Annotated in this window: 54 protein-coding genes and 1 tRNA gene (1 of these 55 running past the window's edge); 23 read left to right on the top strand and 32 right to left on the bottom strand. The window is 71.8% G+C overall.

Annotation, left to right across the window (positions count from 1 at the left end):
• A protein-coding gene (ygfZ, locus tag G567_RS0119335; RefSeq protein ID WP_028931280.1) for a CAF17-like 4Fe-4S cluster assembly/insertion protein YgfZ crosses the window boundary here: on the top strand, positions 1–369 show its final stretch. It extends 717 nt beyond the left edge of the window; only the last 369 of its 1,086 coding nucleotides appear in the window; the start codon falls outside the window, past its left edge; it ends in the stop codon at positions 367–369.
• A gap of 65 nt (positions 370–434) precedes the next feature.
• On the opposite strand, the gene G567_RS0119330 is transcribed toward ygfZ, so the two are convergent.
• Positions 435–1,265, bottom strand: a complete 831-nt coding sequence (locus tag G567_RS0119330; protein ID WP_028931279.1) for a DUF8083 family protein — start codon at positions 1,263–1,265, stop codon at positions 435–437.
• Positions 1,266–1,440: 175 nt separating this feature from the next.
• Here G567_RS0119330 and G567_RS0119325 point away from each other — a divergent pair, with 175 nt between their 5' ends.
• On the top strand, positions 1,441–1,650 hold the full coding sequence (locus G567_RS0119325; RefSeq protein ID WP_028931278.1) for a DUF3073 domain-containing protein: 210 nt from the start codon (positions 1,441–1,443) through the stop codon (positions 1,648–1,650).
• 30 nt (positions 1,651–1,680) lie between these two features.
• Here the strand turns inward: G567_RS0119325 and G567_RS0119320 are convergent, their stop codons facing one another.
• Entirely contained in the window at positions 1,681–2,433 is a 753-nt protein-coding gene (locus tag G567_RS0119320; protein WP_028931277.1) for a sulfite exporter TauE/SafE family protein, read from the bottom strand.
• Positions 2,434–2,614: 181 nt separating this feature from the next.
• Here G567_RS0119320 and G567_RS0119315 point away from each other — a divergent pair, with 181 nt between their 5' ends.
• A complete protein-coding gene (locus tag G567_RS0119315) occupies positions 2,615–3,298 on the top strand; it encodes an NUDIX hydrolase (protein WP_028931276.1) in 684 nt (227 codons plus the stop codon).
• A 42-nt stretch (positions 3,299–3,340) separates the two neighbouring features.
• Here G567_RS0119315 and purM read toward each other — a convergent pair whose 3' ends face one another.
• The 10 genes from purM to purS form a co-directional block, all read right to left on the bottom strand.
• On the bottom strand, positions 3,341–4,447 hold the full coding sequence (gene purM, locus G567_RS0119310) for a phosphoribosylformylglycinamidine cyclo-ligase (RefSeq protein WP_147201056.1): 1,107 nt from the start codon (positions 4,445–4,447) through the stop codon (positions 3,341–3,343).
• Between the two features lie 85 nt (positions 4,448–4,532).
• On the bottom strand, positions 4,533–6,092 hold the full coding sequence (gene purF, locus G567_RS0119305; protein ID WP_051233312.1) for an amidophosphoribosyltransferase: 1,560 nt from the start codon (positions 6,090–6,092) through the stop codon (positions 4,533–4,535).
• A gap of 125 nt (positions 6,093–6,217) precedes the next feature.
• Positions 6,218–8,368, bottom strand: coding sequence for a putative bifunctional diguanylate cyclase/phosphodiesterase (locus tag G567_RS29945; protein WP_051233303.1), 2,151 nt, complete (start codon positions 8,366–8,368; stop codon positions 6,218–6,220).
• Between the two features lie 119 nt (positions 8,369–8,487).
• A complete protein-coding gene (locus tag G567_RS0119295; RefSeq protein WP_028931273.1) occupies positions 8,488–8,832 on the bottom strand; it encodes a sterol carrier family protein in 345 nt (114 codons plus the stop codon).
• Positions 8,829–11,117 (bottom strand): phosphoribosylformylglycinamidine synthase subunit PurL, encoded by a 2,289-nt coding sequence (gene purL, locus G567_RS0119290; protein ID WP_028931272.1) that lies wholly within the window; start codon positions 11,115–11,117, stop codon positions 8,829–8,831. Before purL ends, G567_RS0119295 begins: the two co-directional genes overlap by 4 nt.
• Positions 11,118–11,168: 51 nt before the next feature.
• A complete protein-coding gene (locus G567_RS0119285; RefSeq protein WP_037057717.1) occupies positions 11,169–11,603 on the bottom strand; it encodes a response regulator in 435 nt (144 codons plus the stop codon).
• Between the two features lie 5 nt (positions 11,604–11,608).
• Entirely contained in the window at positions 11,609–13,219 is a 1,611-nt protein-coding gene (locus tag G567_RS29940; RefSeq protein ID WP_245585708.1) for a sensor histidine kinase, read from the bottom strand.
• 50 nt (positions 13,220–13,269) lie between these two features.
• On the bottom strand, positions 13,270–14,442 hold the full coding sequence (locus G567_RS29935) for a PP2C family protein-serine/threonine phosphatase (RefSeq protein WP_051233301.1): 1,173 nt from the start codon (positions 14,440–14,442) through the stop codon (positions 13,270–13,272).
• A gap of 94 nt (positions 14,443–14,536) precedes the next feature.
• Positions 14,537–15,214 carry a phosphoribosylformylglycinamidine synthase subunit PurQ gene (purQ, locus tag G567_RS0119270; RefSeq protein ID WP_028931270.1) on the bottom strand — a complete coding sequence of 226 codons (678 nt, stop codon included), beginning with the start codon at positions 15,212–15,214 and terminating at the stop codon, positions 14,537–14,539.
• Positions 15,211–15,444 (bottom strand): phosphoribosylformylglycinamidine synthase subunit PurS, encoded by a 234-nt coding sequence (gene purS / locus G567_RS0119265; RefSeq protein WP_028931269.1) that lies wholly within the window; start codon positions 15,442–15,444, stop codon positions 15,211–15,213. The genes purQ and purS overlap by 4 nt, the downstream gene beginning before the upstream one ends.
• Before the next feature lie 199 nt (positions 15,445–15,643).
• Here purS and G567_RS0119260 point away from each other — a divergent pair, with 199 nt between their 5' ends.
• Positions 15,644–16,273: an MBL fold metallo-hydrolase gene (locus G567_RS0119260; RefSeq protein WP_028931268.1), complete on the top strand. Its 630-nt coding sequence runs from the start codon at positions 15,644–15,646 to the stop codon at positions 16,271–16,273.
• A 114-nt stretch (positions 16,274–16,387) separates the two neighbouring features.
• On the opposite strand, the gene G567_RS29930 is transcribed toward G567_RS0119260, so the two are convergent.
• From G567_RS29930 to G567_RS0119235, 5 genes are all read right to left on the bottom strand, one after another.
• Entirely contained in the window at positions 16,388–17,167 is a 780-nt protein-coding gene (locus G567_RS29930) for a DUF2334 domain-containing protein (protein ID WP_037057702.1), read from the bottom strand.
• Positions 17,168–17,285: 118 nt separating this feature from the next.
• Complete coding sequence (locus tag G567_RS0119250) at positions 17,286–18,131, bottom strand: phosphoribosylaminoimidazolesuccinocarboxamide synthase (protein WP_028931267.1); 846 nt, start codon at positions 18,129–18,131, stop codon at positions 17,286–17,288.
• Positions 18,128–19,546 (bottom strand): adenylosuccinate lyase, encoded by a 1,419-nt coding sequence (gene purB, locus G567_RS0119245; protein WP_028931266.1) that lies wholly within the window; start codon positions 19,544–19,546, stop codon positions 18,128–18,130. The genes G567_RS0119250 and purB overlap by 4 nt, the downstream gene beginning before the upstream one ends.
• 70 nt (positions 19,547–19,616) lie before the next feature.
• Positions 19,617–20,276 carry a hypothetical protein gene (locus G567_RS29925; RefSeq protein ID WP_051233300.1) on the bottom strand — a complete coding sequence of 220 codons (660 nt, stop codon included), beginning with the start codon at positions 20,274–20,276 and terminating at the stop codon, positions 19,617–19,619.
• Between the two features lie 11 nt (positions 20,277–20,287).
• Complete coding sequence (locus G567_RS0119235) at positions 20,288–20,800, bottom strand: SigE family RNA polymerase sigma factor (protein ID WP_028931265.1); 513 nt, start codon at positions 20,798–20,800, stop codon at positions 20,288–20,290.
• 132 nt (positions 20,801–20,932) lie between these two features.
• Here G567_RS0119235 and G567_RS29920 point away from each other — a divergent pair, with 132 nt between their 5' ends.
• A complete protein-coding gene (locus G567_RS29920; RefSeq protein WP_084796263.1) occupies positions 20,933–22,024 on the top strand; it encodes a threonine aldolase family protein in 1,092 nt (363 codons plus the stop codon).
• Positions 22,025–22,042: 18 nt separating this feature from the next.
• Here G567_RS29920 and G567_RS0119225 read toward each other — a convergent pair whose 3' ends face one another.
• Positions 22,043–23,158, bottom strand: a complete 1,116-nt coding sequence (locus tag G567_RS0119225) for a pyridoxal phosphate-dependent aminotransferase (protein ID WP_051233299.1) — start codon at positions 23,156–23,158, stop codon at positions 22,043–22,045.
• Between the two features lie 105 nt (positions 23,159–23,263).
• A complete protein-coding gene (gene purD / locus G567_RS0119220; RefSeq protein ID WP_028931263.1) occupies positions 23,264–24,529 on the bottom strand; it encodes a phosphoribosylamine--glycine ligase in 1,266 nt (421 codons plus the stop codon).
• A 149-nt stretch (positions 24,530–24,678) separates the two neighbouring features.
• On the opposite strand from purD, the gene G567_RS29915 reads away from it, so the two are divergent.
• Positions 24,679–25,719 carry a glycerophosphodiester phosphodiesterase gene (locus G567_RS29915; RefSeq protein ID WP_245585707.1) on the top strand — a complete coding sequence of 347 codons (1,041 nt, stop codon included), beginning with the start codon at positions 24,679–24,681 and terminating at the stop codon, positions 25,717–25,719.
• A gap of 16 nt (positions 25,720–25,735) precedes the next feature.
• Here the strand turns inward: G567_RS29915 and G567_RS0119210 are convergent, their stop codons facing one another.
• The 5 genes from G567_RS0119210 to acs all read right to left on the bottom strand — a co-directional run bounded on the left by G567_RS0119210 (position 25,736) and on the right by acs (position 31,160).
• Positions 25,736–26,668 carry an alpha/beta fold hydrolase gene (locus G567_RS0119210; protein ID WP_037057700.1) on the bottom strand — a complete coding sequence of 311 codons (933 nt, stop codon included), beginning with the start codon at positions 26,666–26,668 and terminating at the stop codon, positions 25,736–25,738.
• An 8-nt stretch (positions 26,669–26,676) separates the two neighbouring features.
• Complete coding sequence (locus G567_RS29910; protein WP_037057699.1) at positions 26,677–27,180, bottom strand: phage holin family protein; 504 nt, start codon at positions 27,178–27,180, stop codon at positions 26,677–26,679.
• A 138-nt stretch (positions 27,181–27,318) separates the two neighbouring features.
• Complete coding sequence (gene nhaA, locus G567_RS0119200) at positions 27,319–28,545, bottom strand: Na+/H+ antiporter NhaA (protein WP_051233310.1); 1,227 nt, start codon at positions 28,543–28,545, stop codon at positions 27,319–27,321.
• 176 nt (positions 28,546–28,721) lie between these two features.
• On the bottom strand, positions 28,722–29,150 hold the full coding sequence (arfB, locus tag G567_RS0119195; RefSeq protein ID WP_028931260.1) for an alternative ribosome rescue aminoacyl-tRNA hydrolase ArfB: 429 nt from the start codon (positions 29,148–29,150) through the stop codon (positions 28,722–28,724).
• A 33-nt stretch (positions 29,151–29,183) separates the two neighbouring features.
• Positions 29,184–31,160 carry an acetate--CoA ligase gene (gene acs / locus G567_RS0119190; RefSeq protein WP_028931259.1) on the bottom strand — a complete coding sequence of 659 codons (1,977 nt, stop codon included), beginning with the start codon at positions 31,158–31,160 and terminating at the stop codon, positions 29,184–29,186.
• 287 nt (positions 31,161–31,447) lie between these two features.
• On the opposite strand from acs, the gene G567_RS0119185 reads away from it, so the two are divergent.
• Positions 31,448–32,203 (top strand): Fic family protein, encoded by a 756-nt coding sequence (locus G567_RS0119185; protein WP_028931258.1) that lies wholly within the window; start codon positions 31,448–31,450, stop codon positions 32,201–32,203.
• A gap of 412 nt (positions 32,204–32,615) precedes the next feature.
• Here the strand turns inward: G567_RS0119185 and G567_RS0119180 are convergent, their stop codons facing one another.
• The gene (locus G567_RS0119180; protein WP_028931257.1) at positions 32,616–33,437 is read right to left on the bottom strand and encodes an HAD family hydrolase; all 822 of its coding nucleotides are present in this window, start codon (positions 33,435–33,437) and stop codon (positions 32,616–32,618) included.
• Positions 33,438–33,877: 440 nt separating this feature from the next.
• Between G567_RS0119180 and ssd the strand changes: the two genes are divergently transcribed.
• From ssd to G567_RS0119145, 7 genes are read left to right on the top strand one after another with little or no spacing between them, the layout of a single operon-like run.
• On the top strand, positions 33,878–34,981 hold the full coding sequence (ssd, locus tag G567_RS0119175; protein WP_028931256.1) for a septum site-determining protein Ssd: 1,104 nt from the start codon (positions 33,878–33,880) through the stop codon (positions 34,979–34,981).
• A 32-nt stretch (positions 34,982–35,013) separates the two neighbouring features.
• Positions 35,014–36,201, top strand: coding sequence for a TadA family conjugal transfer-associated ATPase (locus G567_RS29905; protein WP_373865891.1), 1,188 nt, complete (start codon positions 35,014–35,016; stop codon positions 36,199–36,201).
• Positions 36,195–37,004, top strand: a complete 810-nt coding sequence (locus G567_RS0119165) for a type II secretion system F family protein (RefSeq protein ID WP_028931255.1) — start codon at positions 36,195–36,197, stop codon at positions 37,002–37,004. Before G567_RS29905 ends, G567_RS0119165 begins: the two co-directional genes overlap by 7 nt.
• A complete protein-coding gene (locus G567_RS0119160; protein WP_028931254.1) occupies positions 37,001–37,738 on the top strand; it encodes a type II secretion system F family protein in 738 nt (245 codons plus the stop codon). Before G567_RS0119165 ends, G567_RS0119160 begins: the two co-directional genes overlap by 4 nt.
• Positions 37,739–37,777: 39 nt before the next feature.
• Positions 37,778–38,065 (top strand): DUF4244 domain-containing protein, encoded by a 288-nt coding sequence (locus G567_RS36925; RefSeq protein ID WP_051233296.1) that lies wholly within the window; start codon positions 37,778–37,780, stop codon positions 38,063–38,065.
• Positions 38,066–38,091: 26 nt separating this feature from the next.
• The gene (locus G567_RS0119150; RefSeq protein WP_211223972.1) at positions 38,092–38,421 is read left to right on the top strand and encodes a TadE family type IV pilus minor pilin; all 330 of its coding nucleotides are present in this window, start codon (positions 38,092–38,094) and stop codon (positions 38,419–38,421) included.
• Positions 38,418–38,897, top strand: a complete 480-nt coding sequence (locus G567_RS0119145) for an Rv3654c family TadE-like protein (RefSeq protein ID WP_245585706.1) — start codon at positions 38,418–38,420, stop codon at positions 38,895–38,897. The genes G567_RS0119150 and G567_RS0119145 overlap by 4 nt, the downstream gene beginning before the upstream one ends.
• Positions 38,898–39,376: 479 nt before the next feature.
• On the opposite strand, the gene G567_RS29900 is transcribed toward G567_RS0119145, so the two are convergent.
• Positions 39,377–41,800 (bottom strand): DEAD/DEAH box helicase, encoded by a 2,424-nt coding sequence (locus G567_RS29900; RefSeq protein WP_245585705.1) that lies wholly within the window; start codon positions 41,798–41,800, stop codon positions 39,377–39,379.
• 328 nt (positions 41,801–42,128) lie between these two features.
• Here G567_RS29900 and G567_RS0119135 point away from each other — a divergent pair, with 328 nt between their 5' ends.
• The 6 genes from G567_RS0119135 (at position 42,129) to topA (ending at position 50,077) form a co-directional block, all read left to right on the top strand.
• Positions 42,129–44,432 (top strand): sodium-translocating pyrophosphatase, encoded by a 2,304-nt coding sequence (locus G567_RS0119135; protein ID WP_028931250.1) that lies wholly within the window; start codon positions 42,129–42,131, stop codon positions 44,430–44,432.
• A 138-nt stretch (positions 44,433–44,570) separates the two neighbouring features.
• A complete protein-coding gene (locus G567_RS32295) occupies positions 44,571–45,098 on the top strand; it encodes a hypothetical protein (protein ID WP_028931249.1) in 528 nt (175 codons plus the stop codon).
• 68 nt (positions 45,099–45,166) lie between these two features.
• Positions 45,167–45,724: a hypothetical protein gene (locus G567_RS0119125; protein ID WP_028931248.1), complete on the top strand. Its 558-nt coding sequence runs from the start codon at positions 45,167–45,169 to the stop codon at positions 45,722–45,724.
• 84 nt (positions 45,725–45,808) lie between these two features.
• A complete protein-coding gene (locus tag G567_RS0119120; protein ID WP_028931247.1) occupies positions 45,809–46,402 on the top strand; it encodes a hypothetical protein in 594 nt (197 codons plus the stop codon).
• A gap of 66 nt (positions 46,403–46,468) precedes the next feature.
• Positions 46,469–47,071 carry a hypothetical protein gene (locus G567_RS0119115; RefSeq protein ID WP_037057697.1) on the top strand — a complete coding sequence of 201 codons (603 nt, stop codon included), beginning with the start codon at positions 46,469–46,471 and terminating at the stop codon, positions 47,069–47,071.
• A 327-nt stretch (positions 47,072–47,398) separates the two neighbouring features.
• Positions 47,399–50,077: a type I DNA topoisomerase gene (gene topA / locus G567_RS29890; protein WP_051233306.1), complete on the top strand. Its 2,679-nt coding sequence runs from the start codon at positions 47,399–47,401 to the stop codon at positions 50,075–50,077.
• Between the two features lie 71 nt (positions 50,078–50,148).
• Here the strand turns inward: topA and G567_RS0119105 are convergent, their stop codons facing one another.
• Complete coding sequence (locus G567_RS0119105) at positions 50,149–50,622, bottom strand: GatB/YqeY domain-containing protein (protein ID WP_028931245.1); 474 nt, start codon at positions 50,620–50,622, stop codon at positions 50,149–50,151.
• A 46-nt stretch (positions 50,623–50,668) separates the two neighbouring features.
• On the opposite strand from G567_RS0119105, the gene G567_RS0119100 reads away from it, so the two are divergent.
• Positions 50,669–51,610, top strand: coding sequence for a metallophosphoesterase (locus G567_RS0119100; RefSeq protein ID WP_028931244.1), 942 nt, complete (start codon positions 50,669–50,671; stop codon positions 51,608–51,610).
• A 35-nt stretch (positions 51,611–51,645) separates the two neighbouring features.
• Positions 51,646–51,722: transfer RNA gene (locus G567_RS0119095), tRNA-Pro, on the top strand.
• Between the two features lie 578 nt (positions 51,723–52,300).
• Here the strand turns inward: G567_RS0119095 and G567_RS33440 are convergent.
• From G567_RS33440 to G567_RS0119070, 4 genes are all read right to left on the bottom strand, one after another.
• Positions 52,301–52,882, bottom strand: coding sequence for an integrase core domain-containing protein (locus G567_RS33440; RefSeq protein WP_211223970.1), 582 nt, complete (start codon positions 52,880–52,882; stop codon positions 52,301–52,303).
• 61 nt (positions 52,883–52,943) lie between these two features.
• Complete coding sequence (locus G567_RS0119080; protein WP_245585710.1) at positions 52,944–53,246, bottom strand: HD-GYP domain-containing protein; 303 nt, start codon at positions 53,244–53,246, stop codon at positions 52,944–52,946.
• A gap of 86 nt (positions 53,247–53,332) precedes the next feature.
• Positions 53,333–54,562, bottom strand: a complete 1,230-nt coding sequence (locus G567_RS0119075; RefSeq protein WP_028931242.1) for an RNA polymerase sigma factor — start codon at positions 54,560–54,562, stop codon at positions 53,333–53,335.
• Positions 54,559–54,906, bottom strand: a complete 348-nt coding sequence (locus G567_RS0119070; RefSeq protein WP_028931241.1) for a YciI family protein — start codon at positions 54,904–54,906, stop codon at positions 54,559–54,561. The genes G567_RS0119075 and G567_RS0119070 overlap by 4 nt, the downstream gene beginning before the upstream one ends.
• A gap of 252 nt (positions 54,907–55,158) precedes the next feature.
• Between G567_RS0119070 and G567_RS0119065 the strand changes: the two genes are divergently transcribed.
• Positions 55,159–55,872 carry a DUF1345 domain-containing protein gene (locus tag G567_RS0119065; protein ID WP_028931240.1) on the top strand — a complete coding sequence of 238 codons (714 nt, stop codon included), beginning with the start codon at positions 55,159–55,161 and terminating at the stop codon, positions 55,870–55,872.
• A gap of 96 nt (positions 55,873–55,968) precedes the next feature.
• On the opposite strand, the gene G567_RS0119060 is transcribed toward G567_RS0119065, so the two are convergent.
• A complete protein-coding gene (locus G567_RS0119060; RefSeq protein ID WP_028931239.1) occupies positions 55,969–57,174 on the bottom strand; it encodes a DUF418 domain-containing protein in 1,206 nt (401 codons plus the stop codon).
• Between the last annotated feature and the right edge of the window lie 497 nt (positions 57,175–57,671).

Here is a 57,671-nt window from a genome sequence, read left to right as displayed (position 1 = left end):
GTGCACCTGACGAAGGGCTGCTACCGCGGCCAGGAGACCGTTGCGCGGGTGGCCAACCTCGGCCGGCCGCCGCGCCGGCTGGTGCTGCTGCACCTCGACGCCGGGGATGAGGAGCAGCCGCGCACCGGCGACCCGGTGCTGCGGGACGGGCGCGCCGTCGGCCGGGTCGGGACGGTCGTGCTGCACCACGAGCTGGGAGCGGTTGCGCTGGCGCTGGTGAAGCGCTCGGTGCCTGCTGATGCCGAGCTGGTCGCCGGAACCGACGACCGTGCAGCGCCGGCCTCGATCGACCCGGATTCGGTGCCTACCGAGGACACCACCCCGCCGCCGGGCCGCGCCGCGCAGCTGCGTGGGAGGCTGCGGGGCTGACGTCTGTTCCCCGTGGTCGGTTCGTCGCCCTGAACGCGCGGCCCAGTCGATCTCGCGCCGGTCGGTCAGCCCGCGCGCTGCTTGCCCGCCACCGCGCCCCAGAATTCCTGCAGGCGGTCGTAGCAGTCCCCGGCGGTCTCCTCGTCGCCGTCGCGCAGGGCCTGAAGGCCGCACCGCACGAGCTGCGCGGACTCGTCGGCGCGCAACGCCTCATCGTTGATCAGCTCGACCAATCCGCCGTAGTCGAGCTCGAGGACCGACGACCGGTCGAAGCGCTCGAGCCAGCGCTCCGTCTCGGCGAGCACCTCAGCGGGCCCGGTGTCGCCCAGCGCATCGCGAAGGATCTTCTCCGCGCGGATCGCCCTGGCCCGCGCCGTGCCGATCGGCACCCGCCACCACACCCGGCGTGGCCGGTCGAGCCGCAGCACCCGCTGCTCCGGATCGACCATGGCGAACCACGGCAGCGGCACGATCCAGGCCGCGGTCACGACGTGCGCGGCCCCGTCGCCGAGCTCGGCCATCGCCGCGGTGGCGCACCGCCGGGCGACGGTCTCGGAGACCGGCAGGGCGCTGGCCCGAAGCAGCGGCTCCTCGGAGTCGAGGAAGCCCAGGACGGCGGCCGCCGCGCGGGGCCGGGTGTCGAACGGGCAGATCAGCTGTTCGCCGGACGGCTCGGTGACGACGAAGACGTCGGCCCCGCGGTCGGTCGTCGGATCACCGGGCAGGAGCCGCGATCCCACCAGCGCACGCAGGCACAGTTCGCGCTCCCGCCACCCGGCCCGCTCCGGCGCGATGGCCCCGCGCGCGAGCCCTGCCCGGATGGGCGCACCGGATGGCCCCTCGAACGCGCGCATCGGTTCGTACACCCGCAGGTAGGACAGGAACGGGGCCAGCATGGCTCCGCATGATTCCAGTCAAGGGCGGTCACCGGACCGGTCGAACGTCACACCATCGATGCCACGTCGCACGGTCGGGCCCCTGCAAGGTACGGTGGGGACCAGGAGATTGACGAGATGAACGGGGCCGCCGAGACATCCGGCCGCCCCTTCCCTGTTGTAAGGGGGATCAGCCATGGGGCGCGGACGAGCCAAGGCCAAGCAGACAAAGGTGGCCCGTCAGCTCAAGTACAGCTCCCCCACCATGGATCTCGACGCACTGCAACGTGAGATCGGGAGTGGGAAAGCGGCTTCCGACGACGGGCACGCGACCGACGAGCACGCCGACGACTACGCCGACGAGTACGCCTCCTACGTGGACGAGCAGGAGGCGCGCCGGCGCTGAGCCGGCCCGTCCGACGGCGTTTCCGGAACCTCATCGCACCACCAGGGTGGTCATCGCGGCCAGCCCGACCGCGGCTATGAGCAGCCGGAACGCCGTCGGCGGTAGCCGACGGGTGAGCGCCGCACCGAGTCGGCCTCCGACCACGGCACCCGCAGCGATGAGCAGTGCTGCGGTCCAGTCGATCCGGTTCGCGAACAGTGCGAAGACAACCCCGGCGACGAGGTTGACGGTCAGTGCCATCGCGTTCTTCAACGCGTTGATCCGCTGCAGGTCTTGGGGCAGGGCCACGCCCATCAGCCCGAGCAGTATCACGCCCTGCGCGGCACCGAAGTAGCCCCCGTAGATCCCGGACGCGGTGACGCCCGCGGTCAGCCAGCGGGGTTCTCGCTCGGGCGGACCATGGGCTCCGACCCGCCGGGCGACCAGCGGCTGGGCCAGGACGAGTACCACCGCGAGGCCGATCAGAGCCGGCACCGCCGCGGCGAAGGTCCTGGTGGGCAGGGCGAGCAGCAGGCCCGCCCCGGCCAGCCCGCCGATCCCGGACGCGCCGCACAGCAGCCCGAGACGGGAGCGTTGGCCACGCAGTTCGCGCCGATAGCCGAACACCCCGGCGACGGACCCCGGCACCAGGCCGATGTTGTTTGAGACGTTCGCCACAACGGGCGGGAATCCGACCGCGAGCAGCATCGGGAACGTGATCAATGTCCCAGAGCCGACGGCCGCGTTCACCGCGCCTGCCCCGAGCCCGGCGAGGGCCACGAGCAGCGCCTGAAGCGGCGTCATCCCGGCCACGCCGTGACCGTAACGCCTCGCACGTTCTTCTAGAGCGGGTCGACGCCGCGCCGGATCGATCCGGACGAGGAGGAGCTGATCGGCCTGGTCCGGACCGCCGCCCGGTCCTGAGCGCCCGGTAGTGTCGCCCTGACGAAAATCGCTCCCCAAGTTCTCGTCAGGGTGGCAACACATGCGTGGCAACCTGTTCGCCGTCGCCGTCGATCTCGTCGTCCTCACAGTGCGTGACGGGGCGCTGTGCGGGCTGCTGGTGCAGCGCGCCGCGCCGCCATACGCCGGGTACTGGGCGTTACCCGGCGGCTTTGTCAGGCCGCGCGAGGACCTGCGCGACACCGCTGCCCGGCAGCTCGCCGAACTGACCCGGGCCGCCACGGGGGACGCCGTCACCGGGCATCTGGAGCAGCTCGCCAGCTACGCCACCCCGGATCGCGACCCGCGCGGCCGGGTGCTCAGCGTCGCCCATCTCGCGCTGCTGCCCGACCTCCCCGAGCCCGTCGCCGATCCGGAGGCCGCGGTCAGCGCGTGGCGCCCGATCGACGAGACGGCCGGGTTGGCGTTCGACCACGACCGCATCCTCGCCGACGGCGTCGAGCGGGCCAGGGCGAAGCTGGAGTACTCGACTCTGGCCGCTTCGTTCTGCCCGTCCGAGTTCACGATCAGCGAGCTTCGTCGGGTCTACGAGGCGGTCTGGCAGACCGAGATCGACCCGCGCAACTTCTCCCGCAAGGTCACCTCGACCGACGGCTTCCTGATGCCGACCGAATCGAGGGCCGCCGGCGGCCGCGGGCGCCCGGCACAGCTGTTCCGTCGCGGCCCGGCTACCGCCCTGTCTCCGCCGCTCACCCGCCTCCTGTGAGTGCGTAACAGTGTTCTAACACTGTTACGCACTCACAGGGGGTCAGAAGCGGGGATGTTCGCCGAGCAGCTGGACCCGGTCGCCAGGACCCTGGCCCCCCTCGCCCGTCGCGCGCCGCACCTCCCCCAGCACCCAGGCCGGGACGTGTCGGGCTGTCAGCACGGCCAGCGCGCGGTCGACGTCGTCCGGCGGCAGCACCGCGACCATTCCGACGCCCATGTTGAAGGTCTTCTCCATCTCCGCGCGGTCGATCCGGCCCCGCGAGGCGATCATCTTGAACACCGGCTCGGGGGTCCAGGTGCCGCGTTCGGCGACGGCGACGAGCCCGTCGGGCAGCACCCGCTCCAGGTTGCGGGCCAGCCCGCCGCCGGTGATGTGCGCGAACGTGCGCACCCCGGTCTCGGCGGCCAGCGCGAGGCAGTCACGCGCATAGATTCGGGTCGGGGCGAGCAGCTCCTCCCCGAGGCTGCGCCCGAACTCCTCGACGTGCCCGTCCAACGGCATCCGGGCGATCTCCAGGAGCACGTGCCGAGCCAGTGAATAGCCGTTGGAATGCAACCCGGAGGCGCGCATCGCGACGAGCACGTCACCGGGGCGCACCCGCTCGGGACGCAGCATCGCCTCGGCATCGACGATCCCGACGGCGGTGGCCGACAGATCGTAGCCGCCGGCCGCCATGAGCCCGGGATGTTCGGCGGTCTCCCCGCCCAGCAGCGCGCAGCCGGCCTGCTGGCAGCCCTCGGCGATGCCCCTGACGATCGTCGCGACCTGCTCGGGCACCAGTCGCTCGACCGCGATGTAATCCTGGAGGAACAACGGCTCGGCGCCGCACACCACCAGGTCGTCTACGACCATTGCGACCAGGTCGAGGCCGATCGTGTCGTGCTTGTCCATCGCCTGCGCGATGGACACCTTGGTCCCGACCCCGTCGGTGGACGCGGCCAGCACCGGCTCGGCATAGCGACCCAGCTTCGGGGCGAACAGCCCGGCGAAGCCGCCGATGCCGCCCAGGACCTCGGGCCGCGACGCCTTCTCCGCATACGGTCGGAATGCCTCGACCGCGCGCTCACCGGCCTCGATGTCGACACCTGCGGTCGCATAGCTGACCCGCGGTTCGTCGACGTTGTTGTCGGGCACGGTCGGCGGCATGGGTGCCATGATGGGTGTCTCGCTCCCGGTGGATGACGGCGCCGCGGACGGCGCACGGACGGCCCGCGCTCAGGGTCGGCCGAGCTCAGGGACGACGAAGTGCGTCCCCGGCACCGTAACCGACCGACAGCGGCCCGGCTTCGCCGGAAGTCCCCGCTGCAGCGGCGCTCGAGGTCTCGGCCGCGGCGGCTGCCACGACGGTCACCTCGCCGCCCAGCTCCTCGAGCAGGTGCTTTCCCAGCCGGGCCTCCGCGGGCAGCGGAATGGGGTAGGCCCCGTCGAAACACGCGCAGCACAACCGGCTCTTCGGCTGCTCGCTGGCCGCGATGAGCCCGTCGAGCGACAGGTATCCCAGCGTGTCGGCGCCGATGGAGCGCCGCACCCCGTCGGTGTCGAGACCGCTGGCGACCAGCTCCGCCCGGGTGGCGAAGTCGATCCCGTAGAAGCACGGCCAGCGCACCGGCGGCGAGGCGATCCGGACGTGCACCTCCAGCGCACCCGACTCGCGCAGCATCCGCACGAGCGCCCGCTGAGTGTTGCCGCGCACGATCGAGTCGTCGACGACGACGAGGCGTTTACCTCGGATGACGTCGCGCAACGGGTTGAGCTTGAGCCGGATGCCGAGCTGGCGGATGGTCTGCGAGGGCTGGATGAACGTGCGGCCGACGTAGGCGTTCTTGACCAGACCCTGCCCGTAGGGGATGCGCGACCCCTGGGCGTAGCCGATCGCGGCCGGCGTTCCCGACTCGGGAACCGGGATCACCAGATCTGCCTCGACGGGGTGTTCCTCGGCGAGCCTGCGGCCGATCTCGACCCGGGCGGCGTGCACCGAACGGCCGGCGATCGTCGTGTCCGGCCGGGCCAGATAGACGTACTCGAACACGCAGCCCTTGGGCTCCGGTACCCCGAACCGGGAGCTGCGGATACCGTCGGCATCGATCGCGAGCAGCTCGCCCGGCTCGACCTCGCGGACGATCGAGGCGCCGACGATGTCGAGCGCCGCGGTCTCGCTGGCGACTACCCAGCCCCGCTCGAGACGGCCGAGCACGAGCGGCCGGACGCCGTGCGGATCGCGGGCCGCGTAGAGGGTCTGCTCGTCGGCGAAGACCAGCGAGAACGCCCCGAGAAGCCGGGGCAGCAGCCGCATCGCGGCCTCCTCCAGCCCGGTGTCGGCGGCATCGGCCGCGAGCAGCTCGCAGATCAGATCGGAGTCGGTGGTGGCCTGGACATGACCGCCGCGGAAGCCGGCCTCATCCGACAGCGTGCCGACCTCGTCGCGCAGCTCCGCGGTGTTCACCAGGTTGCCGTTGTGGCCGAGCGCGATACCGCTGCCGGCGGCCGTGGTACGGAACGTGGGCTGCGAGTTCTCCCAGGTCGTCGAGCCCGTGGTGGAGTAGCGGGTGTGTCCGACGGCGAGGTGACCGCGCAGCGAGGACAGCGTCTGCTCGTCGAAGACCTGGCTGACCAGGCCGAGATCCTTGAACACCACCACCCGCCTGCCGTCGCAGACCGCGATGCCCGCGGCCTCCTGGCCGCGGTGCTGCAACGCGTAGAGGCCGTAGTAGGTGAGCTTCGCGACATCCTCGCCCGGGGCCCAGACGCCGAAGACACCGCACTCCTCGCGCAGCGCGTGCTCCAGCGGGATCGCGTCGGCCGACGGCGACGCATTCGGTTCGGCGTTGGGTGCAGCTGTCGTGCATTCGGTCGGGTGCACGTTCCGGCTGGAACTCAACGCACACACTCTCCTCAGCAAAAGACGGCGCGAACCCGTTACCGGATCGTACGCCGCCATAGTTCCGGGACCCACGAGGCGGGGCCTGCATCACCGAACCACCGGCCCTGACCGAGGTCGCAGCCCAGCCTGCAGAGCCGGTCCGCCTGTACCCTGGTCTCCACCCACTCGGCGGTCACCTCGAGACCGAGCGCGTGCGCCATCTCGACGAGCGCGCGCACGATACTCTGGTCCACCGGGTCCGGCAGCGGGTGACGCAGCCCGTCGATGAACGAGCCGTCGATCTTGAGCGCGTGCACCGGCAACCGGCGCAGCCAGGCCAGGCTGGAGTAGCCGGTGCCGAAATCGTCGAGGGCGAGACGGACCCCGACGGCCCGCAGCGCATCGAGCGCATCGAGCGCGACCGCCTCGTCGCCCAGCACCGCCTGCTCGGTGATCTCCAGCTGCAGCTTCTCCGCGGGCAGGCCGGTCTCGTCGAGTACCCCGATCACCTCCTGCACCCATTCGGACTCGGTGAGCTGCAGCGGCGAGACGTTCACGCTGACATACGGCGAGCCATGGCCGAGCTCCGCGCGCCACGCCGCCGCTGTGCGGCACGCCTCGGCGAGCACCCAGTGTCCGAGCGGGATGATCGCGCCGCTGCGCTCGGCGAGCTCGATGAACCGCCCCGGCCCCAGCAACCCCTGATCGGGGTGCTGCCAGCGGACGAGCGCCTCGGCCCCGCGGACCCACCTGTCGTGCAACCGGACCAGTGGCTGGAACGCCAGGTGGAACTCGGCCCTTTCCACCGCCCCGCGCAGCCCGGCCAGCAGCGCGAACCGGGCTGCCTCCCCCGCGTCGCGCTCCGGGTCGAACACCACCCGTTCCCCGCCACCGTGCGCCTTGGCCCAGGACAGCGCGACGTCGGCCGCGCGCCTGAGCTCGTCGGGGCACGCCGCCGTGGTCGCCGCCTCGGTGACGCCGACACTCGCCGACATCATGAGCGTGTGCCCGCCGAGGTGGAACGGTGCTGCCAGCGCGGCCAGCAGCCGGTCGGCGAGCCGGCAGACGTCGTCGAGGCCCTCGGGATCGACGACGAGGACGGCGAACTCGTCGCCACCGGTGCGGGTGACCAGATGTGGCCCGGCGGCCATCTGCAGCCGTCCGGCCACCGCGAGCAGCAGCTGGTCACCGATCTGGTGGCCGAGCCCGTCGTTGACCTTGGTGAAGCCGTCGATGTCGAGCGCGCAGAGCCCGACCCGGCGCGCCGCCCCCGGCAGGAAGGCCTGCCGCAGCCGCTGCTCGGTGACCACCCGGTTGGGCAGCCGGGTCAGCCGGTCCTGTGAGGACGCCTGTTCGAGGCGCGAACGCAACCGGTGCCGCTCGGAGACGTCCTGCACGACGGCGATGAGGTGGCTGGGCCTGCCGGCATCGTCGCGGACCAGCGATCCGGTGATATGCACCCAGACGACCAGCTCGTCGCCGCGCACCAACCGGACGTCGACGCCGAGGGTGTCCGGCCCGTCGTCGGCGCGCAGCCGGTGGTAGCTCTCGATGAACCCGGCCGCATCGTCGGGATGCACGAAGTCGGTCACCGGTCGGGGCAGGTCCGGCGGCGCGGACAGCCCGAACATGCGGCACAGCGCCGGGTTCATGTCCAGCACCTGGCCGTCGAGATCACCGATTCCGATCCCGACCGGGCCCTGTAGGTAGAGCGTGCGGTAGCGCAGCTCACCATCGGCCAGCACGCGCTCGAGCTGTTCCTCCGGGGGCGCCGCAAGCTGGCTGCGCTTGCGCACGGCGGCGGTGAAACCGGCGACGAGCTCGTCGAGCGCGGTGGCCAACCGGCGGGCGCCCTCGGGACCCGGCAGGTCGAGCAGCCGCTGCCCGTCGCGCCGCAGCAGCCCCAGGCTCAGCGGCAACAGGTCCTCCGGGGGCGGGGCATCGGCACCGGCGCGTCTGCCGGCCAGACCGGCATCGAGCAGCGCGGCACCGAGGGGCCGGACGGCGAGCGGCCAGAACGGTTCGGCCCGCAGCGCCACAGATAACCGACGCAGCAACGCGTCGAGGCGACGGGGCAGGCAGGTTTGGCCCGCGGCCAACAGCTCGGCCCAGCGGTCGGCCAGCTCGACGATGGGGTCGGCGCTGCCGGTGACGCGTCGCCCAGGCGGCGGCTCGAGGGGATCTGGGAGGCTGCGCACCGCGACCACGCCTCCACCTCCCATCGCCCGTTCGGCCCGCGCTGGCACCGACCGGCGCAATTTTCGACCTCGAGTCGCGGAGACGCCACCATCAGGTGGCTCGAATCATCCGATCGAGAGTCGATCAGCTACCGGTCGCGATCCAGTGGCAACCATCTGGCCACCTCACCCGCGCGGGTCCCCGATACCGCCAGCGCTCCGCTGCGCACCGCATCGTCCCAGGTCACATCCCCGGTCACGAGAGCGATCCAGGTTCGCACATCGGTTTCCACGACGTTCGGTGGCGTTCCGCGCCCATGCCGTGGACCCGCGACGCACTGCACGGCACCGAACGGCGGAACGCGCACCTCGACGCTGCGTCCCGGCGCCACGGCGGCCAGCGCCGCAAGGCTCTCTTTCACCGCGACGCGCAGCAACGACCGGTCCGGCCGGCTCCCACCCGCCAACCAGTCCGTCAGCGGATCGGGGGTCACGGGGAGCCGAACAGAGCGGGCAGCGTCCCCTCCCAGGCCGTGCGGAGCTCGTCGAGGGACAGCGCGGGCAGCTCACCGATGACGAGCTCGGCGCCGCCGGTGGTGCCCAGCCGCGACGCGGGCACCCCGGCCTCGCCGACGCGGGCGAGGAAAGCCTCGGCGTCCGGCTCGGCCACCGTGACCAGCGCCCGGCCCGCCGACTCCGCGAACAGCGCGACGAACGGATCGAGCCCGGGGGGCGGCGCGATCCTCGCGCCCCGCTCACCGACCAGGCTCGACTCGACCAGCGCCTGGGCGAGGCCGCCCTCGGACAGGTCGTGGGCGCCGGTGAGGACGCCGTCGGCGGCGGCCGCGGCCAGCAGCGCGGCCAGTCGCTGCTCGGCGGCGAGGTCGACCGCGGGCGGGCGGCCACCGAGATGGCCGTGCGCGACGTGTGCCCATTCGCTGCCGCCCAGCTCGTCACGGGTGGCCCCGAGCAGCACGACCGCGTCGCCGTCGCGGGTGAAGCCGCAGCGGACGCGACGGCGGACGTCCTCGAACACGCCGAGGACCCCGATCACCGGGGTCGGCAGGATGGGCCGGTCGCCGGTCTGGTTGTAGAAGCTCACATTGCCGCCGGTGACCGGGATGCCCAGCGTCGCGCACCCGTCGGCCAGCCCCCGCACCGCCTCGGCGAACTGCCACATCACGTGCGGGTCCTCCGGGGAACCGAAGTTGAGGCAGTTCGTCACCGCGATGGGTTCGGCGCCGGAGACCGCGACGTTGCGATAGGCCTCGGCGAGCGCGAGCTGGGTGCCGACATACGGGTCGAGGGCGACGAAGCGGGCGTTGCAATCGGTGGCGACGGCGACGCCGCGGCCGGACTCCTCGTCGACCCGCACCACCCCGGCGTCGGCGGGCTGGGCCAAGACGGTGTTACCGCGCACGTAGCGGTCGTACTGGTCGGTGACCCACGCCCGGCTGCACAGGTTCGGGCTGGCCGCCATGCGCAGGATCTCGGCCCGCAGCTCGCTGGGTGCGGCCGGGCGGGGCAGCGCGTCCGGGGTGTTCGCGACCAGTGCGTCCTGGGCTGCCGAACGCTCGACCGGGCGGTGGTAGACCGGCCCCTCGTCCGCGACCGTGCGCGGGGGAACGTCGACGACGGTCTCGCCGCGCCAGGTGATCCGCAGCCGGTCGTCCTCGGTGACCTCGCCGATGACCGCGGCGAGGACATCCCATTTGCGGCAGACGGCCATGAAACGCTCGACGTCCTCGGGGCGCACCACCGCGCACATGCGCTCCTGCGACTCACTGGCCAGGATCTCCGCGGCGGTCATCCCGGTGGCGCGCAGCGGTACCGCGTCCAGATCGACCTGCATGCCGCCGTCCCCGGCGCTGGCCAGCTCGCTGGTCGCACATGCCAGCCCCGCACCGCCGAGATCCTGGATGCCCACGACGAGCCCGGCGTGGAACAGCTCCAGACAGCATTCGATGAGCACCTTCTCGGTGAACGGATCACCGACCTGCACCGACGGAAGCTTCTTGCGGCCGGAGCCGTCCTCGTCCCCGCTGAAGGTCTCCGACGCCAGCACCGAGACCCCGCCGATGCCGTCGAGCCCGGTTCGCGCCCCGAACAAGATGATCTTGTTACCGACGCCCGAGGCGAACGCCAGGTGGAGATCCTCCACCCGCATCGAGCCCACGCACAGCGCATTGACCAGGGGGTTGCCGGAATAGGACGGGTCGAACACCACCTCGCCGCCCACGTTCGGCAGCCCGAGACAGTTGCCGTACCCACCGATCCCGGCGACGACCCCGGGAAGCACGCGCGCGGTGTCCGGGGCGTCGGCCGGGCCGAACCGCAACGGGTCCGCAACCGCGACCGGGCGCGCGCCCATCGCCATGATGTCGCGGACGATCCCGCCGACACCCGTCGCCGCACCCTGGTACGGCTCGACGTAGGAGGGGTGGTTGTGCGATTCGACCTTGAACGTGACGGCCCACCCGTCGCCGATCTCGACCACGCCGGCGTTCTCGCCGATACCCGCGAGCATCCGCCCCCGCATCTGCGGCGTGGTCGTCTCCCCGAAGTACTTCAGATGCACCTTGGAGGACTTGTAGGAGCAGTGCTCGCTCCACATCACCGCGTACATCGCCAGTTCGGCGTCGGTGGGCCGGCGGCCGAGGATCTCCCGGATTCGGGCGTACTCGTCATCGGCCAGGCCGAGCTCCCGGTAGGGCTGAGGCTGGTCAGGGGTGGCGACGGCGGAGTCGATGCTGTCCACCTGGGGAACGGTCCCGGTCACCGCCTCAGCCTACCTGTGAGCGCGGAGCGGTGTTAGAACACTGTTACGCACTCACGAGCGGCGATGACCAGGGAGTTTGACCAAACCGGCGAAGAAGCCGTCGATCTGCCGGATGGCCTCGACGAACCGCTCGAAATCGACCGGTTTCGTCACATAGGCGTTGGCGTGCAGCTGGTAGCTGCGCAGCACGTCCTCCTCGGCCTGTGAGGTGGTGAGCACGATCACCGGGATGTGCGTGAGCCGCGGATCGGTCTTGATATCGGCGAGCACCTCGCGGCCGTCGCGGCGGGGAAGGTTGAGATCGAGCAGGATCAGGTCGGGCCGCGCGGCGTCGGCATAGGGCGGCTCGTTACGCAGATAGGCCAGCGCGTCGGCGCCGTCGGTGACGACGTCGAGCCGGTTGTGCAGGTACTCCTCGAACGCCTCGCGGGTCATGAGCACATCGCCGGGGTCGTCCTCGACGAGCAGAACCTTGATCGCACGCATCTCGTTCACGCGAATGTCTCGTTCTCCACGGCGGGCGAGCCGTTGGTCGTCGATGAGCCGGCCTGCGGCGCGGCCGGAAGGGTGAAGCGGATGGTGGTGCCCGGCTGGGTGCGCGGGCCCGTGTCGACCCAGATCCGGCCGTCGTGGAACTCGACGATCTTCTTGGCCAGCGCCAGCCCGATCCCGGTTCCCCCGTAGGCGTCCCGGGGGTGCAGTCGTTGGAAGATCACGAAGACCTTCTCGGCGTACTCCGGCTCGATGCCGATTCCATTGTCGGTCACGCAGATCTCCCAGCTGTCCCCCGGACCGGGCGCGGCGGTGATGTGCACCACGGGTGACACACCGGTGGTGCGGAACTTCAACGCATTGCCGATGAGGTTGGCGAACAGCTGATGCAGCAACGTGCGGTCGCCCCGCACCTCCGGCAGCTCGTCGACGACGATCTCGGCGCCGGTCTCCGCGACGGTCGTCTCCCAGACGTGGGCCGCCGCCCGCACGACCGGGCCCAGCCCGACCGGCCCGAGGCCCGCGGTCGTCCGACCGACCCGGGAGAACTCCAGCAGATCGTTGATCAACCGCTGCATCCGTTGGGCACCGTCGACGGCGAAGCCGATGTACTGGTCGGCGCGCTCGTCGAGCTGGCCCTCATATCGACGCTGCAGCAACTGGCAGAAACTGGACACCTTGCGCAGCGGCTCCTGCAGATCATGGCTTGCGACGTACGCGAACTGTTCGAGGTCCCGGTTGGACCGCTCCAGATCACGGGCCTGCTCGCCGAGCTGCCGGTTGGCCTGCTGCATCGCGTCGAGCTCGCGCAGGATATGCAGCCGCATCGCATCGATGTCCTCCCCCAGCTCGATGATCTCGCGCGGACCGTGGCCACCGACGGTCTGCTGCGCATCCCTGGAACCGGAGACCACCCCGCGCACCTGCGCGGCGAGCAGCGAGATCGGCCGCAATACCGCCGTCCGCAGGGCCAGCGTCGTGCTGAGCAGAAAGGCGACGATCACCGCCGTGATCGCGATCCCGGCCAGACCGGCGGACCAGGCCGCCGCCTCGAGCCGCTCCCAGCCAGCGGCCTGAGCCCGCCTGAGATCGGCCAGCAGCACCTCGTTCGCGCTGCGGACCGACTCGAACAGGGCGTCGCCGCGATCGACGGCGGGGAGGGGTGCGCCGGCGCGCGCCGCCGCGATCGCCGGCTCGGCGTACTCGGCGCGCCATGTCCGGGCGGCCGTCTCGACGGCGTCGACGTCGGCATCCGGCGGCCGGGCGTCGTCCTGCGTCGCCAGCGTGCGCAGCGTCTCGAGAGCCTGTGCCTCCGCGTCGCGTCCCCGCGTGTACTGAGCCAGGCCGATCTCCCGGCCGCCGGCGAGGAACGCCTGCACCCCGCCCCGCTGGTCGGCCAGCGCGGCGGACAGCTCGCGGGCGGCGGACTGGGCGGGCACGATCCGATCGACAAGGGTGTCGCGCGCGTCGGTCAGCCCATGCACCGCCAGCGCGCCCAGCGCCGAGGCCACCACGACAAGGAGCCCGGCCGCCCAGGCGAACGTTGCGACGATCCGGCGCAGCGGCCAGCTTCGGCTCTGGTGGCTGCGACCGGCAGGTAACCGGAGCACCCGGTGACCGCGTGGCCCGTCGCGAGGGCCCGCGGCGCCGCTCGATGCCGTCATCCCTCCCTGCCCGCACCGGACAGCAGCAGAATCGCCATATCGTCGGCCAGCGGGCCGCCATTGATCTTCTGCACCCGCTCGGCAAGCCTGCCGGGCAGCTCGTCCAGGCCGGTGTCGCGCTCCTCGTCCAGCAGCTCGAGCAGGCCCTCCTCCCAGAGCCGCTCCTCGGGATCCGGCCCGCGGCCCTCGATCAGACCGTCGGTGTAGAGCAGGAGCGCCCAGTCCGGGGCAAGGGGCAACCGAGCGGGCTCCCAGGCCGCGTCCGCGACGACCCCGAGGGGCGGACCGGCCTTCGGCGAGTCGGTGCTCGGGTGCGGGCGCAGCGAAACCGGCGCCGGATGCCCGGCCAACCGCACCAACGCCTCACCGGCACTCGGTGCGATCACGACGGTGCAGACCGTGGTGAACAGGAACGGATCGTGTCGCTCGCTGACCAGGACTTCCTGCAGGTTGGACAGCAGCTGCGGCTCGTCGACCCCGGCCAGCACCAGCGCCCGCCAGGACACCCGCAGCAGCGCTCCGAGCGCCGCCTCGTCGGGCCCGTGCCCGCAGACGTCGCCGACGATCGCGTGCACGGCACCCGAGGGGCCGAGCACCGCGTCGAAGAAGTCGCCGCCGATCAGTGAGCGGATCCGCCCCGAGCGGTAGAACGACCGCGCCCGTACCCGGCTGCCCGCCAGCAGCGGCGAGGGCAGCAGCCCCCGCTCGAGACGGGCCGACTCGGCCGCCGCCAGCTGCTGCTCCCGCAGCCGCACCAGGCTGGCCTCGGCGCGGCGGCGCTCGACGGCGTACCGGATCGCCCTGATCAGCACCGGACCGTCGGCCTTGCCCTTGACCAGGTAGTCCTGCGCACCGATGCCCACCGCGGCGATCCCGAGGTACTCGTCGTCCAGACCGGTGAGCACGCAGACCGCGGCGAACGGGTCGGCCTGCAGGACCTCGCGCAACCCCTCCAGATCGCGGCTGCCGGGGACGTTCAGATCGAGCAGCACACAGTCGGCCATCACCAACAGCCCGCGCTGAATCGCCTCGGCGACCGAGCCGGCGACCAGCAAGCGGATCTCCGGTGCGACCTCGGCGAGCAGCTCCTGTACCAGGAAGACGTCGCCGGGATCGTCCTCGACCAACACCACCCGGCGGCTCGGCTGACCGGGTAGGGGACGGGTCACGGTCGAGGTCCTCCCTGTGCCGACGAACTCGCTGGACCGCGCGTCTGAACAGCCTAGAGCAGCAGCACCAGGAGGATCCGCGCACGCTGCGACGTCAGGCGGCGGCGACAGCCGTCAGCACCGAGGTGAAAACGCCGAGCCCGTCGGTGGACGGGCCGGTCAGGGGGTCGATGGCGTGCTCGGGATGCGGCATCAGCCCGACGACGCGACCGTCGGCCGACGCGATTCCGGCGATATCGGACAGCGCGTCGTTGGGATTCTCTCCCACGTAGCGGAACACCACCCGGCCCTCGGCCTCCAGCTCGGCGAGCGTTGCGGCGCCGGCCACGTACCGGCCCTCACCCGACTTCAACGGCACCACGATCTCCTGGCCGCGGGTGTAGTCGCTGGTCCAGGCGGTTTCGGTCGAGTCGATCCGCAACCGCTGATCACGGCAGACGAAGTGCAGCCCCGCGTTGCGCACCAGCGCACCGGGGAGCAACCCCGCCTCGCAGAGGATCTGGAACCCGTTGCAGATACCCAGCACCGGCAGGCCGCGGCGCGCCTCGTCGATGACCTCGGTCATGATCGGCGCCAGGCTCGCGATCGCGCCCGCGCGCAGGTAGTCACCGTAGGAGAAGCCGCCGGGGACGACCACCGCCGCCACCCCGCGCAGGTCGTGGTCGCCGTGCCAGAGCGCGACCGGCTCGGCACCGGCGTGGCGGACGGCGCGGGCCGCGTCGATGTCGTCGAGCGTGCCCGGAAACGTGATCACTCCGATGCGCATCGTCATAGCCGGGTCACAGTCCAGTCCTCGATCACCGGATTCGCGAGCAGGTCGCCCGCGATGCGGTGCAGGGTGTCGTCGTCGATCGAGTCGTCGACCTCGAGCTCGAAATGCTTGCCCTGCCGGACCTCGGCCACGCCGGCGACCCCGATCCGGGTCAGCGCACGGGAGACCGCCTGACCCTGCGGGTCCAGGATCTCGGGCTTGGGCATCACGTCCACCACCACTCTGGCCACGACATCAGCGTACGGGGGTGGCCGCCGGACCCGGGCCGCCCGGTCGGTGAGGATGCCGACATGGCCCACGAACACGCGTTGGGCCTCGACCGCGTGCGGCCGATCGATCCGCCCTGCGAGGAGGCCGGGCTGCGGAATCTCCTGTTGCCTGGATGACGTCGGGTAGCGCCACGTGGAGGGCACAACGCACAGTGTCGCTGTGCAGATCACCCACTTCGGCCACGCCTGCGTGCTCATCGACACGGGTACGGCGCGGCTGCTCATCGACCCGGGCACGTTCTCGGCCGGCTTCGAGAAGCTCAGCGGACTCGACGCCATCCTCGTCACCCATCAGCACGTCGACCATCTCGACATCGACCGGCTTGCCCCGCTCCTGGCGGCGAACCCGCAGGCCAGACTGGTCATCGACGTCGGGACGGCGACGCAGATACACGACTACGACTTCGAGCTGACCGCGCCCGGGGAGACGTTACAGATCGCTGGTGCCCGGGTCGAGGTGCTGGGCGGCGCTCACGCCGTCATCCATCCCGACATCCCGCTCGTGCCGAACAACGCCTACCTGATCGACGGCGTCGTGCTGCATCCCGGCGACTCGTACACCCCGCCGCCCGCGCCCGGCCTCGACGTTCTCTTCGTCCCGACCGGAGCGCCGTGGTTGAAGGTGTCCGAGTCGGTGGACTACCTGCGCGCGGTCGCCCCCCGCACAGCGGTGCCGATTCACGAGGCGGTCCTCGCCCGGCCCGCGATGCACTACCGCCTTTTCGAGCAGTTGCGGCCGGACGGCACGGACCTGCGGGTCCTCGAACGCGAAGCGCCCACCAAGGTCTGACCTGTCTTTCTCCCGCTGCTGCGAACGCTACGAAACGGCTGTTCCACCATGCGCGCAACAGCCGTTTCGTAGCGTTCGCACCCAAGCGGCAGCCGCAGGCCGACGACCGCCGGGTCAGGCCGCGACCAGTGCCGCGCCCGGGGCGTAGGTCAGCGGCCGCGCGCCAAGGGCCAACACGGCATCGACGGTAGCGAGCGCGGAACGCACCCGCGCGGGTTTCGCGAGATCCTTCGCCCGCAGCGCGATCCGTACCAACCCGCCGCGGCGGGCGACGCGCAGCGCCTCGGCCTCCAGCAGCCGGCACCGCGCCAGCTCGGCGGCCTTTCGGCCCTCGGCGACGGGCTTGCGCTCATCCGATACCCGAAAGCCCAGCACCCGCGACCGCAGCTCGGCTCCCTCGTCCAGTAGCCGGACCCCGTGCTCGTCGGCGCAGACCGCGAACCGCTGATCGCGCAACGCCTCGAGGGTGCCAGGGGAGACCAGCCAGCGCGGCGGAACGAACAGGTCGGTCGTGAGTCCGGTAGCGACGAGCACCCGGCGGGCCGCCGTCAGCCGAAGCCCCGCCTCGTGCCGCGGCAGCGCGGCGAACTCCGCCCGCCGGCCCAGCCCGGCCATGGCCGAGGGTTGCCAGGATCCGAGCGGCGCGGTGGTGTGGTCGTAACCGTGCAACAGGATCGCGTCCCCGGCCGCGCGGCGTTCCCGCAGCCAGCCCGCGAGCTCGGAGCGGGAGTCGATCGGGCCGCTGCGAACGCGCGGGCGGAACAGTTGCGACAGCGGAACCCGGCGGGCGTCGAGCGCGGCCGCCAACTCGATCGCACGGGCCAAGGCGGTGTCCCGGTCGGCCGCGGTGTCGGCGCTGAGCCCGGACAGTGAGACGACGAGTCGAGCCGTCATGCCTCCATGAAGCCACATCCGGATGAAGGAAGCGTATCCCGGGCCGAGGACCCGACGAACGCTCGGTGAACTCCCAGCGCACCCGGTCCCGTGAGTGCGTAACAGTGTTAGAACACTGTTACGCACTCACGGGAGCGAAGGGCATGCCGGTGATGCGTTCGTAGACCTCGATGTAGCGGGCACGCGTAGCCGCCACGACGTCGGCGGGCACCTCGGGCCCTGGGGGGGTGCGGTCCCAGTCGAGGGTGGCCGACCAGTCCCGGACGAACTGCTTGTCGAAGGAGAACTGCGGCCGTCCGGGCTCCCATCGGTCGGCGGGCCAGAACCGCGACGAATCCGGCGTGAGCACCTCGTCGGCCAGCACGATCTCGCCATCGGGTGCCCGCCCGAACTCCAGCTTCGTGTCGGCGACGAGGATCCCCTTCACAGCGGCGGTCTCGGCGCCGCGCCGATAGATCTCCAGGGTCAGCTCGCGCAACCGGACGGCCGTCGAAGGACCGACCATCTCGGCCACCTCGTCGAAGGTCATGAACTCGTCGTGCTCGCCGACGGGCGCCTTCGTCGTCGGGGTGAACACCGGCTCGGGCAGCCGCGACCCCTCGACGAGTCCGGCGGGCAGCTCGAGCCCGGAGATCGTCCCGTTCTTCTGGTACTCGCGAAGCCCCAGCCCGGTCAGGTAACCGCGGGCGATGCACTCCACCGACAGCATGTCCAGCCGCCGGCAGCGGATCGCGCGCCCGGCGAACTCGGCCGGGACGTCGGTCGCGGAGATGACGTGATGCGGGACGAGATCGGCCAGCCGATCGAACCACCAGAGCGACAGCCGGGTGAGGACGGCGCCCTTGTCCGGGACCGGCGTCGGCAGCACCACGTCGTAGATCGAGAGCCGGTCGGAGGCGACGAGGATCAGGTCCTCCCCGTCGGCGTAGACGTCGCGGACCTTGCCCGAGTGCAGCAGCTTCACAGGATCGCTCCGGGGGTGTATGCGGCAGCGTCAGGGTGCGCGTCGACGATCTCGCGCACCCGCGCGACGACGGCCCCGACCTGCGCGGCCGCGGCCCCGGTGAACGGCAGCGGGTCGGCCAGCAGGCCGTCGAGCGCCCCGACGGGCAGACCGAGCCGCTCGTCACCGGCCAACCGGACGATCAGGTCGTTCTCGGCCTGGCCCTTCTCCCGCATGGCCAGCGCGACGGCGACCGCGTGCTCCTTGATCACCTCGTGCGCGGTCTCCCGGCCGACACCCGCGCGCACCGCGGCCATCAGGACCGCGGTGGTGGCGAGGAACGGCAGGTAGCGGTCGAGCTCGCGGGCGATCACCGCCGGGTAGGCGCCGAACTCGTCGAGCACGGTCAGCATCGTCTCGAACAGTCCGTCGAGGGCGAAGAAGGCATCGGGCAACGCCACCCTGCGCACCACCGAGCAGGACACGTCGCCCTCGTTCCACTGCGCGCCGGCGAGCTCGGCGAGCATCGCGGCGTTGCCGCGGAGCACGACGGCCAGCCCGTTGACCCGTTCGGCCGAGCGGGTGTTCATCTTGTGCGGCATCGCCGACGAACCGACTTGGCCCGGCTGGAAGCCCTCGGTGGCCAGCTCCTGGCCCGCCATCAGCCGGATCGTCGTCGCCAGGCTGGACGGGGCCGCGGCCAGCTGGACCAGCGCGGACGCCACGTCGTGGTCGAGCGATCGCGGGTAGACCTGGCCGACGCTGGTCAGCACGGCGGTGAAGCCCAGGTGTGCCGCCACCCGCCGCTCCAGCTCGGCGAGCCTGGCGGCGTCGCCGTCCAGCAGGCTGAGCATGTCCTGGGCGGTGCCGACCGGTCCCTTGATTCCGCGCAGCGGGTAGCGCCCGCGCAGGTCCTCCAGCCGGGCGTAGGCGACGAGCAGCTCATCGGCCGCGGTGGCGAACCGTTTGCCCAGCGTGGTGGCCTGCGCGGCGACGTTGTGGCTGCGCCCGGCCAGCACCAGCTCGGCGTACTCGGCGGCGCGGCGGGCGAGCCGCGCGAGAATCGCCACGGTCCGGTCCCGGACCAGCTCCAGCGACAACCGGACCTGCAGCTGTTCGACGTTCTCGGTGAGATCGCGGCTGGTCATGCCCTTGTGCACGTGTTCATGGCCGGCGAGGGCGTTGAACTCCTCGATCCGGGCCTTGACGTCGTGGCGGGTGACCCGCTCGCGCGCGGCGATCGAGTCGAGGTCGACCTGCTCGACGACGCGGGAGTAGTCGGCGATCACCCGCTCCGGGACGTCGACGCCGAGCTCCCGCTGGGCGCGCAACACCGCGATCCAGAGCTGTCGCTCCAGAGTGATCTTGCGTTCCGGCGACCAGAGCTCGACCAGCTCGTGGCTCGCGTACCGGGCGGCCAGCACGTTGGGAATCACATCGCATGAGCCTACGGCCCATGCGTGGCCAGTCGTGCCGGAGCGTCACTTACCACTCACGGGCCAGCCACTACAGGCGCGGGGCCAGCGCGTCGGCGACGCTCTGCAGCCGGCCCGCGAACGGGACGGCTCCGGATTCCACGGCCCCGCGCGAGGTGACCGACACGTACCCGCCGGATGCGGTCGGCGCGCCCGCCCGCTGCCAGCCGACCGGAAGCCCCTGCTCCGGCGGCGGCACGCCCGGACCGCTGTAGATCACGCTGAGCAGCCCGCGCGCCGCCCCGTCGGTGACCTCCAGATGCACCTCGCGTCCGCCGCCGGGCCGGCATTCGGCCGTTCTCGGCGCCTCGGGGGCGGTCCGCACCTCGGGCAGCACCGCATCCAGCACCGCACGCAGGGCCGCACCCTGCTTCGCGCCGCAACCATCCGGATCGCCGAGGCCGGGCGGGGCGGTGGGAGCCGCCGGGGCCGCCAGGTCGGCGGCCTCCCTGGGGGCGGGTGCCGCCGCCGCGACCGGCTGCTCCCCCCGGCCCGCGGGGAGGCCGCCGACCGCCGCCGCCCCGGCCCCGCCGATCACCAGCAGCGCCGCCACGGCGCCGCCGGCCACCGCCGAGCGCCGCCGCAGGGTGGCCCGCCGGGATGCGGCGACGACGTCGGCGTATCCGAAACTCGGCGGGGGCGAGTCGGCGGCGGTCGCGCGAAACCTGGCGCCGAGCTGCTCGTCGTCCATCTCCACCCTCCTCAGCCTGCCGGTCTCAGGTCGTCGAGGGCGTCACCGAGCGCCGCACGCAGCGCGGCCAGCCCATGCGCGGTCTGGCTCTTGACGGTGCCCTCGGCACAACCCAGCGCCGCGGCGGTGGCGGCGACATCGAGGCCCTCCAGGTAGCGCAGTACCAGCACCGCCCGCTGCCGGGGCGGCACCGCGCGCAGGCCGTCGACGAGCGCGTGCCTGGTCGCGACCGCGTCGCTGGCGGCCGCCACCGGCACCGCGGGCAGCGCGTCGACCGCGCGCTCCCGGCGCCACGGCCGCCGCGACTCGTCGACCACCGACCGGACCAGCGTCCGCCGGACCCACGCGTCGAGCGCAGCGCGGTCCCGGATGCGTCGCCAGTGCCGGTGCAACGCCACGAACGCCGACTGCGCATGATCATCGGCGCGATGCCAGTCGCCGCACAGCAGGTAGGCGGTCCGGCGCACGGCCTCGCAGCGCGCTCGGAAGTACTCCGCGAACTCACGCTCGGCGGCCTCGTCCACGCGCACGGTCCTCCCCAGTCGCCCTCACCGACTCGACGTACCGGGAGGCGGAACGGTTGCATCGGACGCACGTCGTGACCTTTCCGTGACCCTGTCACGTTCCTGACGGCGCCTCCTGATTCAATCGCCGATGTGCGACCCATCACGCGAACCCACCGGCCGAAGGCCGGCACCGAGCCGGTCGACCTGCGTTCGGACACGATCACGGTCCCGACCCAGCAGATGCGATCGGCGATGGCCAAGGCCGAGGTCGGCGACGACGTGCTCGACCACGACCCGACCATGCGTGCGCTCGAGGAGCGGGTAGCGGCGCTGATCGGCACCGCCGCTGCACTGTGGACACCCAGCGGGTCGATGGGCAACATCATCGCCCTGATGGCCCACCTCGACCGCGGTGACGAGTTCCTGGCCCCGGCGGGCGCCCACGTCCTCGAAGCCGAGCTAGGCACGGCGGCCTGGCTGGCCGGCGGGATGCCCCGGGCACTGGAGCACGACGCGGGCCCCGGCAAGGTCTCCCCGGATGCCGTTCGCCGGGCCGCGAGCACCACCGGGCCCTACTACAATCTGCGCACCAAGCTGCTGTGCCTGGAGAACACCCACAACGCTGCCGGCGGGACGATCACCGCCCCGGACGAACATGCGGCCGTCGCGGCCGCTGCGCGGGCCGCCGGCCTTGCCGTGCATCTGGACGGAGCCCGGATCTGGCACGCCGCGGTCGCGCTCGGGGTGCCGCCCGCGGTGCTGACCGTCGGCGTCGACACCCTGCAGGTCTGCCTGAGCAAGGGCCTCGGGGCACCGGTCGGATCGGTCGTGGCGGGCTCGGCCGAGTTCGTCGCCGAGGCGCGCAGGCTGCGCAAGATGCTCGGCGGTGGGGTGCGCCAGGGCGGGGTGCTGGCCGCGGCGGGGCTCGTCGCGCTCGATCGCATCGACCGGCTCGCCGAGGACCATGCGCGAGCCGCCCGGCTGGCCGACGGGCTGCACGAGCGCGGCTGGCAGGTTCAGCGGCCACAGACGAACATCGTGCTGGTCACCGTCGCCGACATCGCCGGAACCCTGCGCCGTTTCGACGACGCGGGCGTCCGTGCCTCTGCGATAGCGGGCAAGGTCCGGCTGGTGACCCACGCCGACCTCACCGAGGCCGACATCACCGCGGCACTCGACCGGATCGGCCCGATCGAGCGACCCCGCGACGGCGTGTCCAGGATGCGCCCGGCCAGGCGGTGAACCCGGCCCGGCCCGCGCCTACCGGCCGAGCCAACCCTCGAGTCGTTGCAGCGCCTCACTGATGTCCTCGGTCGCCCCTGCACAGGAGAGCCGGATGAACCTGCCGCCGTCGACGGGGTCGAAGTCGATCCCCGGCGCGACGGCGATCCCGGTCTCGGAAAGCAGCCGGTAGGTCAGCTCCATGGAATCGCCGGTGAGATGCGAGACGTCGGCATAGACGTAGAAGGCGCCGTCCGGCGGGGCGATCCGTTCGATGCCCAGCTTCGGCAGTCCCTCCAGCAGCAGACCCCGGTTGACGCCGTAGCGCACAACATGCCCGTCCGCCTCGGCGTAGCTCTCTCGCGTGAACGCGCCCAGCGCAGCGTGCTGCGGCAACGCGGGCGGGCAGACGGTGAAGTTCCCGGCCAGGCAGTCGACCGCACGCAGCAACCTCGGCGGAACCAGCAGCCAGCCCAGCCGCCATCCGGTCATCGAGAAGTACTTGGAGAACGAGTTGACCACGATCGCCCCGCGCGAGGTCTGCCACGCGCAACTGGTCTCCGGGGCACCCGGATAGGAGATTCCGTGGTAGATCTCGTCGCTGACCAGCTGGATACCGTTGTCCGCGCAGTACGCCGCCAGCGCCGCGAGCTCCCCCGCGTCGAGAACGGTGCCCGTCGGATTGGCCGGGCTGGCCACGACGAGCCCGCGCACCGGCGCGTCGAGGGCTTCGAGCATCGCCACCGTCGGCTGGAACCGGGTCTCCGGCCCGCACGGCAGCTCGACGACCTCGCAGCCGAGCGCGCTGAGAATGTTGCGGTAGCACGGATATCCGGGGCGGGCCATCGCCACCCGGTCACCGGCGTCGAAGCTGGCGAGGAAGGCGAGCAGGAACCCGCCGGACGAGCCGGTGGTCAGCACGACCTCGTCGGGATCGACCTGGATGCCGTAGCGGTGCGCGTAATGGCCGGCGATCGCGGCCCGCAGCGGCGGGATGCCGAGGGCGACGGTGTAGCCGAGGACCTCGGTCTGCAGCGCCGCGGCGGCGGCGAGCCGAACGGCCGCGGGCGCCGGCGTCGACGGCTGACCGGCGGAGAGGTTGATCAGGTCACCGTGGGTGCGCTGCCGTTCGTCCGCGGCCGCCCACACGTCCATGACGTGAAACGGCGGGATCTCGGCCCGCTGGGCGACTCTCAGGCATTCCGTCGGTACGGCACGTCCGGTCACGCCGCGAGCTTAGGACGCCCGCGGATCGGCCGGTCATGCCCTGGACGGCACGGTGATCTCACCGCGGACGGCGCGCAGCGCGATATCCGACCGGTGGTGCGACCCGGCCAGATGCACCCCGGCGAGGCGCCGATAGGCGTCCTCCCGAGCCGCACCGAGATCCGGTCCGGTCCCGACCACCGACAGCACCCGGCCCCCCGCCGAGACCACCGCGCCGTCGTCGCGGCGCCGGGTGCCCGCGTGCAGCACGCCGTCGGCCTCGGCCCCGGTGATGACGTCGCCGAGCCGCGGGGTCCCGGGATAGCCCTCGGCGGCCAGCACCACGGTCACCGCCGCGCCGGGAGACCACTCCAGCGGCGGCAGCTGCGCCAGCCTTCCGGTGGCGACGGCCCGCAGCAGCCCGGCCAGCGGGGTCCGCAGCAGCGCGAGCACGACCTGGGTCTCGGGGTCGCCGAAGCGGCAGTTGAACTCGATCACCGCGGGCCCGTTCGAGGTGAGCGCGAGGCCGGCGTAGAGCAGCCCGTTGAACGGCACGCCGCGCCGGTCGAGCTCGTCCACCACCGGCTGCACGATCCGCTCGACCACCTCGTCGACGAGGCCCGGGTCGGCCCACGGAAGCGGCGCGTAAGCGCCCATCCCACCGGTGTTGGGACCGCTGTCGCCGTCGCCGACCCGTTTGAAGTCCTGCGCGGGCAGCAGCGGGACGACCTTCCGCCCGTCGACCAGGCAGAACAGCGACGCCTCCGGGCCGTCGAGGAACGACTCCAGCAGCACCGGGTGCCCGGAGTCGAGCAGGTGCAGCGCGTGCGCCCTGGCGACCTCGAGGTCCGGGCTGACCACGACGCCCTTTCCGGCGGCCAGTCCGTCGTCCTTGACCACATACGGCGGGGTGAACCGGGCCAGGGCCGCGTCGAGATGCGCTGGGTTGTCGATGACCTCCGCCCGGGCGGTCGGCACGTTCGCGGCGGCCATGACGTTCTTGGCGAAGCTCTTCGAACCCTCGATGCGGGCCGCCGCGGCGCTCGGGCCGAAGCAATCGATGCCGGCCGCCCGCACGGCGTCGGCCACCCCCGCCACCAGCGGCACCTCGGGGCCGACGACGACGAGGTCCGCGCCCCATCCCAGGGCACCCGCCGCCACCTTGGCCGGGTCGCTCACGTCGAGGCCCCGCTGTTCGGCCAGCGCCGCGGTACCGGCGTTGCCGGAGGCACAGCACAACGCGGTGACCGCAGGGTCCTGCGCAAGGGAGAAAAGTATGGCGTGCTCACGAGCACCGGAACCGACGACCAGGACGCGCACGGTCGGTGAGCGTAGATGCTCACACTCAGGAACAGGCAGCCGCCTCACGCGTTCATGTCAACGATGCCCTCCGGTCGCCGGTCCGTGAGCTCACGGACGCGATGACCCGCCAAGGTCGCACACATGCCGACGAATCTGAGAGGACCGTCGTGTCAGTCCTGACCCCGGACGCAGCACGGGCAGAACACCCGCTGGTGATCGGTCATCGCGGCGCGTCCGGGTACCGGCCGGAACACACGCTGGAAGCCTATGAGCTGGCCGCCCGGATGGGTGCCGACTACATCGAGCCCGATCTCGTCACGACCTCCGACGGCGTGCTGGTCGCGCGCCACGAGCCCGAGATCAGCGCCACCACCGACGTCGCCGAACACCCCGAGTTCGCCGTCCGCCGGACCACGAAGACGATCGACGGCCTCACCCGCCACGGCTGGTTCGCCGAGGACTTCACCCTCGCCGAGCTGAACACCCTGCGCGCGGTCGAGCGGCTTCCGCGTCTCCGCCAGGAGAACACCATCTACGACGAGCGCTACCGGGTGCCGGCGCTCACGGACGTGCTCGCGCTGCGCGCCCGGCTCTCCGCCGAGCTCGGCCGCGAGATCGGCGTCTACATCGAGACGAAGAACCCCAGTTATTTCGCGTCGATCGGGCTGCCGCTCGAACCGGCGCTGGTGCGCGCGCTGCGCGAGGCCGGTCTCGACGAGCCGGACGCTCCGGTGTTCCTGCAGTCGTTCGAGACCGCGAACCTGCAGATGCTGCGCGGGCAGGTCGGGGTGCGGCTGGTGCAGTTGATCCACGGTGTCGGCGCGCCCGCCGACCTGGTCGCCGCGGAGGACCCGCGCGGCTATCTCGACCTGGCGAGCGCCGCGGGGCTCGCCGAGATCGCCGAGTACGCCGACGGCATCGGCCCGCTCAAGGACCTGGTGATCCCGCGGTCGGGCGACGGTGTGCTCGGTGCGCCCTCGCCCCTGGTGAGCCAGGCGCACACGGCCGGGCTGCTGGTGCACCCGTTCACATTCCGTAACGAGAACGCGTTCCTGCCCGCCCAGTACCGTTCCGGGGGTCCCGGCGCGGACTACGGCGACGCGTTCGCCGAGTACGAGGCCTTCCTGCGGGCCGGCGTGGACGGGATGTTCACCGACAACCCCGATACCGCCGTCGCCGCCCGGTCGGCGCTGCTCGCGCCCGTCTGACCACGGTGCAGGGTCGCTAGCCGGCGAGGAAGTCGACGAGGCGTCGGGCGGTCTCGGAGGGCCGCTCCTGGTGCGGGAAGTGGCCGGTCGCGGGCAGCACGACGTGGTCGAACGGGCCATCGGTCCAGCGGGCCGAGGCGCGCGCCGTCCGCTCCAGCAGGAACGGGTCGTCGGCGCCGTGCACCTGCAGCACCGGCATCGACGCGCGGCGGGCGACCGCGGCGGCGAAGCGGCGGCCCTCGGCGCGCAGCTGGGAGCGCAGTGCCCATCGGTAGTACTCCATCGCGCAGTGCGCGACCGCGGGGATCTGCACGGCCTGCCGGTTCCGCGCGGCGGCCTCGGCGAAGTCCGCGGTACCGGTCCACTCCCGGCCCGCCCAGCCACGCATGATCCGCTCGACCCTGGCGCCGTCGTCGGCGCGCAGCGAGTGCTCGGGCCAGCGCGGGAGCTGGAAGCCCAGCACGTGGCGGGCGGTGGCCCGGCCCTGGCCGCGGGGGTCGCGCACCACCTGCGCGCGCAGCGCGAGCGGATGCGGCGCGGCGAACACCGCCAGCGCGCGCACCACCCTCGGGTGCAGCGCGGCGACCGTCCAGCCGATCAGCCCGCCCCAGCCGTGCCCGACGACCCGCGCCTCGGGTTCACCGAGCGCCCGGATCAGGCCGGCGACGTCACCGCCGAGGGTCCACAGGTCGTAGCCGCGGGGGGGTTTGTCCGAGTCGCCGTAGCCGCGCAGGTCCACCGCGACGGCCCGGTAGCCGGACTCCGCCAGCGCGGTCAGCTGGTGGCGCCAGGACCACCAGAACTCGGGAAAACCGTGCAGCAGCACGACCAGCGGGCCCTCGCCGCATTCGGCGACATGCAGCCGGATGCCGTTGGCCGATACCGCGCGGTGCGTCCAGGGCCCGGGCAGCCGGACGGACGACGGGTCGGGGCCGCCGCGGGTTCCCACGGCAACGGTCAGCGGGCGCCGGCCGCGTGCTGCCCGTTGCGCTCCGGGGCCTCGGCGCCGCCGAGGCCGCTGAAGACCTGCGCCGACTCCTTCAGGCTGCTGATCGTGCGCTCCGGCTTGCGGATCTTGCGCACCCGCAGATAGCCGAGCAGCCCGGCCAGGCCCGCGATCAGGAGCATGATCCCGAAGGTGATGGCGAACGCGATCGGAGGGCTGAGCACCAGTGCGAGCGCCTCGGCGACCGCGAAGAAGAAGAAGAACAGGCTGAACAGCGCGATCACCAGCGCGGTGACGAAGAAGACGCTGCCCTGCAACCCCTTCCGCACCTCGGAGCTGACCTCGGCCTTGGCCAGCTCGACCTCCGACCGGATCAACGACGAGACGTGTGTCGTCACGTCGCGGGCAAGGGCGCCGATTGACTGGTCGGCCGCACGGGCCGGCTCGGCCGAGAGCGGAATCGAGGGCAGCACGGGTGGAACGTCCGTGCCGCTGGAGCTGTTCGAGCTGGCCACCGCGGTCCCTCCTGGGTTGTCGTCGTTGGCATGATCGGCGGCGTCATCGTGCCACGTTGCCCCCACGGTCGCCCGGTCAGGACACCGGAGAAGGGTCGTAGACCGCGCCGCGCGCCGCGCTGACCCCGGTACGGGCGGCTATTCCGCCGGATCGCCGGCGAGCCGGTGTATCCGGCCGCGCCGCACGAGCATGGCCGCGGCGATGAGCGACGCCGTCGCGGACGCCAGCAGCACGGCGGCCTTGGCGGTCTGCACGAGTTGCGGTTCGTGCTCGGCGAGCGCCAGCTCGGCGATGAGCAGGCTGACGGTGAACCCGACCCCACCGAGCATCGACACCGCGAGCAAGTCGCGCCAGTCAAGGCCGGGCGGCCGGGACGCCGGGACGAATCTGATCACCAGCCACGACGACGCGAAGATGCCCACCAGCTTGCCCACCAGCAGGCCGACGACGACGGCGAGGGACACCGGCTCGGTGAACACCGCGCGCAGCGCCGACGCCCCGATCGGCACACCGGCGGCGAACAGGGCGAAGACCGGCACGCAGAACCCCGCCGACCAGGGTTGCAGCCGGTGCTCCAGCCGGACCGCGGGCGACTCGGCCTCGTCCGGGTCGGCCTTGACCCTGGTGAGGAGCCCGAGCAGCACCCCGGCGATCGTCGCGTGCACCCCGGCGTCGTGCATCGCGACCCAGGTGACGACGGCGAGCGGCACGTAGAGCCACCAGGCCCGGATCCGGCGCCGCTGCAGCAGCCAGTACGTTCCTGCGGCCGCGACCGCGACGAGCAGCGCGACCACGTGGACGCCCGTGCTGAACAGCACGGCGATGATGACGATGGCGCCCAGATCGTCGGCGACAGCGAGCCCGAGCAGGAACACCCGCGCGGTGGTGGGCAGCGCCGACCCGGCCAGCGCGAGCACCCCGAGCGCGAACGCGATATCGGTGGCGACCGGGATCGCCCAGGCCTTCTCCATTCCCGGCGCGCCCTGCCCGACAAGCAGCGCGAGAACCGCCGGGACGATCATCCCGCCGAGTGCCGCGGCCACCGGGAGCAGCGCTCTGCGGATCGTCGACAGCTCCCCGAGCACCAACTCACGCTTGAGCTCGAGCCCGACCACGAAGAAGAACACCGCGAGCAGCCCGTCGGTAGCCCACTGCGCCAGGGTGAGGTCCAGGTGCAGCGCCGCCGGACCGACCCTGATCTCCCGTATCGCCTGGTAGAGCTCCGCCGACGGCGAGTTGGCCCAGATGAGGGCGATCGCGGTGGCGACGAGGAGCACGACCCCGCCGACGGTTTCAGTGCGCAGGTAACGGCCGAACTCCGAGACGGGCGTCGCGAAGGCATCCTGTAGGCGGCGGGGAACGATCACAAGCGGCTCCAGACTGGTCGGTGGAACGACTGCCGACCAGACTTCCCGGCACACCTGCGGCGAGCCTAACGGCCACCCGCCGCTGCTGTCCCCCTAACGTGTCCCCACCCACCGCGAGTCGCGGTGTTTCCGCGACCGAGTCGAGGTAACTCCGCGCGCGGGCCGGTCCGCCGTTATTCCTCCGGCCGCCCTCGCAGCTTCTTGATCGCACCCCGTCGGGCCTTGGCGTCGAGCCGACGCCGGCGCGACGCCGCAGTGGGCCGGGTGGGCCGCCGCTTCGGCGGGTCGGGAGCCATGGCGGAGCGGAGGGTCTCGGCGAGGCGCTCGCGCGCGACGTCGCGGTTGCGCAGCTGGCTGCGGTGCTCGGCCGTGGCGACCGTCAGGACTCCGTCGGCGAGCCGCCCTCGGAGACGGGCGAGCGCTCGCTCCCGCAGCTGCGTCGGAACGCTTGGTGAACGGGCGAGATCGAAGGAGAGCTCGACCCGGGAATCGGTCGTGTTCACGCCCTGCCCGCCCGGTCCGGACGCACGCGAGAACCGCCAGCGCAGCTCGCGTTCGGGTAGGACGACCCCGCGACGCAGCGCCAGGCCGTCCTCGGGCATACGACGAGCATGCCCGAGGACAGCCGGAGCCCGCTAATCCTCCGATTTGCCTTCGCGCAGGCCGGTCGCGATCTGATCCATCACCGACGAGTCGGCCAGGGTGGTGACGTCGCCGATCTCGCGGTTCTCCGCGATGTCCCGCAGCAGCCGGCGCATGATCTTGCCCGAGCGGGTCTTGGGCAGCTCCTCGACGACCATGATCTGGCGCGGCTTGGCGATCGGCCCGATCTCGGCGGCCACGTGATCACGCAGCATCTTGATCGACTCGGCGCCGGTGGCCTCGTCGGCGATGGCGTCGCCGCGCATGATCACGAAGGCGACGATGCCCTGCCCGGTGGTCACGTCCGACGCGCCGACCACGGCGGCCTCGGCCACCGTCGGGTGACTGACCAGCGCCGACTCCACCTCTGTCGTGGAGATCCGGTGCCCGGAGACGTTCATCACATCGTCGACGCGGCCGAGTACCCAGATCGCGCCGTCCTCGTCGATCTTCGCGCCGTCCCCGGCGAAGTAGTCGCCCTGCTCGGCGAACCGCGCCCAGTAGGTCTCCCGATAGCGCTCCTCGTCGCCCCAGATGCCCCGCAGCATCGCCGGCCACGGCTCGTTGAGCACGAGGTAGCCACCGTGACCGCGGCCCACCGGCTCACCGGAGTCGTTGACGACCTCGGCGCTGATCCCGGGCAGCGGGCGCGTCGCCGAGCCCGGCTTGGCGGCCGTGACGCCGGGCAGCGGCGAGATCATGATCGCGCCGGTCTCGGTCTGCCACCAGGTGTCCACGACCGGGCAGTTGTTGTGCCCGACGTGCTCGCGGTACCACATCCAGGCCTCGGGATTGATCGGCTCGCCGACGCTGCCGAGCACCTTCAGCGAGGACAGGTCGTACTTCGCGGGGATCTCCGCACCCCACTTCATGAACGTGCGGATCAGCGTCGGCGCGGTGTAGTAGATCGTCACACCGTACTTCTGGATGAGCTCCCAGTGCCGGCCCTCGTGCGGCGTGTTCGGGGTGCCCTCGTACATCAGCGAGGTCGCCCGGTTGGCCAGCGGCCCGTACACGATGTAGGAGTGCCCGGTGACCCAGCCGATGTCGGCGGTGCACCAGTAGACGCTCTGGCCGGGCTTGTGGTCGAAGACCACGTGATGGGTGTAGGCGCACTGGGTCAGGTAGCCGCCGGTGGTGTGCAGGATTCCCTTCGGCTTCCCGGTGGTCCCGGAGGTGTAGAGCACATACAGGGGGTGCTCGGAGTCGAAGGCCTCGAACTGATGGGTGTCGGGCTGCCGGTCGACCACGTCGTGCCACCAGATGTCGCGGCCCTCGGTCCACGGGACCTCCGCCTCGGTGCGCTTGACCACCAGGACGTGTTCGATGGTCGGGGTGTCCGCGACCGCCTGGTCGGTGTTCTCCTTCATCGGCCCCGGCTTCCCGCGCCGGAACTGCCCGTCCGAGGTGATCAGCAGCTTCGCCTGCGCGTCCTCGATCCGCGAGCGCAGCGCGCTCGGGGAGAACCCGCCGAACACCACGCTGTGCGGGGCGCCGAGCCGGGCGCAGGCCAGCATCGCGACCACCGCCTCCGGGATCATCGGCAGCTGGATGGCCACCCGGTCGCCGGTCTTGACCCCGAGCTCGACCAGCGCATTGGCGGTCTTGCACACCTCGCGCTGCAGCTGCGCGTAGGTGATGACGCGGGTGTCGCCGGGCTCGCCCTCCCAGTAGAACGCGACCTGCTCGCCGTGACCGGACTCGACGTGCCGGTCGACGCAGTTGTACGCGACATTCAGCCTGCCGCCGACGAACCACTTCGCGAACGGAGCGTTCCACTCCAGGACCTCGTCCCACCGCTGCGCCCAACTCAGCCGCTCGGCCTGCTCGGCCCAGAACGCCGCACGGTCCCGGTCGGCCCTCGCGTACCAGTCCGCGGTCGCGTTCGCCTGCGCCGCGAACTCCTCACTCGGCGGGAAGGTGCGGCTCTCGGTGGACAGGTTGCTCAGCGTGGCGCCGGACTCGGCCATCTCCTCGTCCCCTCTTTCGTCCCTGCGCGATCGGTCCGCGATGGTGTCAGCGCGCTCGCGCTCCTGGTCAGACGCTAGTGCTCAGCGGTCCATTGCGCACCGTCAGTACGGACAGGCGCGCAACTCCCCTGGCGGAGAGCGGTCGCTTCTCGCGTCGGAGTACACGCTGACCGAGAGCCACAAACTCGCGGAAATGAGGAGTATCACATTCGGGTCCCGGGTCCGAGCCGCCTCTCGCGGCACCGCCCGACGGCCACCACGGTCGTCACGGGTGACAGCATGAGGGCGTGTCCCTCAGGAGTGCGTCGGACCCACTCGCCCCGCTCGTCGACCTGCCCGGGGTCGCCGATGCCGTCGACCGGGCCCGTGGTGCGGTGACCGCCGTGCACAACCACCCGGTCAACCGCCGAGGCTGGCCGGCAAGCGCTGCCGAGGCCGGACTGCGTGCCGCTCGTGCCTCCGCCGCCATCGACGGCGCCCCGCTCGCCCCGACCACGGACGAACTGGTCACCGACCCGGTACTGGCCGGTGCCGTGCGCGCCGCGGACGAGCTGAACCGGCTGCTTGACGTCTGGCGCGGCGCCCCGCTGCAAGCACTGGCTCGACTGCACATGCTGGCCGCGGCGGATCTGGTCCCCACCGACCGGTACTCCGAGGAACTCGGCCGTCCGCGCCGCGAACCGGGCGGGTCCACCCGGCTGGCGCTGCTGGCCGACCTCGTCACCGGCGGAACATCGGCGCCCGCCCCGGTCCTCGCGGCGATCGTCCACGGAGAACTGCTGACGCTGGCGCCGTTCACCGAAGCCAACGGGGTGGTGGCCAGGGCGGCGGCGCGGCTGGCCGCAATGGCGGCCGGTCTCGACCCGAGGGGTCTCGCGGTGCCCGAGGTCGGGCACCTGCGGCAGGCGGCGGAGTATCGCGCGGCCGCGACGGGATTCGCAGTCGGGACACCCGACGGTTTGCGGTCCTGGCTGCTGCATTGCTGTGCGCAGTGGGAGGCCGGGGCCAGGGAAGGGATATCGATCGCCGAGGCGCGCACGTGACCGTCCCGGCAGGCGAAGGACGGCACTCTCTGCGAGAGCGCCGTCCTTCTGCGCACGAACGCCGAGATCCAGGCGTGCACTACGTGTCGTGCTCCGGCCTCGGCGTCCAGCGTCCCGGTACGCAGGCCCACGACGACATGCCTCCCGCGGCGTGCTGTGCGTGGAGTGCTCGACGTTCGTGCACGGAGCCCAGCCGGGGGAGGCGGTACTTCTCTTCCGTATCGCCCCTGGCCAACTGAGGTCCGTGACACCTTTCTAGTCGGTGGTCCGGGACACATCAAGAGTTGCTCCGGGTGCATCGGTTCAGGCGCGGTGAGTAGCGATCATGACGTCGGTGTGACGCCGGGGGCGGCCGGGAGAGCCGGTATCGACGAGGTACGCGCAGTTCAAAGGCCGGGTCGGGCGCTGCCGCTCAGCGGTTCGGAGGACGCCGGCGACGTCTGCGTGACCGACCGATCCAGCCCACGCCCGCGAGCCCGAGGGCACCGAAACCGGCCGCGGCGAGCGCCGTCGCAGGCGCCGTCCAGAGCCGGGTGCGAAGCGCCACCGGATCGGCGAACGTGAGCACGGGCCACCCGCGCTGCTCGGCTTCGCGGCGCAGCGCGCGATCGGGGTTGACCACCGTCGGGTGTCCGACCACCTCCAGCAACGGCAGATCGGTGATCGAGTCGGAATAGGCCCGGCAGTCGGCCAACCGATAGCCGCGCTCGGCCGCGATGTCCCGAGCAGCCTGCGCCTTCTCCCTGCCGTAGCAGTAGTACTCGATCTCCCCGGTGTAGTGGCCGTCGCGCACTGCCATCCGGGTCGCGAGACAGCGGTCGGCACCGACGAAGACCGCAATCGGTTCGACGACCTCGAGCCCGGACGCGGACAGGACGATGACCTCCTCGCCCGCCGCCTGATGCGCGGCGATGAGCGCGAGCGCCTCGGCATAGACGAGCGGCTCGACGATCTCGTGCAGCGTCTCGGTGACGATCGAGCGGATCTGCGCGACCTCCCAGCCGGTACACAGCTCGGTGATCCGGTTGCGCAACAGGTTCATCGTGTCGGCGTCGGCGCCGGAGAGCATGAGCAGCAGCTGGGCGTAGCCGCTGCGCAGCGCGGCTCGTCTGCTGATCAGGCCCTCGCGGCGGAACGGGCGGCTGAACGCGAGCGCGCTCGACCCGGCGATGATCGTCTTGTCGAGATCGAAGAAGGCCGCCGCCCTGGGCGGTATCTGGGTGGCACCGGGCACGCCGCCGGAGCTTGCCAGACGGCGGCGAGATTGGGCTGGGCACGGGGCGCGGGTACCCATACCTTCGACCGGGCAGCACCGAAACCCACATCCGCTCAGAGATGGGCGTTGCGGGGGGGTTGCGGCTACAGTTGTGGTTGGCCCGGTCGATACCGGGCGAGGTTCAGCTCGACCCCCCGGGGCTGAACCGACGACGACCCCCGCCAATCCCCCCTGGCGGGGGTCGTCCTTATCGGTCCGTTCTCATGGCATCCCCCTCCAGCATGCCCGATTGCCCCGACAGTTCGTGGCCGTCAGCTCGCTGCAACGGTGACCTGTCCACATCGGCACCCGGTTGTCCACAGGTTCGAGATTCGTCCCCCGCGCGGCGGCGCGCAACCGCAGGCTGGTTCTCGCCGCGTCCGCTGCCGGACGGACGGGACGAACCGAGGAGAGCTGGTATGGGTGAGCGACGCGCGTTGGTGATGGTCGAGGATCCCGAGCTGCTCGATGCCGTGCTGCGGCTCGCGGCCGCGGCCGGCTGCGAGCTGCACCGCACCGTCGACGCGGCCGACGCCCGTCGGCATTGGACCGATGCCCCGCTCGTCCTGCTCGACCCGCCTGCCGCGCAGCGCTGTGCCCGTGGCCGGATGCCGCGACGGGACAGCGTGGTGGTCGCCGTGCGTGGCGAACCGCCGCCGACCGTGTGGGAACAGGCCGTCGCGGTCGGCGCCGAGCATGTGGTGTCGCTTCCCGACGCCGAACCGTGGCTGGTGTCGGCGTTCGCCGAGGCCGCCGAGGGGGCACGGGGCGCAGGTCCGGTACTCGCCGTGGTCGGCGGACGTGGCGGCGCGGGCGCATCGGTGCTGGCTGCCGCGGTGGCCATCCAGGCTGCGCAGGACGGCTCCCGCGCGCTTCTGATCGACTGCGATCCGCTCGGCGGCGGCCTCGACCTCGTCCTCGGCGCCGAGGACGTACAAGGGCTCCGCTGGCCCGACCTGGCGGTCGCCGGCGGTCGGGTGCCGGCCGCAGCGCTGCACGCCGCGCTCCCGGCGCCCGCGACCGGTCGGTATCGGGGCTGCGAGCTCGCCGTACTGTCCTGCGACCGGTCCGCGCGCGGGCCCGCTGCCTCGGCGGTGTCCGCCGTCGTCGAGGCCGGCAGGCGGGCAGGTGAGACGGTGGTCTGCGATCTGCCGCGCTATCCCACGGACGCGGCGCTCGCCGCGCTGCATGCCGCCGACCTGACCGTCCTCGTCGTGCCCGCCGAGGTCCGGTCCTGTGCCGCCGCCGGCCGGGTCGCAGCGGTGCTCGCCGAACAGACCGGGGCAGTGCACGTTGTCGTGCGCGGCCCGGCCCCCGGTGGTGTCGCCGCCGAGGAGGTCGCCGCGGCCCTCGGGCTGCCGCTGCTCACGACGATGCGGCCGGAGCCCGGGCTGGCGCGTGCGTTGGAGCGGGGCGCTCCGCCCGATCGCCCACGGGGACCGCTGGCCGGTGCGGCGCGCGCCGTGCTCGCCGCGCTGCGTGCGGGCGTGGGGACGACGAGCGCAGGGGTGGAGACATCGTGACCGAACCGTCGAGGTCCCCGTTCACCGTGGCGGTGGCCGGCACCGAGGATCTGCCCGGCGGGCCCCCGCCTGCTCTCGTCGACAGAGTCCGTTCCCGGCTCGCCGTGTCCGGCGGCGAACCGACCTCGGCCGCGGTCGCCGCAGCGATCCGGGCCGAAGCCGGTGGGGTGGCCTCGGATCTCGATGTCCTCGCGGCCCTGCGCGTCCTGCGCCAGGAGTTCGTCGGAGCCGGCCCGCTCGACGAGCTGCTCCGTGACCCACGCACCACCGACGTTCTGGTCAGCGGCCCAGCCGCGGTGTGGGTGGATCGAGGTTGCGGCCTGCAGCGCGCCGACGTCCGCTTCCCCGACGAGGCGGCGGTCCGCAGGCTCGCCCAGCGACTCGCCCTGAGCGCGGGCAGGCGGCTCGACGATGCGAGCCCGTACGTCGATGGCTGGTTGTCCGAGGCCGGGGTCCGGCTCCACGCGGTGTTGCCGCCCGTCGCGGCCGACGGGACATGCCTTTCGCTGCGGGTGCTCCGGCCTGCCGCGCACGACCTGGCCGCGCTGCGGAGGCTGGGCACAGTGAGCGCCGAGGGCGAGGCCCTGCTGCGCGCGATCGTGGCGGCACGGCTGGCGTTCCTGGTGTCCGGCGGAACGGGCAGTGGCAAGACGACGCTGCTGACCGCGCTGTTGAGCAGCGTCGACCCATGCGAGCGGATCATCACCGTGGAGGACGCGGAGGAGCTGCGTCCCCGCCACCCCCATGTGGTGCGGCTCGTCGCGCGGCCGGCGAACATCGAGGGTGCTGGCGGAGTCGGGCTGCGCGACCTGGTCCGTCAGGCCCTGCGCATGCGGCCCGACCGGCTGGTGGTCGGCGAGGTGCGCGGAGCGGAGGTCTGCGATCTGCTCGCGGCGCTCAACACCGGCCATGACGGAGGCGCGGGCACCGTGCACGCGAACTCGGCCCGGGAGGTGCCGGCCCGGCTCGAGGCACTGGCGGGTCTCGGCGGGCTCTCCCGGGCCGCGCTGCACAGCCAACTCGGCGCGGCGGTCCAGGTTGTCCTGCACATGCGTCGCCGACGCAACGGCGGCCGGGTGCTCGACGGGCTGGGGGTGCTCGACCGCGACAGTGCCCAGGTTGCGGTGCGCCCGGCGTGGACGCGGTCGAACGGCTGGGCGGAAGCACGACCGCAGCTCGGCGAGCTGTTCGCCGACCGCGGGGCAGCGGCACCATGGTGACCGCAGCCGCAGCGATGCTTCTGGCGGCCGCGCTGCTGTGCGCGCCGGCCGCCCCCGCCCGCGGGCGGCTGCGGTCGGTGGCAGGGCCGATCTGGGCGGTCGGGCGCCAACTGGTGCGAGCGCCGGGGCGCGTGTGGTTGCTCACCGCGGGGGCCGGGCTCGGTGCCCTCGTGGCCGGATTCGGGGGAGCCCTTGCCGGAATGATGGTCGTCGGCGTTTGGGGGCATCGCCGGTCGCGGCGTCGCCATGAGGCCGCCGTCGAAGCGGCGGGCGGCGAGCTTGCCGACGCGCTGGCTCGGATGACCGACGAGCTGCGCGCAGGCGCCCACCCGGCCGCCACACTCGCCGGTATCGATGCCGATGGGCCGCAGGCACGGGCGGTGCTTGCCCCCGCCGCGTCGGCCGCCCAACTCGGCGAGGCGGTCCCGGCCGCGCTCGCCCGCCCCGGCGGACACGCCGCCCTGACAGCCGACGTCGAGCGGATCGCCGCGGCGTGGGCGCTCGCCGACCGGCACGGTGTTCCGTTGGCCGATCTGCTGGGCGGAGTACAGGACGACCTGCGCTGGCGGATCGCGTTCGGCAAACGTGTCCGGGCCGAGCTCGCAGGCCCGCGGGCCACCGCGGCCGTCCTCACCGGGCTGCCCGCGCTCGGGCTCGGCCTCGGCCAGCTGCTGGGCGCCGAGCCCCTCGCGGTGTTGCGAACCGGTGTGCTCGGCCCTGCCCTGCTCATCATCGGCATCGGCCTCACCGCGGTAGGCGTGCTGTGGAGTGAGCAGATCCTGCGCTCGGCGGTGCCCCGATGAACAACGGCACGGATGCGGTATCCGTCCTGCTGTTCGCCGGAGCCCTGCTCCTCGCAGCACCTCTGGCCGGGCAGCGCAGGCTGCATGAGCTGACCCGAGTTCACCCAGCCGTCCCGGCGATCGAGCCGGTTCGCCTGCGAACCCCCTGGATCGTTGTCGGCGGGCTCGCCGTGGCTGTGCTCGGTGGCGCAGCCGCGAACGTCGCCGCCGGGATCGCGCTCGGTGTCGCGGCGACCGGAGCGCTCATCTTCGCCACCCCCAGGCTGCGAGCAGGCGACGGTGCCGCCGATCGCGACGACGGCAGCCTCGCCGGCGGCTGGGAGTTGATCGCGGTGTGTCTGGAGGTGGGTCTGCCGGTGCCCGTCGCGGTCGAGGCAGCCGCGGCCCGGCTGCCCGGCCGAACGGGCACACATCTGCGCCGGGTGGCCGGGCTGCTCCAGCTCGGCGCCGACCCCGCCGACGCCTGGCGCACCGCTGACGCCGTTGCAGCCTTGGCCGTCTTCGGGCGCGCTGCCCGCCGCTCGGCCACCACCGGCGCCGCGCTCGCGCAGGTCGCCCGGACGGAGGCGACCCGGCTGCGCGCTGAGTTGATCGATACCGCACGAGCCCGGTCGCAACGTGCCGCCGTGCTCATGACCGGCCCTCTCGGCCTCTGTTTCCTGCCCGCATTCCTCGTCCTCGGCATCGCCCCGGTCGTCATCGGCCTCACGGGCGACGTCCTCGCGCAGTGGTGAGTTCTGCCCGGTCACGGGCCCAGCAGAAGGAGAAGTCCGATGCCCACCTCCACCGTCAGCGCCGCACCGACGCCCGTCACGTCGATCACGAGGATCCAGCCCGCTCCGCTGCACAGGCCCACCGAGGCGCCCCGCCGAAGGCCCGCGCTGCGCCACCGGCTGCAGACCCTCGGCCGCGCCGACGACGGCATGTCGACGGTCGAATACGCGATCGGCACACTCGCCGCCGCGGCATTCGCCGCGATCTTGTACACGGTCGTCAGCGGCGAATCTGTCGTGACCGCGCTGACCGACCTCGTGCGGCGTGCCCTTTCGGTGACGTTCTGATGGGCGGAGGGGCCGATCGCGGAGCCGTGACCGTCGAGGCCGCGGTGGCCCTGGCCACGCTCGCGGTGGTCACGGCGACGGCGCTCGGCTCGGTCGCCACGGTCACGGCCTCGGTCCGCTGCATCGATGCGGCCCGCGAACTGGTCCGGCTCGCCGCGCGGGGGGAGCCGGAGCGGGCGCGCTCGGTGGCCACCGGCTTGGCCCCGTCCGGGGCCATGATCGAGCTGACGGTCTCGGGCGACGAGCTGCACGCGGAGGTCAGCGCCGTCCCGGTACGGTTGGTGCCGCTGCGCGTGAGCGGCCGCGCGACCGGGGTGCTCGAACCCGGTGTGCGCACCGGGCGGGGATTGTCGTGACCTCGGTGGTCCGGCAACGTCGCCACGAGGTTGCCGGTGTCCGGGCCCGTCCCGGGGCTCCCGGCTCCGTGATCGCCACCGACGCCGGGGTCGCAACGGTATGGGCGGCGCTCGCGGTGGTGGCGATCCTCGGCGTCGTGTTGGTCGGGCTCGATCTGGGAGCCGCGGTGGCGGCGCGGCATCGGGCCGAGGCGGCCGCCGATCTGGCGGCCCTGGCGGCCGCGGGCGAGGGAGCACACGGTCAGCGGCCGGCCTGCGAGCGCGCCCGACACATCGCCGAGATGACCGGCGGCAGGCTGCGGCGATGCGTGCTGCTCGGCTGGGAGGCGCAGGTCGAGGTCACGGTGAGCCGTCGGCTCGGACTGCTCGGCCCTACCGAGGCGCACGGGCGGGCCCGAGCCGGACCGGCCCTCACCCAGCATCCGCTACCGGCCGGAGCCCGGAGCCCGGCCCCGCAGCCCCTCACCGGCGCGTGAACCCACGGCACCCGGAGGCGGCGACGTTCCATCAGCGGATCGCCAGCGCGGTGGGCGGACATCCCGGATCGGTGACCAGCATGGCTGCTATTTCGAACGTCAACGATGAGCGGTCGGCAAGGCCGGGTGAGCGGGTTCGGGTCGGCCGACCGGACCAACGCGGCCATCCCCTCCTCACAAGCGATGTTACGTACCGGACGGTCAAGCCTCACTCGTCGTTGCCTGCACACCAATCACCGACAATGGCTGGCGGCGGGTGGACCGGGTCCTGCCTACTAGGAGGCGTCACCGGGCCGGCATGGCCGGGCCGGAGACTCCGCACACGCTCCCCAGACTGCGGTGGGGCCGGAGCGCCTGATGACGCCGACCCCCCAATTCGGCTCCACCGCATCCCGGCCGCCGACGACCGGCCCGGCCCCCGACGGGCCGGTCGTCGGCGGCCAACCACGGGCCGACCGCCATCGTTCGGCAGGTCCCCATCATCCCTCCGCGCGGGGCAGGCGCGCCGTGACCACATCGAGAATCGCCGCGGCCCCGGCCTTGTCCAGCGGTGCGTTGCCGTTGCCGCATTTCGGCGACTGCACACACGAGGGGCACCCGGCCCGGCACTCGCAGTCGGCGATGGCGGAACGGGTGGCGCGCAGCCATCTGCCCAACACCGCATGGCCGCGCTCGGCGAGGCCCGCGCCGCCGGGGTGGCTGTCGTGCACGAACACCGTCGGTCTCTCGGTCTGGGGATGCCGTGCGGTCGACATTCCGCCGACATCCCAGCGATCGCAGATCGCGAACAGCGGCAGCAGACCGATCGCGGCGTGCTCGGCCGCGTGCAACGACCCAGGGATGCGGGCAGCCCGGATGCCGGCCTCTCCGAGCGCCTGATCGTCGACGGTGTACCAGACGGCGCGGGTGTCGAGAGTCTGGGCGGGCATGTCCAGCGGGACGGTCTCCAGCACCGTGCCGTCCATCGCCCGTCGCTGGTACCCGATGACCTGCGTGGTCACCCGGGTCTCGCCGAAGAACACCTGAACGGAGCCGAGGTCGCGGTGGCTGCGCACCGCGACGATCTCGACGTCGGAGGTGGAGCGGGCATCGGTGCGCCAATCCGGTGTCGCCGCGCGGACCAGCGCCATCCCGGTCTCCAGGTCCAGCGACTCGACGACGTAGCTCTCGCCGCGGTGCAGATAGACCGCCCCAGGGTGGGCCGTCCCGGGGGCCGAGGTCGCCTCCACCGTGCCGAGGAACCGCCCGGTGTCGGCCTCGACCACGGCGACCTGCCCGAGCCCGGAGCCGCGGATATCGACCGCGGCCGCGGGCTGGTCCTGCGCGGACGGCCAGAACCACCCGGCGGGGCGCCGCCGGAGCACCCCGTCATGGACGAGCTCGTCGAGCACCGCGGCGGCCGCGGTGCCCTCGAATATGCCGTCGACGTCCGCCTCGGTCAGCGGCAGCTCAGCGGCGGCGCACGCCAGCTGGGGAGCCAGCACGTAGGGGTTGGAGGGGTCCAGCACACAGCCCTCGATCGGGGCGCCGAGCAGCGCCTGGGGGTGATGCACGAGGTAGGTATCCATCGGGTCGTCACGGGCGACGAGCACCACCAGCGCTTCGTCTCGGACCCGACCGGCCCGACCCGCCTGCTGCCAGAACGACGCGCGGGTCCCCGGGAACCCGGCCACGACGACGGCATCCAGCCCCGCGATATCGACGCCCAGCTCGAGCGCGCTGGTGGTGGCGACGCCGAGCAGATCACCGGCGGCGAGCGCCGACTCCAGGGCGCGGCGCTCCTCGGGCAGATACCCGCCGCGATAGGCGGCGATCCGACGCACCAGGTCGGGATCGACCTCGGCAACGGCCCGTTGCGCCCCGAGCGCCGTGAGCTCCGCGCCGCGGCGGGACCGCACGAAGGCCAGCGTCCGGGCGCCCTCGACCACGAGATCGGCGAGCATTCGGGCGGATTCGGCCTGGGCCGCCCTGCGGACGGGCGCCCCGTTCTCACCCGCCAGCTCCGGCAGCAACGGCGGCTCCCACAGCGCCACGGTCCGCCCGGCGCTCGGCGATCCATCCTCCGTGACAGCGACGACGTCGCGCCCGGTCAGCGTGCGGGCGAACGCGGCCGGGTCGGCCACCGTGGCGGAGGCCAGGACGATGGTCGGGCGGGCGCCGTACCGCCCGGCTACCCGCAGCAGCCTGCGCAGCAGCAGCGCAACATGCGATCCGAACACGCCGCGGTAGGTGTGGCACTCGTCGAGCACGACGAAGCTGAGCCTGCGCAGAAAGGTGGCCCACCGGCCGTGCCGCGGCAGCAGCGAGCGGTGCAGCATGTCGGGGTTGCTGAACAGCCAGCGCGCATTGCGACGGGCCCAGTCCCGCTCCTCCATCGGCGTGTCGCCGTCGAACGGAGCTGGACGCAGTCCGTCGATGCCGAGCGCCGTCAGGGCCCGGAGCTGGTCGGCCGCCAGGGCTTTCGTCGGGGACAGGTACAGCGCGGTCGCTCGCGGATCGACCTCGAACCGCGACAGCACCGGAAGCTGGTAGACCAGCGATTTCCCTGATGCCGTCCCGGTGGCGACGATGACGTCACGGCCGGCGTGGGCCAGTTCGGCGCACTCGGCCTGGTGGGTCCACGGTGCCGCCACCCCGGCGGCCCGCAGCGCCTCCACCACGCTGCCGGGGACCCAGGCGGGCCAGGCCACCCGGCGGCCGGGCCGCGGAGGCAGCCGCACCGCATGGCGCAGCGGGTTCCCGGATTCGGCATCGGACGACCCGCGCGGCGAGCCGAGCTCGAGTACGGCTCCGGGATCGATACCGGAGCCGGCCAGCACCCGGCGCAGGAGTCGCTCGCCCCGCCCGGCTGGATCCGGGGCCGGCCGCGCGGGACCACCTGCTCCGTCCGTCACCGCACCCACACCCGAGGAGGTTGGCACAGACGAGATGAGCAGGAACGAGATGGACAGGAACGAACCCGATACGGCGGAGCGACCGGGACCCCGGCCCCGACGCCACGCCCGATCCGGAGAGACTCTTCCGGGCATTTTTCTCGTCCAACATTCTATGGAAATCGTGGCCGAAACGTTACAAAATCCGATTGGCACCGGCCAATGCCATCCGGGCCGGAACGCACTCTTACACTGCACCTGCCTGTCGCTGGCCTCACCAGCAGGGACGGGCAGAAGATGACGCCAGGGATGCCGTCACGTTCCCTGGCAAGAGTAGTTCCACGAACCAGGAGGACGGATGTCCGTGTCCACCCTCGCGCAGGGCCTCGAGCTCGCCGCGAGTGACCGCGTCGTGGTCGGCGTGGTCGCGGTGGTCGCGCTCGCCGCCCTGGCCATCGGCTACATGCTGCTCAGGGAGGTTCTGGCCGCCGGCCAGGGCACCTCGAAGATGCAGGATATCGGCCGAGCGGTCCAGGAAGGCGCCGCGGCGTACCTCAATCGACAGTTCCGCACGCTCGGCGTCTTCGTCGTGATCGTGTTCGTGCTGTTGTTCGCGCTCCCCGCGGACGACATGATCGAACGCATCGGGCGGTCAGTTTTCTTCGTCATCGGCGCGGCCTTCTCGGCGACCATCGGCTATCTGGGAATGTGGTTGGCGACCCGCGCCAACATCCGGGTAGCCGCGGCCGCCCGAGAGCAGGGCGGCCGGGAGAAGGCGACCCGGATCGCGTTCCGCACCGGTGGCGTCGTCGGCATGTTCACAGTCGGCCTCGGCCTGTTTGGTGCGGCGCTGGTCGTACTGGTCTACGCCGGCCAGGCCCCGAAGGTCCTGGAGGGCTTCGGCTTCGGCGCCGCGCTGCTCGCGATGTTCATGCGCGTCGGTGGCGGTATCTTCACCAAGGCCGCCGATGTGGGCGCCGACCTGGTCGGCAAGGTCGAGCAGGGCATCCCCGAGGATGACCCGCGCAACGCCGCCACCATCGCCGACAACGTGGGCGACAACGTCGGTGACTGCGCCGGCATGGCCGCGGACCTCTTCGAGTCCTACGCCGTGACGCTGGTCGCCGCGCTGATCCTGGGCACGGCCGCGTTCGGCCTGCAGGGTCTGCTCTTCCCGCTGATCGTGCCCGCCATCGGCGTGGTCACCGCCGTCATGGGCGTCTACATCACCAAGGCGAGGGAAGGCGAGAACACCCTCAAGGCGATCAACCGCAGCTTCTACATCTCGGCGGTCTTCGCCGGCGCGCTCTCGATCGTCGCCGCGTTCCTGTACCTGCCGAGCAGCTTCGGTGCGCTCGTCAACCCGACCGACGACTCGGTCACCAGCCTCACCGCCGACCCGCGGATCATCGCCTCGGTCGCGGTGGTCATCGGCATCGTCCTGGCGGGTGTCATCCTGTGGCTCACCGGCTACTTCACCGGTACCGAGGACAAGCCGGTCAAGGACGTCGGCCGCTCCTCGCTGACCGGCGCCGCGACCGTCATCCTCTCCGGCATCTCGATCGGCTTCGAATCGGCCGTCTACACCGCGATCGTCATCGCCGCGGCGGTGTACGGCGCGTTCCTGCTGTCCGGTTCGATCGTCGTCTCGCTCTTCGCGGTGGCGCTGGCCGGAACGGGCCTGCTCACCACGGTCGGGGTCATCGTCGCGATGGACACCTTCGGCCCGGTGTCGGACAACGCACAGGGCATCGCGGAGATGTCCGGGGACGTCGAGGGCGACGGTGTGGACATCCTCACCGAGCTCGACGCGGTCGGGAACACGACGAAGGCCATCACCAAGGGCATCGCGATCGCGACCGCCGTGCTCGCGGCGACGGCCCTGTTCGGCTCCTACCGCGATGCCATCACCAAGGCGCTGGACAAGGCGGGGGTCGCCCTGCAGGACGCGGGCAGCGCGTTCGCCTACGAGGTGTTCAGCCCGAACACCCTGGTCGGCGTGATCATCGGTGCCTCGGTCGTGTTCATGTTCTCGGGGCTGGCGATCAACGCGGTGACCCGCGCCGCCGGCGCGATCGTCTTCGAGGTCCGCAGGCAGTTCCGGAGCAACCCCGGGATCATGGAGGGCACCGTCCGGCCCGAGTACGGCAGGGTCGTCGACATCTGCACCCGCGACTCGCTGCGGGAGCTGGCCACCCCCGGCCTGCTGGCGATCTTCGCTCCGATCGCGGTCGGATTCGGCCTCGGCGTCGGCCCGCTGGCCGGCTACCTGGCCGGCGCCATCGCCACCGGCGTGCTCATGGCGATCTTCCTGGCCAACTCCGGCGGCGCTTGGGACAACGGGAAGAAGCTCGTCGAGGACGGCAACCACGGAGGCAAGGGCTCGCCCGCGCACGAGGCCACCGTCATCGGTGACACCGTCGGTGACCCGTTCAAGGACACCGCTGGTCCCGCCATCAACCCGTTGATCAAGGTGATGAACCTGGTCTCGGTGCTGATCGCACCGGCGGTCGTGGCGTTCTCGGTCGGCGACTCGGCGTCCGCGCCGATCCGCATCGGCATCGCGATCGTCGCGGTCCTGATCATCGTGTCGGCCGTCGTCGTCTCGAAGCGCCGCTCGACCTCGCTCACGGAAACCCCGGCGGAGAGCGCGGTCGGCTGATCAGCCGGCACCGTGCCCTCGGCTCGACAAAGGCCGCCCACCCCGTTCGGGTGGGCGGCCTTTGTCACACCATCGGCCTCCGAGTAGGGTCCGCTGGCCCGCGCGGCACCAGCATCCCCAAGGGGACCGGAGGGACAGATGCGTGTTCGGACGTCGATCTGCGCGGCCGCCGTGGCGCTGATGGCGTTGCTGGCTGCCGGATGCGGCGGCGGGGCCGATGACGCCGAGACGACCGCGTGGGCGGACAAGATCTGCGGCTCCTACGTCTCGTTCCGCGAAACCCTCACCGCGGCGGTACCCACGACCAGCGCACCCGATCATGCTCAGCAGGTGCAGCAGCTCAGTGTGTTCGCCGAGAACGTGGTCGCCGCAGCCCAGGAGGCGATCGCAGGGATCGACACGGCCGGGGCGCCGGACGTGGACGGCGCCGCCGCCGTCGCGGCGACCCTGACCCAGCGGATGACACAGATCCAAACGACCTTCGCCGCCGCGAAGGCCCAGATCGAGGCGGCGCGCGACCAGGAGGCGCTGGCGCAGTCGATCGTGCCCCTGCAGGAGCTGGCCCATCTCCCCGACCCCACCAGCGAGCTGACCGCCAACGCCGATCTGCGCCGGGCCGTCGATGCCGCACCGAGCTGTCAGCGGCTGCGCGCGAGCGGCGGTTGAGCACCACCTCGCGGCGCCCGGCTCCGCACCGCCCCCGAATCATCCCCTCGCCCGAACCGGAGCCGGTCATGTCCAGCCCCACCCGTCCCGTCCGTCTCGCCCTCGCCGCCTGCGCGGCGTTCCTCGCCGCGGGCTGCTCGACACTCACCGGGGGTAGCCCGCAGGCCGATCCGGTCGCCTGGGTCGACAGCGTGTGCGGCGCGACGCTGCCGTTCAACGACGCCGCCACGGCCACCCCGAACCTCCAGTTCTCCGACCCCGCCGCGGCCGTCCAGAGCCTCTCGGGCTATCTCGAGTCGACGGGCACCGCCGTGCAGGGCACGCTCGACTCGCTGGACGCGGTGGGACCGTCGCCGATCGAGGGCGGCGACGCCGCGGTCGAACAGCTGCAGTCCCTGCTGACGGGGGTGAAGCAGGCGTTCGATACGACGCGGACCACGCTCGGGTCCGTCGACACCTCCAGCCCGGAAACCCTTACCGCCACGCTGCCCGCGGCGCTGGCGCCGATGGAGGATCTGCGGAGGCTGGTCGAGGGGACGGCGGCGCTGGAGGTCAGCCCCGAGTTCAGGGCCGCCGCCGAGCAGGCGTCGAACTGCAGGAAGATGCCCGACCTGTTCGGCGGCTGAGCGCCCCCTTCCCGACCCCCGGCCGGGAAGGAGGCAGACTGGCCCGGGAACGCAGGCACATCTCGCGCGACCGGGGGAAGGCGCATGACTCGCACGGCCCGCCTCGCCGCTGCCACCGCCGCGCTGGGCGCGTTGCTGCTCGGGGGCTGTTCCACCACGGTGACCGGCACGCCGGGACCCGACCCGGCCCCGGCGCCCACCGAGGGCCGCGGCAGCGACCCGGTGGCCTGGGCCGACCGGGTCTGCGGCTCGGTCGTCACTTTCACCCGGTCCGCCCTGGACAAGCCGGATTTCGACAGCGTCCCCGACCTTGCCGGCATCAAGCAGGTGCTCAGCGACTATCTCGGCACGATCGTGACCGGGCTCCAGCAGGGCCAGACCCAGCTCGACGCGGTCGGACGCGCTCCGATGACCGGCGGGGACGAGGCGGTGACCCGCATCGACGACCTGCTCCGCCAGTCGGAGCAGAAGTTCGCGGCGGTGAAGACGCAGGTCGACGGGGCGGACACGAGCGACCCGGACGCGTTCAAGGCGACGCTGGCCGGCGCGCAGGATGCGCTGGAGAAGATCTCCACACCGGACGTGCTGGCCTACCTCGCCGAGATTCCTCGCGCGAACCGGGCCGCCCAGAAGGCGGCGAGCTGCCAGCAGCTGGCAAGCCTCGCCCCGCCGGCCTGAGTCGCGGGCCGCACGTCCGGCGCGCCGCGGATGCTCGCGTCGAACGCGTGTTCTACCGTGCGTGGCGTGTGCCAGCTGTCGCTGTTCTCCGCGGAGGCGCGCCCGGTGCGCCTTGCGGACCTGGCCGGGCTGCTGTGCGGCCCGGGCCAGATCGTGCGGTTCGGGACCGGGACGACGGCCCGGCTGAGCATCGTCCTGGCTGATCCCGCCCGCGCCCCGGCCGTGCGCGCCGTCGCGGCGGCCACCGGCGTCCGGCTTGAGACGGTGACCACCGAGAGCAGTGCGATCGTGTTGCGCACGGCGTTCCGCTGCGACCTCGTCGGTATCGCGGGACAGTGGATGCGGGGCGCGGCGAAGGCCGTGCCCGACGGCTTCCAGCTCGATGGCTCACTGCTTCGCCTGTGGGCGCTGGCCGCGGGCCGCCCCGACGGGCGCGGCGGTTATCTGCTCGCGCTCGACCCGCATGCCACGCAGACCCATCAGCCGCTCATCGCCGCGGCGACGCGGGCCGGCATCCCGCCTGCGCGGGTGGGAAGGGGCTGGGGCGCTCCGGCGTTGCGCATCGGCGGAACGCGCCGGGTGCAGCGACTCGTGGAGTTGGTCGGGCCGCCGCCAGGCGGGGTACCCGTCACGGAGTGGCCGCGGTGTTGGGGTCGGGACCGCTCATGACGCTCTTGGTTACGCTGCCGCTCGTCGTGTTCGAGTCAGGCGTGACGAAAGCAACACATCGGGTCGGTGTGCGAACGTGGCGGCCAGCATCCGTGGTACAGGGATACTGGCGAACCTGCCCCGAAACGGGCGGAGGACGACCCGAGCGGCCGGTTGGCCGGCCTACGGACACGTCGCGATCGCGGCGTGGTCGGCGACGATGGAGTTAGGACCAAGGTGGCAACCCGAACGACGAGCTCGAAGGTCGGCACCGGCGACGGCGTCCGCAACAGTGCTGGTGGGAGCCGTCGCAACGGCGCGCGTACCGCGACGGCGGCGGGCCGCCCGATGCGGCGGCTGGTGATCGTCGAGTCGCCCACCAAGGCCAAGAAGATCGCCCCCTACCTGGGCAACGACTACGTCGTCGAGTCCTCCGTCGGCCACATCCGCGACCTGCCCCGCGGCGCCGCGGACGTGCCCGCGAGGTACAAGGGCGAGGCGTGGGCCCGCCTCGGGGTGGACGTGAACAACCAGTTCCAGCCCCTCTACATCGTCACGCCGGAAAAGAAGGGGAAGGTCTCCGAACTCAAGGACGCGCTCAAGAACGCCGACGAGCTGCTACTGGCGACCGACCCCGACCGTGAGGGCGAGGCCATCGCCTGGCATCTGCTCGACACGCTCAAGCCGAAGGTCCCGGTCCGGCGGATGGTGTTCCACGAGATCACCGAGCCGGCGATCCGGGCCGCCGCGGAGAACACCCGCGACCTCGACCAGGATCTGGTCGACGCGCAGGAGACCCGGCGCATCCTCGATCGGCTCTACGGCTACGAGGTCTCCCCCGTGCTGTGGAAGAAGGTCATGCCGAAGCTGTCGGCAGGCCGGGTGCAGTCGGTCGCGACGCGGCTGATCGTGCAGCGCGAGCGGGAGCGGATGGCGTTCGTCTCTGCCGAGTACTGGGACATCGCCGCGACGCTCGACGCCGGCGCCGGCGCCAGCCCGCGCACCTTCGGGGCGCGGCTGGTCGGGATCGATGGCGACCGGGTGGCCACGGGCCGCGACTTCGGCCCCGACGGGCAGCTGCGCGGGGACGCCAGGGTCCTCGACGAGGCCGGCGCCCGGCGGCTCGTCGAGGCGCTGTACGGCCGCGATCTCACCGTCTCCAGCGTCGAGGCCAAGCCCTACACCCGCCGCCCGTACGCGCCGTTCATGACCTCGACCCTGCAGCAGGAGGCGGGCCGTAAGCTGCGCTTCTCCGCGGAGCGCACGATGCGGACCGCGCAGCGGCTCTACGAGAACGGCTACATCACCTACATGCGTACCGACTCGACGACACTGTCGGAGTCGGCGATCGCGGCGGCTCGCGCGCAGGCCCGCGAGCTCTACGGCGACGCCTACGTCGCCCCGTCGCCGCGGCAGTACACCCGCAAGGTGAAGAACGCCCAGGAGGCACACGAGGCGATCCGGCCCAGCGGCGAGACCTTCCGGACGCCGGGGGAGCTCGGCGGTCAGCTCGACGGCGACGACTTCCGGCTCTACGAGCTGATCTGGCGGCGCACGGTCGCGTCGCAGATGGCGGACGCGCGGGGCACCACAACGCGCCTGCGGATCACCGGCACCGCGGCGACCGGCGAGGAGGTCACGTTCGCCGCCTCCGGCCGCACGATCACCTTCGCCGGCTTTCTCAAGGCCTACGTGGAGACCGTCGAGGAAGGCAGCGGCGGCGAGGCCGACGACGCCGAGTCGCGGCTGCCGGAGCTCACCGAGGGCCATCCGGTCACCGCCACCGCGCTCGACCCGGACGGGCATTCCACGAACCCGCCTGCCCGCTACACCGAGCCGAGCCTGGTCAATGCGCTGGAGGAGCGCGGGATCGGGCGGCCCTCGACCTATGCGTCGATCATCAAGACGATCCAGGACCGCGGCTACGTGTGGAAGAAGGGCAGCGCACTGGTGCCGTCCTGGATCGCGTTCGCCGTGGTCGGGCTGCTGGAGCACCACTTCGGCAGGCTGGTCGACTACGACTTCACCGCCGCGATGGAGGATGAGCTCGACGCGATCGCGGCGGGCTCGAACTCCCGCACCGACTGGCTGCACGGCTTCTACTTCGGTGCCGAGCAGGGCACCGATGGGTCGGTGGCGCGCGCGGGCGGGCTGAAGAAGCTGGTCGGCGTGAACCTCGAGGAGATCGACGCCCGCGAGATCAACTCGATCCCGATGTTCGACGACGTCGTGGTGCGGGTCGGGCGCTACGGGCCCTACCTGGAGAGGCAGGGCGCGGGTGAGGGACCGTCGCAGCGGGCCAACCTGCCCGAGGATCTTCCGCCGGACGAGCTGACCGCCGAGGTGGCCGAGAAGCTGTTCGCGGTGCCGCAGGAGGGCCGCGTGCTGGGCACCGACCCGGTCACCGGACACGAGATCGTCGCCAAGGAGGGCCGGTTCGGGCCCTACGTCACGGAGCTGCTGCCCGAGCCGGCCGAGGACTCGTCGAACGGCGCGAAGCGGAGGACCACGAAGCCGAAGCCGCGGACCGGGTCGCTGTTTCGGAGCATGTCGCTGGACACCGTGACCCTCGAGGACGCGCTCAAGCTGCTGTCGCTTCCCCGGCTGGTCGGCGTCGACCCGGAGAGCGGCGCGGAGATCACCGCACAGAACGGCCGGTACGGACCGTATCTGAAGAAGGGCACCGACTCCCGCTCGCTGGCCAGCGAGGAGCAGCTGTTCACCATCACCCTCGACGAGGCGCTGGCGATCTATGCCCAGCCCAAGCAGCGGGGACGGCGCACGGCCGCAGCCACCCCACCGCTGCGCGAGCTGGGTACCGACCCTGCCACCGGCAAGCCGATGGTGATCAAAGACGGCCGGTTCGGGCCGTACGTGACCGACGGCTCCACCAACGCGTCGCTGCGCAAGGGCGACAGTATCGAAGAGATCACCGACGAGCGTGCCGCGGAGCTGCTGGCGGAACGGCGGGCGAAGGCGCCCGCGCCGCGGAAGAAGACACCGGCGCGGAAGGCGCCCGCGAAGTAGGCCCGCACCCCCATATCATCCCGTGAGTGTGTAACAGTGTTCTAACACTGTTACCCACTCACGGGGACGGTTCAGCTGGGCTGGAGCAGGTTTCTCACCGCCGCCGCGACCCGGCCCCCGTCGGCCCGTCCGGCCACCGCCGCGGTCGCCTTCTTCATGACCTGCCCCATCTGCCGAGGGGCGGGCTGCTCGCCGAGCTCGGCGGCGGTCTCCTCGACGGCCCGGAACGCGATCGTGGCGAGCTCATCGTCGGTGAGCTGAGTGGGCAGGTAGCGGGCCAGCACCTCGCCCTCGGCGCGCTCCTGCGCGGCCAGCTCCACCCGTCCCGCCGCGGCGAACGCGTCGGCCGACTCGGCCCGCTTCTTCGCCTCCTTGGCAAGGACCTTGACGACCTCGGCGTCGTCGAGCTCCCGGGCTTCCGAGCCCGCCACCTCGGCGGTGTTGATCGCCGTCAGCGCCATCCGCAGGGTGGACTTGACCAGCTCGTCCCGGGACTTCATCGCCGCGGTCAGGTCGGCGCGCAGCCGGTCCTTCAGTTCGCTCACGGGCGCCAACGCTAGTCCACCCGAACCGGGTCGTACGCTGCACGACGTGAACAGCTGGGCTCGGTTCGCGTTGGGCGCGGCCACCACCGGAGCCGCGACGGTCGCCTATGCCGCCGGGGTGGAGCGACGACGCTGGACCCTGCGCGAAGCGATGCTCCCGGTGCTCGCGCCAGGGATCCGGCCGTTGCGGATCCTGCACATCTCCGACCTGCACATGACACCGGTGCAGACCGGAAAACAGCGCTGGGTCGCCGAGCTCGCCGCGCTGGAGCCGGACGTCGTCGTCAACACCGGCGACAACCTCGCCCACCGCCGGGCCGTGCCCAGCGTTCTCGCGGCGCTCGGCCCCCTGCTCGAGCGGCCGGGCCTGTTCGTCTTCGGCAGCAACGACTACTTCGGCCCGCTGCCGAAGAACCCGCTGCGCTATTTCCGGCGCCACGAGGACCGGGTCCACGGGGATCCCCTGCCGTGGCGCGACCTGCGGGCCGCGCTCGTCGAGCGCGGATGGGCGGACGCGACGCACACCCGGATCGCCCTGGACGTCGACGGGGTGCGGATCGCCGCCGCCGGGGTGGACGATCCGCACCTGAGCCTGGACTGCTACCGGCGGATCGCCGGCCACCCCATCGGTGAGCCCGCCCTGCGGTTGGGCCTCACCCACTCCCCCGAGCCCCGGGTACTCGACGGCTTCGCCGCCGACCGCTACGACCTGGTGCTTGCCGGGCACACCCACGGCGGACAGCTGCGGGTGCCGGGCGTCGGCGCGCTGGTGACCAACTGCGGGCTGGACCGGTCGCGGGCGCGCGGCGCGTCGCGCTGGGGGGCACACACCTGGCTGCACGTGTCGGCCGGGCTGGGTACCTCACCGTTCGCCCCCATCCGGTTCGCCTGCCCGCCCGAGGCCACGCTGCTGACCTTGGTGGCCCGGCCGAGCAAGCCCCACGCCCGGTGGAGCACCCCCGCGTCGGCCGCCGCGGACGTCAGCTAGACTTCCTCCCGGCCGCCGAGAAGACGGCAGGCCATCGGGGTGTGGCGCAGCTTGGTAGCGCGCTTCGTTCGGGACGAAGAGGTCGCAGGTTCAAATCCTGTCACCCCGACCACACAAACGGCCTGGTCAGAGGCTCTGTCGAGAGCTTCCAGCCAGGCCATTCGTCGTTGCTGGGGCCGCTGAGTGTCCCGCAGCTCCCGCGGCGTCCAGTCCTGCGCGGGCAGGCCCGCCATCGTAGCGATCTTCCGGAACGCCCGCCGGACGTTGGCCGCGCCCAGCTGCGTGCCGACCTCCGAGGCGAACACGAGGTCGTGGTCGTGCCACCGTGCGCCGACCAGCCGCCGGGCCGCGGCCTGACGGAACCACTGCGACCGCAGCGCATCGACGCACCGCCGCGGAAGCGCGAGCGTCCGGCGCGACTTCCGCGTCTTGGTGTCCCCGCCGGCCCGGACCGAGCCCCACACCATGATGTGCGGCGGACCGGCGGATCGGCCTCCGGGTTGCCGTCGAGATCCACATGCGACCGGGTGAGCGCCCGCAGCTCCTCGGTCCGCGCCCCGGTGAGCAGCGACAGCACGACGTCGGCGCCGATCGTCGAGCCGTCCGCGACGTCGAGCAGCTTCTCGGGCTGCACCAGCGTCAGCACCTTAGACGGCCACGCGGCAGCCCTGTGCGACTGACGGAGGCTGGTTACGCCTGGGTGGGGCTGGTGGTCTTCTGGCGGAGCCTTTCATAGGGGGTTTGGCCGCCGAGGCCGCCGTGGGGGCGGTGGTAGTTGTAGTAGTCCTCCCACTCGCGCAGCTTGTTGTCGAAGGAGCTGCTGTCGTCGATGACGACGCCGTCGAGGAGGCGGTAGAACTCCTCGACGGCGATGCGGTGCGAGCGCTCCACCTTGCCGTTGAGCCGGGGCGTGCGGGGCTTGATGTAGACGTGCTGCAGTCCTTGGTCGAGGGCGTGCCAGCGGAACGCGGACTGGAACTCCGCACCGTTGTCGGTCTGGATGACCTCGACCCGAAACGGCAGCCGTGCCAGGACGTGGTCGAGGAAGGCGATCGCGGTCTTCTGATCGGCCTTCGGGTAGACCTTGAGCACCCGCAGCCGGGTGCAGTCGTCGATCGCGGTGAATTGGTAGTAGCGGCGCCGGCGTCGTGCGGTCAGCCCGGTGGTCTCCACGATGTGGGGCTGCGAGCTCGACGCCGTCCCCGCTGCGGCGGCTGCTCCGCCGGTGGCCGTGGTGGGGAGGGCTTCGATGAACTTGACGTCGATCTGCACCCGGTGCCCGGGTTGGGCGGCCCCCTCGCGAGCAGCACGAGCACCTCGACCTCGCGCGCCGTCAGCCCGCCCGGCAGCGCACGCGGTGCCCGGCCACAGCAAGGACGGCGTCGGTTGCCGCCCCGTCGACTCGGCCGGCGAGGACCTCGGCGCGGAGCAACCGCTGCGCCTGCGCGGGCAGGTGCGCGGACCGGTGCGGGCAGGGTTCGGTCAGGGCATGATAAACGTCGGCGGCGGCCAGAATACGGGCGGGCGCCGGGATGGCCGTGGCGGTGAGGCCGCGCGGATAGCCGGAGCCGTCGAGGCGCTCGTGGTGCAGGCCTGCAACCGCGGCGATGCCGGCCAGCACCGACGAGCAGGCCAGCGTCCGTTCGGCCAGGTAGGGATGGGTGCGGACGCGCTCGCGTTCGGCCTTGCGAGTCTCCGGACCACTCCGGTGTGGCGGCGAATCTACCCGGCCAGCTGCCCGCGCCGGCGCGAGAGGAAGGCCCGTTCGGCGGAGTTGTCGGTGGCCGCGATGGCGGCGTCGTACTCCGCGCGTGCCTCGGCCGACCGGCCCAGCCGGCGCAGCAGATCGGCGCGGGTGGCGTGCCAGGCGTGGTATCCGGTCAGCTCGAGCCGGTCCATTTCCGCCAGCCCGACGGCAGGCCCGTCGAGTTCCGCGCTCGCGATGGCCCGGTTGAGGGCGGCCACCGGTCCGGGGTCGACCACGGCGAGCTGGTCGTAGAGCGCCGCGATCTGGTGCCAGTCGGTGTCGGCCCACGAGGGCGCGTCGGTGTGGACGGCGTTGACCGCGGCCAGCAGCTGATAGCGGCCAGGGGGCCGCCCGGTCTCCCGGGCCCGGGCCAGGCACTCGCGCACGAGGTCGTGACCCTCGGTGATGAGTGCGTGGTCCCACCCGCCGCGGTCCTGCTCCGGCAACGGCACCAGCTCCCCGTCTGCCACCCGGCTCGCCCGGCGGGCGTCGGTCAGCAGCATCAGCGCGAGCAAGCCGGTGGCCTCCGGCTCGTCCGGCAGGAGCGACCGCAGCACCCGCCCGAGCCGGAGCGCCTCGTCGGCGAGCTCAGCTCGGATCGGCTCGTCGCCGGCGCTGGCGAGGTAGCCCTCGTTGAAGACGAGGTAGACGACGGTCAGCACCCCGGCCAGCCGCTCGGCGAGGTCGTCCACCGACGGCACCCGGTACGGGATCTTGGCGCCCTTGATCTTTGCCTTGGCGCGGGTGATGCGCTGGGCCATCGTCGTCTCGGAGACCAGGAACGCCGCCGCGATCTCGGCGACGGTCAGCCCACCGAACAGCCGCAGGGTCAGGGCCACCCGGGCCTCGGGTGCGAGGGCCGGGTGACAGCAGGTGAAGATCAGCCGAAGCCGGTCGTCCTCCACCACGCCGGTCGGCTCGTGGGGCGTGTCGTCGTGGATCATCAGGGCCGCCTGGTGTTTGGCGTCCCGCTGCTGCTCTCGCCGGATCCGGTCAATGGCGCGGTTGGCCGCGGTGGTGGTCAGCCACCCGCCCGGGCTGGGCGGTACGCCGTCCACCGGCCACTTCTCGAGGGCGACCAAGAGCGCCTCGCTGGCGGCATCCTCGGCGACGTCGATATCGCCGAAGCGGCATACCAGTGAGGCGACGACCCGCCCGAACTCCTCGCGGAAGATCCATGCGATCGCCTCCGCGGGCTCCGTCATACGCCCTGGAACGGCCGCACCTCGACCTTGCCGCGGCAGGCCTGCGAGCCCTCCTTGGCCCACTGCAGCGCCGCGTCCAGGTCGGGGGCCTCGATGACCCAGAAGCCACCGAGGTACTCCTTCGACTCCGCGTACGGCCCGTCGGTCACGATCGGCTTGTCACCGGTGTTGTCGACGGTGGTCGCCTGGTCGATCGGCATCAGCCCGCCGGCGAACACCCACGCCCCCTCGCCCTGCAGCTTCTGGTTGAACCGGTCGACCGCCTCGAACACCGGCTGCATCTCCTCCACGGGCGGGAGCTTCTCGTCGACGCCGTGGTGCACCGACAGCAGGTACTGGGTCATGTCGTCCTCCCCTGATCGGGCGGTCCCCTCTGGCCGCCTCTCACCCTCTCCACGAACGAGCCGGCGACGATACGACACCTTGGCAGAAAAAGCGCTCAGAAGACCTCCAGGAGCCCTTGGCGGAGCGGCGCACGTCCCACTTTGGTGATCACCGGACGCCCGGACGCACCCGGTGCCTGAGGTGCTCGTGAAGCCGAGGAAGGGCCACGCGACGCCGCCGGCCCCCTGTGCTCGTCCCGCTACCCTTTCGGCATGGGTGGGACGCTGCGGCGAGCCCGGGGTCATGTAGGCGCAGCCTTCCGGGCCGCGGGTCATGTGCTCGGCGTCATGCTGCAGCTCGGGCTCGTCGTTCTCGGTCTGACCTTCATCTTCATCACCGAAGATCATGAGACCGCGGTGCTTCAACTGCTGTCCTGGTGCCTTCTCGGTTCGATCTACTGGGTGGCGATCGTCGTATCGTTGTCGCTTTCGACGAGGCGACCATCCGATGATGTCGAATCGTTCGGTGCGAGATTTGAAGCGAGCCGGGTTTCCCGCGCGATCGCGACGGTCGCCACGTTCCTGTCGAGCGCGATGGGGCTCGGCGCTGCCAGCGAGCTGATCGTGTTGCGAAATGAGCCGCAGTGGCAGGGCGCCATTGAGTTCATCGCGGTCTGGGCGATGGTGCTGTCGTGGGGTCTCTTCCACTGGGGATATGCGCAGATCTACTACCACCGCTACTACGCGAGCAGCAGACGCCGGCCGCTCGAGTTCCCCCTGACCCCCGAGCCGCGATGGACGGACTTCGTGTATTTCTCGTTCACGAATGGTACGAACTTCTCGGTTTCCGATGTCGTCGTCGTCGACTCACGGATGCGGTGGACCGTCATCTGGCACACGACGTTCAGCTTCTTCCTGAACGCGCTCATCATCGTTCTCACGGTGAACACCATCATGAGCGGCGACGTACTCACCATCACCACCTAGCGCTAATTCTCGTCGCGGTACCCGAGCCGCGCAGATCGCGTCCACACCATGAAACAGCAATATGGTGACCTCTCATGACTGTCTCGATTTGAACTCTCAACGAGCTTGCACGACATCGGTGGGTTGCCGCGCAGTCCGGCCAACATTCGGCTTGCGATAGGTCAAGCGACGCAGCAGCACTTCGGCAGGGCCTCGATAACCCCGTCGACGCATGAACTCGGCCAAAAGTACGGTCATCACCCACGTCGCGATTGCCACCACGGCGACGGGCGCGACCGTCAGACGGTCCCCCAGGCCACCGCCGTACGAAGCCAGCACCGAAACAAACACCACCGACTGCAGCAGATATGCGGTCATCGACCGCTGACCGCAGGCCGCCAGCGCGGTGATGGCCACTCCGCGCCGCCGGCTCACTCGAATGGCGACAAGCCCGGCGACCGCGGCGTAACCAATCCCCCCCGCATAGCCCGTGACGGTATGCGCCGCCGCGGTCAGTACCAATGCCTCGGCGGAGGGCTTCGGCCACCAGCCGGCCCCCATCAGCGCCATCGGCAGCCCACCCACGACCGCCAGCCCGGCACCGATGACCCCGACCCGCACCAGCAGACGCCGATGCCGTTCGGGGTCATCGAGCACCCGTCGCCGCGCTGCCCAAATCCCGAGCAGCAGCGGCGGCACCAGGTTGACCAGCGAATTGAGGAGCACACCGGGCAGCCACTCCCCGATGCGGTCCGCGGCCGCCGCCACCGCATCCGTGGTCGTCGCCGCGGTCCCGGGATCAGGGGGGACGGAGTGAGCCAATGCGCCCAGCATTGCCACCGGCACCATCCACACCGCCGCCGCGAGCAACAGCGTCCGGTCGCTCGCGCGCGTCAGCACCCCAGCGAGCATGACCCCGAGCACTCCGTACGCGCCCAGGATGTCTCCGGAGAAAAGCAGCGACGCGTGCAGAAAACCGAAGAGCACCAACCACCAGCCCCGCCGGCGAATTAGTTTACGGACCGTCACCGAGCCAACTCCGACGGAGGTATTCCTGCGGAGCAGCTGGATCATCCCGTAACCGAATAGAAGCGCGAACATCGGATAGGCACGGCCGTCGACCACAATCATCTGAAGAAACACGACCACCTTATCCGGAATCGATTGCGGAACCGGATATCCCCGCACACCCTCGGGACGGCCATACAGATAACCAGGAGCGTTGGCCGATGCGATGAACAGGAGCATCGCGCCGCGCGCCAGATCTGGTGCCAGCGACCGAGCGGTCACCGAGATCGCGGCCGGAGCGGGAGACCCGCTCATCCTGGAGTCCGTCACGGGTTCGCCCCATTCAGTATGAGCAGGCAGAGTCGATCGAGCCGGCGGTTCTGGCCGGTCAGCCACGCACACAGGCTCGCGTCGGGCAGCCTGCTCGAACGAGGGTGCCCACCCCAGATCTGCCGAGCAGGAGCCCCCGAACTGAGCTGGGGGTAGCCCCAGAGCGTCGACGTAATTGATCTGCCTGATATGTGAGCAGGGCGGGTGCGACCTACCTGAAGGCGCTGCCCGAGACACCGCCCTCGCTCGTCGCGCCGGGGTTGGTGTGCGGGTGATCGCTGCGCGTGGGACAGCCGCTCTGGAGGGCCGAGAGGTCCGCAATTCTCTCCATGCCGACGAGGCAGGCAGGGAGCGGCTCGACGTGCAGCACCCCAAGCCGTTCGGTTGCTCGGCTGATTCCCTATGGGGGCTTGGGTGTCAAGGGGGGTCGGTGGCGGGGCGACCGGTTCAGCCGGTCACGGCGGCGGTCTTGACCGGTGTCG

Origin of the sequence: Pseudonocardia asaccharolytica DSM 44247 = NBRC 16224, assembly GCF_000423625.1 — a bacterium.
GTDB lineage: Bacteria > Actinomycetota > Actinomycetes > Mycobacteriales > Pseudonocardiaceae > Pseudonocardia > Pseudonocardia asaccharolytica.
This window is presented reverse-complemented; position numbering and strand designations above follow the sequence as displayed.

Bases quoted from the DNA above. Each gene is read 5' to 3' on its own strand.
- G567_RS0119330 (WP_028931279.1), bottom strand. From the start codon at position 1,265: ATGCTGGCCCCGTTCCTGTCCTACCTGCGGGTGTACGAACCGATGCGC.
- G567_RS0119325 (WP_028931278.1), top strand. From the start codon at position 1,441: ATGGGGCGCGGACGAGCCAAGGCCAAGCAGACAAAGGTGGCCCGTCAG.
- G567_RS0119320 (WP_028931277.1), bottom strand. From the start codon at position 2,433: ATGACGCCGCTTCAGGCGCTGCTCGTGGCCCTCGCCGGGCTCGGGGCA.
- G567_RS0119315 (WP_028931276.1), top strand. From the start codon at position 2,615: ATGCGTGGCAACCTGTTCGCCGTCGCCGTCGATCTCGTCGTCCTCACA.
- purM (WP_147201056.1), bottom strand. From the start codon at position 4,447: ATGCCGCCGACCGTGCCCGACAACAACGTCGACGAACCGCGGGTCAGC.
- G567_RS0119285 (WP_037057717.1), bottom strand. From the start codon at position 11,603: ATGCGTGCGATCAAGGTTCTGCTCGTCGAGGACGACCCCGGCGATGTG.
- purQ (WP_028931270.1), bottom strand. From the start codon at position 15,214: ATGACGATGCGCATCGGAGTGATCACGTTTCCGGGCACGCTCGACGAC.
- G567_RS29930 (WP_037057702.1), bottom strand. From the start codon at position 17,167: ATGACGGCTCGACTCGTCGTCTCACTGTCCGGGCTCAGCGCCGACACC.
- G567_RS29925 (WP_051233300.1), bottom strand. From the start codon at position 20,276: ATGGACGACGAGCAGCTCGGCGCCAGGTTTCGCGCGACCGCCGCCGAC.
- G567_RS0119225 (WP_051233299.1), bottom strand. From the start codon at position 23,158: ATGGACGTGTGGGCGGCCGCGGACGAACGGCAGCGCACCCACGGTGAC.
- arfB (WP_028931260.1), bottom strand. From the start codon at position 29,150: ATGCCCGAGGACGGCCTGGCGCTGCGTCGCGGGGTCGTCCTACCCGAA.
- acs (WP_028931259.1), bottom strand. From the start codon at position 31,160: ATGGCCGAGTCCGGCGCCACGCTGAGCAACCTGTCCACCGAGAGCCGC.
- ssd (WP_028931256.1), top strand. From the start codon at position 33,878: ATGGGTGAGCGACGCGCGTTGGTGATGGTCGAGGATCCCGAGCTGCTC.
- G567_RS0119165 (WP_028931255.1), top strand. From the start codon at position 36,195: ATGGTGACCGCAGCCGCAGCGATGCTTCTGGCGGCCGCGCTGCTGTGC.
- G567_RS0119160 (WP_028931254.1), top strand. From the start codon at position 37,001: ATGAACAACGGCACGGATGCGGTATCCGTCCTGCTGTTCGCCGGAGCC.
- G567_RS36925 (WP_051233296.1), top strand. From the start codon at position 37,778: ATGCCCACCTCCACCGTCAGCGCCGCACCGACGCCCGTCACGTCGATC.
- G567_RS0119135 (WP_028931250.1), top strand. From the start codon at position 42,129: ATGTCCGTGTCCACCCTCGCGCAGGGCCTCGAGCTCGCCGCGAGTGAC.
- G567_RS32295 (WP_028931249.1), top strand. From the start codon at position 44,571: ATGCGTGTTCGGACGTCGATCTGCGCGGCCGCCGTGGCGCTGATGGCG.
- G567_RS0119125 (WP_028931248.1), top strand. From the start codon at position 45,167: ATGTCCAGCCCCACCCGTCCCGTCCGTCTCGCCCTCGCCGCCTGCGCG.
- G567_RS0119120 (WP_028931247.1), top strand. From the start codon at position 45,809: ATGACTCGCACGGCCCGCCTCGCCGCTGCCACCGCCGCGCTGGGCGCG.
- topA (WP_051233306.1), top strand. From the start codon at position 47,399: ATGCGGCGGCTGGTGATCGTCGAGTCGCCCACCAAGGCCAAGAAGATC.
- G567_RS0119075 (WP_028931242.1), bottom strand. From the start codon at position 54,562: ATGACGGAGCCCGCGGAGGCGATCGCATGGATCTTCCGCGAGGAGTTC.
- G567_RS0119070 (WP_028931241.1), bottom strand. From the start codon at position 54,906: ATGACCCAGTACCTGCTGTCGGTGCACCACGGCGTCGACGAGAAGCTC.
- G567_RS0119065 (WP_028931240.1), top strand. From the start codon at position 55,159: ATGGGTGGGACGCTGCGGCGAGCCCGGGGTCATGTAGGCGCAGCCTTC.
- G567_RS0119060 (WP_028931239.1), bottom strand. From the start codon at position 57,174: ATGAGCGGGTCTCCCGCTCCGGCCGCGATCTCGGTGACCGCTCGGTCG.